We start from the raw sequence: 57,671 nt of genomic DNA on the forward strand, positions 1-57,671 counted from the left end.
TGTCGTTCGCAATGGTAAGGTCGTCGCATCTGCAGACTTGTATGCCTTTTTCAGAAGTGGAAAGCTTCCAGAGGTATCCTTTAAAGACGGCGACACTATTTTAGTGCACCCAATTGGCAACACTATTGTTGTTGAAACGGGAGCTCGCAATAGCTTTACCTTTGAATTTTTGAATGAAGAGCTAAACGGTGGCGTGGTTAATTACTTTGCGCGTCCCGGAGAGTTCGCTTCTCATGCGTCTGTATCAGGTGTTCGCAATAATAAACAGTTCGCACGCTACTTAGATTTAAAAGAGTTCGCTTCTTTAGAACTAAGTGCAGGCGACACGGTAGAATACATTGCGGACCATGAGCCGCAAATATATCGAATCAATGTTGCTGGCGCCTTCGCAGGCGCATCACAAATCATGGTTGACAAAGGTGCACGCTTACTTGACGTGTTAGACCATATCGAAGCTGATACCACGCTATCTGACACGCAAAATATCTACCTACTTAGAGAAAGTGTTGCCGTCAAGCAAAAGGAAATCATTGAAGAAGGTCTACAGCGTCTTGAGAGAAGCATGTATACCGCACCTATAAGCTCGACGGGTGAAGGTGCTATACGCGCTCAAGAAGCACAGCTTGTGGCAGACTTTATTGCTCGAGCAAGGCAAGTAGAGCCCCAAGGCCGTGTTGTTGTATCTGAAAACGGCGACATAGCAAATATTTTGCTTGAACCTAATGACACCATCGTCATTCCTGAAGTGACTGACTTGATACATGTAGGCGGTGAAGTACTACTACCGCAATCTGTAGTATTTAACCCAGATGCAACTACTGAAGATTACGTAGCTTGGGCTGGCGGCTTTACTGAACGCGCTGAAGACGAGCGTATACTTATTGTTCGCAAAAATGGGAACGTTACTTTTTCTAGCGTGAACGATTCATTCCTTTCAAGCGACGAAAGCAGGCTTGAGCCAGGGGATCAGATTATCGTTCTGCCTGCAATTGATACCAAAGTACTGCAAGCTGTTAAAGATATCACCCAAATCGTTTATCAAATTGCTATTGCAGCTAACGTTGCTACTAACTAAGCATGGTAACGTTTAAAGACCAGCTCTACGCATGGAGAGGCGTGATATTCGCGCTTTTCCTGCGTGAGCTTCAAAGTAAATTTAACGATAAATTTGGCTTAGGCTGGGCATTTTTAGAGCCCTTTGCGTTTATTTTCGCGCTGTCCGCAATGAGAGGAATTGTAAGTGGTAACGAGATTCACACCATACCACTGTTTATATTTATGATGATTGGTATGGTAGGTCTTCAATCGCTCACTACATGTCTACAATCTGTGTCAACATCTATAAAGCGGAACAAACCCTTATATGCTTTCCGTCAAGTCCAACCGATAACATCCGTATTGACCGCTGGTTTTCTTGAGTTTTCAATCAAGGTTGTTGTAGTTTTATTATTAACGCTGTCTCTATTCCTGATGGATCAGACTTTTGTTATCTACGACCCTTTACTTTTATTAACTTTATTTTTACTTCTCTGGGTATTTTCAATTTCAATTGGACTGATTTTCGCTATTGCCTCAGCTTTCATTCCCGAAGTTGATAAAATTAAGTCAATTGCAACACGCCCACTCATGTTTATTTCGTGTGTATTTTTTAGTTTGCAGGACATACCTGAAGAGATGTGGCCATTTTTAACATGGAATCCGTTAGTTCACTTTATCGAATTGGCACGCTACGCTTGCTTTGAATCTTACGGCACTAAAGGCGTGTCTTTCAGTTTTGTCGTTGAAGTGACAGTGGTATTTCTTTTTCTAAGCTTGTCTATGTATCACATTACGTGGAAGAAGGTATTGTCTCGATGATAAGGATTGAGAATTTAACTAAGAGCTATCCCAGTAAAATGGGCCCTCAATATATCTTCAAAAATTTGAATTTTGATTTTCCTACGGAAAATAATGTCGCGATCTTAGGTAAAAATGGGGCGGGTAAGTCCACACTATTTCGGATGCTAGCCAAAAGCGAATATCCTGACAGAGGTCGTGTTTTAACCAACAAATCTATGTCCTGGCCAGTTGCGCTACAAACCGGCGTTCATGCTCAAATGACGGGGCGTGAGAATACGCGCTTCGTGGGGAGAATTAATAACGTCAAGTCGCTCGCAGAATACGAAGAAAAAGTGCAAGAATTTGCCGAACTCGGCGCACGTTTCGACCTCCCTGTAAAAAATTACTCTTCAGGCATGCGGGCCAAACTCGTATTTGCGTGCTGCATGAATATTAATTTCGATATTTACCTTATCGATGAAGCGACATCAGTAGGCGATCCGCTTTTCAGAAAAAAAGCGCGTTTATCGCTTAAGGAAAAAAGCGAGCAAGCCGGCGTTATTATGGTAAGCCATGAACTTGACCAAATCCGCGAATTCTGTACTTCTGCCGTCATCATTGACGATGGAAAACTCACTTATTATCACGATCTCGAAGAAGGCATCGACGTTTATACGCAGGATGCAGACAATAAGAAATCACTTAAATAGGTTCAAATCACAGTGGAAAAATCTCTTACACAGCTCAATGCCCTTCTAAGTAAACACAAAATGCTGTTGCTTGTACTTCCATGGGTACTGTATGCCGCATACCTTGTTCTATGGGCGGCACCACAATACGAAAGTAAAAGCCAACTTATCGTTAAATCAAGCGATGGCGGCAGCAGCTTTGACCCATCTTCCCTATTGATGGCTGCTGGTGTTTCTGGTGCATCAGGCGGCACAGAAAGTCAGCTTGTAGAAGCTTATATTCAATCTGCCGATATGATTAAGTATCTAGATGAGACTATTGGCCTTCGAGAGCATTACATGTCAGACAAAGCTGATATGTTTAGCGGCCTGTCGTCTTCTCATAAGCAAGAAGACTTTTACCAGTTTTACTTAAATCATATTGAAGTAAGCGTCGATTCAGCGTCTTCTGTAATCAGCCTGCGTACCCGTGCCTTTGATGCGGAATATGCGCAAATAATCAACCAGGCTATTGTTGATAAGGCAGAAGAGTTTATCAACAACATCAATAACAACTTGGCGAAATCAAAACTCACTTTTGCTAAAGGTGAACATGAAATCGTTGAACAAAAGCTTCAGCAAGCAAAGACTGAAATTTTAGGTTTTCAATCTAAATACAACGTGCTTGACCCTACTGCTGAAGGCGCAGCGTTTCAGCAAATTGCTTTTTCATTAGAGGCAACCCTTGCCCAGAAAAAAGCTGAGCTAAGTACCATGTCGACCATGATGTCTAATGTCGCACCTGAAGTGATTAACATTAAGCGTGAAATAGCTGCACTTCAAAAAGAAGTAGAAAAGCAGAAAGAGCGAATCAGTACTGCTGAAGGTGAAAGCGAGGCACTGTCAGTGAGTGAGCTTATGGCACAATACAGTAACCTGCAGGTTCAGCTTCAGCTTTCTATTCAAGCGTATTCTTCATCGCTTATCACCCTTGAGAATGCGCGCGTAGAGGCATATCAAAAACTGCAACACTTGGTCACGGTAGAATCGCCTACCCTTCCAGACGATAATGCTTACCCAACGGTTATCTATAACCTGGTTCTTTTCGGTGTGTCATTGCTGCTTATTTACGGAATTGTAAGAATTGTAGTGGCGACCATCCGCGAACTTTAGGGACTCCCTTTCAGCAAACCCTTTTGTCAATTGGCTAAGTCGATTAAGACTTGGTCAATTGACACCGCTTTAATGTAGTTTGTCGCCCAAATCTTGTGTCTTTAAGCAAGCTCTAGTATAAGAAGCTATCCGCCTTACGGACTACTATCAAAGAGCCTATCCTATAAGTGCTCTACAATAACAACCATAAGCAATATGGAATTAAAATATAATTATGAAACCATCTAACGATACTAGCTTTTTCGGCCATCCAGGGGGCCTAAGAACGCTATTCTTTACAGAAATGTGGGAGCGCATGAGTTATTACGGAATGCGCGCGCTACTTGTTCTTTTCATGACAGCAAGCTTACAAACCCAAGGGTTAGGTTTTACCGTTGCAACGGCTGGCGCTATCTACGGCCTATACACTGGCGCGGTATACTTTTTAGGGTTGCCAGGTGGTTGGCTAGCTGACCGCTTGATCGGTGGTAAAAGCGCTGTATGGTACGGCGGCATTATCATTTTCGCCGGTCACGTAGTGCTTGCGATAGACTTACAAAATTTATTCTTTGTCGGCCTAATTCTTGTCGCTTCAGGCACAGGCTTACTTAAACCCAATATTTCAGCCATGGTTGGTCAGCAATATGGTGAGGATGATGGCCGTCGTGACAGCGGCTATGCGCTGTATTACATGGGTATTAACATTGGCTCTCTTATCGCCTACCTAGTGACTGGTTATTTACAGGAAAATTGGGGCTGGCACTATGCATTCGGTGCAGCTGCTATTGGTATGGCTATTGGCCTAATTCAATATTACTTCAGTAACCGTTCGTTATCGGCTGACTCTGTTGCGCCTGCCAACCCATATCAAGGTGCCGCTAAACAGCGTGCATGGATGAGCGTATGGGCAGTAGTTGCACTCGCAGTTGTTGTCATTGTACTTGCGCACATGGGTACCATCGTTATTGAGCCTGTTGCCCTTGCTCAACAGGTTGCCGTTGCCTTTACGGTCATCTTCTTCCTTTATTTCGGCTTTATTTATTTTAAAGGCCAACTAAGCGACAACGAGAAGAAGCGCATGTGGGCGCTGTTTTTAGTGTGTGTAGCGTCTGCGTGCTTCTGGTCTGGTTTTGAGCAAGCAGGCTCTTCGTTAAACCTATTCGCTCAGAACTATACCGACCGTGTACTTGAAAGCGGTTCGCTTATTACGTCCCTATTCGGAATGGATGCAATTCCAACCGTATGGTTCCAGCTTTCAAACTCGCTATTCATCATCATTTTGTCGCCTTTCTTCGCCGCCCTCTGGATTAACCTTGCGAAGCGAATGATAGACCCGTCGTACACTATTAAGTGTGCTATCGGTATCGTTATTATGGCATCGGGCTTCTTGGTAATGTTTATGGCGTCACAATACGCAGCACAAGGCCTTAAAGTTGCGCCTATGTGGCTGGTTACTACTTACTTCTTGCACACGGTTGGTGAGCTTTGCCTAAGCCCAGTTGCACTAAGCGCCGTAAGTAAACTATCGCCTAAACGTTTTGCAGGGCAAATGATGGGGGTGTTTGTACTAACCTACTCTATCGGTAACATTATTGCTGGCCTGCTTTCTGGTAACTTTGATCCAGAGAAGGTTGAGCAGATGCCAGACCTGTATCTTCAAATTGCCCTATTTAGTATTGCCATTGCTATTGTGATTGGCTTAATGAGCTTTAAGTCTCGTTTCTGGGAAAAAGCAGGTATTGAAGAAAAAGCGTAATTTGTTGTTAGCATGTTTTAAGTGCTGACCAATTACCCTACAATAACCGCCGCAACGTAACGTTCCGGCGGTTTTTTATTTAAGGTTTCGAAATAAAGGCTTAGAGCAAACCTATGAAGTTTTATTTTTCTACGAGAGACATTCCTGCCTTACAAGGTCTTCCTTTAACAGAGCGCGTTAAGTTGCTCGACAAGGCAGCTAAACGGCTTACGGTTCCAGAAAAGACCTTACTGAATGTTCTAAAGCTACTTGTTATCGTGCCTGTGTTTGCTCTTATTCTTCAAACCGCATCAAATTGGACCTCGTTACTCTGGGCTTTTGTGGTATTTTTAGTTTATCCATTGGTTATAAAACCTATTCAATATTCCATATGCGCTAAATACATTGCGCAACCGTCTAGCAAGGAGAATGCATGAAGACCATCCTAGTCACTGGTGGTGCCGGCTATATAGGTAGCCACACAGTTCTACAGTTACTTGAACAAAACTACGGCGTTGTCGTACTGGACAACCTAGCCAATTCAAGTGCTGAGTCGTTGCGTCGCGTAGAAACACTGACAGGCAAGTCAGTGACATTTGTTCAAGGCGATATTCGCGACACTGCAGTCTTAGATGACATCTTCAGCGAGCATAATATTTTTGCCGTCATTCATTTTGCAGGGTTAAAAGCCGTAGGCGAATCTGTGCAAAAGCCCCTTTCGTATTACGAAAACAACGTGTACGGCACGTTGACGCTATGTAAAGCCATGCAGAAGCACAATGTAAAGAATATTGTATTTAGCTCCTCTGCTACGGTTTACGGCGACCCAGCATCGCTACCGCTACGCGAAGACATGGCTACAGGCCAACCGACAAACCCTTACGGTATGTCTAAGCTAATGGTTGAACATATGCTTAGCGATCTTTACGTATCGGACAACGAATGGAACATAGTATTACTTCGCTACTTTAACCCAGTTGGCGCGCATGAGTCTGGCCAAATTGGTGAAGACCCTAATGGCATTCCAAACAACTTAATGCCTTATATCTCTCAGGTAGCCACCGGTAAGCTAGAGCAGCTAAGCGTATTTGGTGATGATTACGATACTGTTGATGGCACTGGCGTTCGCGACTACATCCATGTTGTAGATCTTGCAAACGGTCACTTAAAAGCGCTCGATCGACTTAACCTAAATATGGGGCTAGATAAATACAATCTAGGTACGGGTCAAGGCTATTCAGTCATCGAAATGATTAAAGCTTTCGAAAAAGGTTCGGGTAAAACTGTATCTTATAAGATTGCCCCGCGTAGAAGCGGCGATGTGGCAGCCTGTTATGCCGACCCAACGAAAGCGGCCACAGAACTTAACTGGCATGCTGAAAAAGGCTTAGAAGACATGTGCGCAGACACATGGAACTGGCAGTCGCAAAACCCTATGGGCTATCCAAAGGACTAGTTTGTCGTTTGAACGCTGCTAATAAGCTTGTTCACATACCAATAATAACAAAGCCATGCTGTTGAGCATGGCTTTTTTGTTTGAGCATTATAGCTAGGATGACGTTGAAGTTGAGGTTGAGATTAGATAATACTAAATAACCCCTTCCCCCGAATTTTACCCGAATTCGTCCTATTTATTACTCTACTCTCTAATTGCCGTCTTTCGACTTCGAGTCTTTTTCTTTTAGCTTAGCTTTTTCACTGTCATCAGCTGACGCATCTTCTGAATCTGTAGGCTCGTCGACAGCTTCCTCTGACGCTTCTTCATAGCTATCAAAGTCATTGCCTTCCAGCATTGCTTCAAAATCAGCAAAGTCGTCTAGCTGCTCATCATCAATAGCTTTATCGCCGCTTTTTCCGTCGGTAACGCGAAACTCCAAGTTTTCAAAGTAAGCATTTTTCACAAAAGCATAGTCATCAACTGACTGCTCTAGCTGCGCCTCTTGATCAAGTAATTGCGCTCTTGTTTCCAGTACCGAAATACCAATGCGCGCTAAGTTTACGGAACCTTCGAGTAACGACATTGGAAACGCAAAACCGTCAACATAATCACCGGTAAAGCTTCGCGGATCGCTTGGGCCTAAAAAGGGCAGCATTAAGAAAGGCCCTGTATCAACACCCCACACAGCCAGAGTTTCACCAAACTGCTCGCGTTTACGCTCAATGCCAATTTTTGACGCGACATCAAAGGTGCCAACTAACCCTACTGTGGTGTTAATTAAAAAGCGAGCCAAGCTATCTAAGCCATCATCAACCTTGCCTTGAAACATATTATTCAAAAAGTTTGCAGGCTCTTGTAGGTTATCCGTGATGTTCACCAAACCAGTTCGTGCAGGCTGAGGCATCACGGTAACGTAGGTAACTGTGATAGGGCGTAAAATATAGGCATCCAATACATCCCAGTTGAAGTCCCAAATCTCTCGGTTAACCGGTTCAAGCGGATCTCGTGGGTCTGATGTATCTACTACAGCAGTATTTGACTTAGCCTCCTGCGATTGAGACTGCGCATCATTGGTCGCACAGCCTCCTAGAAAACCTGCGGCAATAATCAACCCGGTCGCGAGTGATTTAGACAAGTCCATACTTATAATTCCTTATCAATAATAATGCTTAGTGAAGATAGCTGATTGGCAGTAACGCTTGCGTTTACACTTCCCTGCCACTCTCCCTCAGCTACCGCAACATTGCCATCTTCCGATAGCCTTGCGGTAACCACTACATCAGAAAGCGCAGCAAGTGTAAATTGTGGCATCATAGCGTTTTCGGTAGATAATGTTACAGAAACCGGAAAGTCATCTATTGGCAACTTAACCACTGCAGCAGGCATTCTATTATCTGAGTTGGCATCTTGAGCAAACACAATTAAAAAGCCTTCTTTAGGCGCGCTTGCTTCAGCGTTATCGGACAAATTAACGGTGATGGCAAAACCTGTAAGGGCTTGCTCGTTATCGCCTTGTATATCCGTCTCATCCGTAGGTTCTGCATCCGAGCGTTGTAACGCTACCATTTCGGTGGTATTTCCCTCAAGCTCTCTTATACGCGCAACTAAACGCTGGGCCATATCGCTATCTGCTGGCAGTTTACCTTCAACTTGCTGATAAAAACGGCGAGTATTATTAAGATCACCAAGTTGAGCCGACACCACTGCCATCATAAGCGCGAGATTATCATTCTCAGGGTTATCATTAAGCAAGCCTAATAAGATAGATTGCGCACGTTCCAAGTTATTTACATCACCCGTGGTCATTAAAGCCTGAGCAAGTGTAATACGGTTAGCTGAATTAGAAGGTGCCAAGCTCACAGCTTTATCAATAGCCTCAATAGCCTGCACTTCTTGCCCAACACTCAGCATCAATCTGCCAAAATACATCCAGCCTGTATCGTCTTCGGGCTCTTCTCGCAAACGCTGGCGTATAGCTAAGGCAAGGCTTGCGATATCTTGCTGAGTCAAATTGTTCGCGTTACCGCTGGCAAGTTGCTGACTCAGCTCGGGTAGCGCTTCAATAGACTGCTGGGCTTTCGCAACACGTTCCATCTGGTTAACTTGCGAATACACAATTGCTCCACATAACACAGCAAGTAGACCACCTATTGCCAGTGGCAATTTAGCGTTACCGGTTTTGTTTTGGTGAAATGCACTTTCATCCACTAGCGCCAGTTTAAGTTCATCAACCGCCTGACGCTTGTCGTGCTCACTAATAAGCCCTTCTTGCACCTCGCGGTCAAGTTCAGCAAGGCGCTGCTTAACAATTTGCGTATTGCTTAAACTGTCTTGTTTTGCGTGATTTTTATTGCGAAGCCATGGAAAAGCAACAATTAAAAGAACAAGCGTGATTAAGCCTGAAACAATAATATAAAACTCAGACCAACTCATTCTTTCTCTTGCTCCAACATTTTGTCTGCTTTGGCTAACTTAGCGGCCATATCTTCAGGTGGCGTTACCGATTTCCGGCGAATTACAACCAACAAGGCAATGAATATAAACAATACGGGGCCAGCCCAAAGCCACAGTGTCGCAGCCGTAACAGGCGGTTGGTAATGGACAAAGTCGCCATAGCGCGACTTCATAAATTCAATGACTTCCTGCTCTGTTTTGCCCTGTTTGAGTAAGGTGTATACTTTTCGGCGCATGTCGTGGGCAATCATGGCGTCGCTATCGGCAATATTCTGGTTTTGACACATAGGACAACGCAGTTCAGCGGTAAGTTTTAAAAAGCTCTCACGTTGTGCTGAAGTGTCAAAGGTAAATTTATCTTCAGCGGCGTGTACCGAGAAAGCGCCAACTATCAGCAAAAGGGCAAAAAACCTAGTCACTAGCGTTTTAAAAACGGAAAAGTTGATAGTTATATTGTGAGCAACATGCACATCTTTACCAACCTTATAGGCTTCACAAGGTATATGGGTAGCATTTCTAGCTAACATCCTCACTCACCTCCTTGAACACGTTGGCCATCACTCATCACAGCATCAACGTCCACTTTCCTATCTTCACTTACTTTGCCAGACGCTTCGGCAACTAGCTTATTGTAAAGCGGACCAATTTTTGAATTCCACACGCGCTCATTAATATCGCCTATGTGATGCATACGTATAATGCCTTCAGCATCAATCACAAAGTGCTCTGGTGCACCAGTAACGCCAAGATCAAGGGAAGTATCGCGATAAACATCAAAGATATTGTATGCGTAAGGGTTGCCATAGCGGCTGAGCATGTCGGTGACTTCTTGCTGAACGCGACTAAGTGTTTTTGTGCCAAAATCCGGGTCTAAATCCTGGTCGAAATACAACCCCACAATGTGAACATTTTGCTCATTCTTAAGCTGGGTAAGATACGGCATTTCGACAGCGCAAGTCACACACCATACACCCCATACATTCAAGATAGTCACCTTCCCTTTTAAATCTTCTGGGGTATAGGTTACATCTGGCTGCATAAGATCTGGCAGTGAGAAAGCAGGTAATGTTTTATCTTGAACTTGAGAGTCTAGCTCTCTAGGGTCAGAAAAAAGCCCTTTGAATAAGAAAACAACCAGCAAAGAAAACAACACTAATGGAATGGCAACAAGTGGAGCTTTTTTCATTACGCGTCTCCTTTCACTGAAGTATTTGAAACAACGGATGCTTGCTCATTGCCTGTCGATGAGTTCACGTCATTATTGCCACCAAATACTCGCTTTATCTTTTTCACCTTAGCCATACGGTAACGCTTGTCGCTAATGGAGAAAATGCCGCCTATCGCCATTACTACCGCACCCGCCCATAGCCAGATAACAAACGGTTTAATGTAAATACGAATAGCCCAAGCACCGTTATCTAACGGTTCACCCATAGCAATAAATAAGTCTCGTGCTAGGTTTGAATGGATAGCCGCTTCTGTCATTGGCATGCGCTGAACAATATACAAACGTTTCTCAGGCTCTAAATGCGCGATTAATTCGCCGTTTTTATAAACGTCGAATACGCCCTTGTCCGCTTCAAAGTTCGGGCCCTGTACTTTACGTACGTCTTTAAAGTTAAAATCATAACCACCTAGAGAAACGGTATCGCCAATGTCCATGCGAACATCCCGCTCCATTTCGTAGTTTGAAACAAGGGTAATACCGATAATGCAGATAGCAAAGCCAACGTGGCCCAACACCATGCCCCAGTGGCTTGGTGTAAGTTTGCGAAGTTTAGATAGTACCGATGCATTATCAGAGCTATTTGAAGGCATAGCTGATAAACGCTGCATGACTTCTTGCACTGTGGTGACGAGGATCCAAAACACTAAGACCATGCCCAACACGCCCATGTAAGTTGGCTCGTCGTAGGCAAAGTTCACTAGTACACCTGCGCTTAGCGCAATTCCACCTGCAACTAACAGTTGTTTTTGCAGTTCACTGGCTTTTTGCTGCTTCCAACGCGTTAGCGGACCAAGCCCTAGCATCAAGACAAAGGGCACAATCAACAAGGTGAACATTTGGTTAAAGAACGGCGCGCCTACAGAAATACTGCCTAAGCCTAATTCTTTGTGAACAAGAGGCAGTAGCGTACCGAGAAGAACAACTAATGTTGCTGCACATAAAAAGACATTGTTGCCCATTAACAGCACTTCTCGAGAAAAGGCTTGGTAGCGTCCAGGGCTTTTAAGCGAAGCCGCACGCATGGCATAAAGCAGCAATCCAAAACCGCTAAGTACAATCAATATGCCTAAGATGAACAAGCCTCGAGTAGGATCGCTTGCAAAAGAGTGCACCGAAACGATGACCCCAGAACGTACTAAGAAGGTACCTAATAAACTTAAACTAAATGCGGCAATTGCAAGTAGCACTGTCCATGATTTAAACGCCTTTCGCTTTTCGGTCACGGCTAGCGAGTGCATCAGGGCCGTACCTACCAACCAAGGCATAAACGAGGCATTTTCTACTGGGTCCCAGAACCACCAGCCGCCCCAGCCAAGTTCGTAATACGCCCACCAGCTACCTAGTGCAATGCCTACAGTCAGAAACGCCCAGGCAGAGATAACCCAAGGCCTTGACCAACGCGCCCAGGTTGAATCTAACTGACCCGAGATAAGCGCCGAGATAGCAAACGCGAAAGCGACAGAAAAGCCTACATAGCCCATATAAAGCATAGGCGGGTGAATGATCATACCAAAATCTTGCAGCAGCGGATTCAGATCTCGTCCGTCAACTGGGAAAAACGGCAGCATGCTGTTAAAAGGGTTTGAGGTAAGCAGCATAAATAAGTAAAAACCAATGCCTACCATGCCTAATACCGACAGTACTCTAGCGACCATAGCAAGAGGTATTCCCTTGCTGAATATCGCAACAGCCACTGTCCAGATTGAAAGCATCAATACCCACAGTAGGAAAGAGCCCTCATGACCGCCCCATACAGCGGTAATCTTATAATAAATAGGAAGCCGGCTATTTGAATGCTGCGCAACGTAAGCCACACTGAAATCATCGGTTACGAACGCATAGGTCAAGCACACATAGGCAATAAGCGTAAACGTAAACAAGCCAATGGCTAACGGTTTGGCGGTAGCCATTAACGTTTCATGCTGACGATGCGCCCCCCATAGAGGATAAACGGCTAATAAAATAGACAATACCAATGCTAACGTTAGCGCTATATTTCCAATCTCAGGCACCATAAATTATTTGCCTCCAGTGCCGTTAGACGACTCGTATGAAGGCATGTTTTCAGGTTTAACGTGCTTAATGCCTTTCATTTTTTCTGCGAGTTCAGGCGGCATGTATTCTTCATCGTGCTTCGCCAGCACTTCCTGCGCTTTAATGTTGCTCGCGCCAGTGAGTACACCCGTTGCTACAATGCCCTGACCTTCGCGGAACAAATCAGGAAGGATACCGGTATAAGTCACGGTAACCGTTGGGCCCGTATCGATAAGATCAAAGCTCACAGCTAAGCTTTCTTGATCCCTTTTCACACTACCAGGTACCACCATACCGCCTATACGAAGACGCTGGCCAACCTGCGGTTTCTGGCCGTTTTTACCTTCAATGATTTCGCTGGGCGTATAAAAAAGGTCAATACTGTCGTTTAGAGCGTAAAGCATCAATCCAATTGCACTTACTATTAAAAAACCGATAATTCCTACTACGGTCAATCGCTGCTTTCGTCTCGGGTTCATGCAACTCTCACTTCGAAAAAACTAATAAACGATAAAAACGCAAACAAATGCCAAGTCAACTTTAACGTTAAACTAGGCGCTGTCTTGCTGTTGCTGTCGCGCTTTTTTAATGCGCGCTTTGCGTTCTTTTTCCACCACTACCTGCTTTAAAAGGTCGCGATGTTTAATAAAACTTTGTACGGCGATTATGGCCATTGCCACAAAAGTAACGCCAAACGACAGCCATACGTAAAACGCATAGCCACCCATAGCTAAAAAATCGGCAAAGGACTCAAACTGCATCTTAATTGCCCTCTTTCTCAAATGTACTTGCCGTATCGCTTTGATGCTTTGACATTGCTTTCATTGCCAACGCTTGTACCCAAGGCCTGTGCATTTCTCGTAATACAATCTCGTTGCGTAGACGCACTGTGGTTACAGCACCAATAAAGAAAGCAAACCCCAGTAAGTTAATTAAGAGCGGCCACAACATTTCAGGCGCAATCGAAGGGTTGTCAAATTTACTGATTGTTGCGCCTTGATGTAACGTGTTCCACCACTCTACTGAGTAATGAATAATGGGGATATTTACAACACCAACAAGAGCCATTACGCCTGCGGCTTTACCCGCCTGCTGTTTGTCTTCAAATGCACCGTAAAGGGCTATAACCCCCATATACAAGAAAAGCAGAATAAGCTCTGACGTCAGTCGCGCATCCCACACCCACCAAGCGCCCCACATAGGTTTACCCCAAGCGGCGCCAGTGAAAAGAGCGATAAAGGTCATTACTGCGCCGATAGGCGCCATGGCAATCATGCTCATATAAGCAGTACGCCACTGCCAAACCATACCCACTAGGGCTGCAATTGCCATAGCAACATAAGTTCCCATAGACAAAATGGCGCTAGGCACGTGAATGTAAATAATACGAAACGAATCACCTTGCTGATAATCTTGGGGTGCAAAGGCAAGCCCCCATACAGTGCCTATACTCAAACACACTAAAGCACCAACCCAAAACCAAGGCTGTAAAGTTAAACAAAGCTGGTACGCACGCTCTGTTTTTGCGTAGGGGTGTAACCACTTCCACATTAGTTTTGACTCACTTTTAAAGAATACGCGATGGCAAACGGTGCCAATGCCGCAGCCAATAAAAGCATGGCGGCAATAATAGCAAGTTGCGCATGATAAGGTAATTGCAGTGCGGCAGAATCCACAGCCGACGTGGCAAATATCAGTAAAGGAATAAAGACAGGGATAAGTAACAGTGCTAAAAGTACCCCGCCTTTTTGCAATCCAACGGTAAGTCCTACCGCAATGGCACCAATTAGAGAAAGTAGCGGCGTACCCAGCAGCAAAGTTAAAACAAGCGCAATATACATATCGACTGTTAAATTCAAAAACATCGCTAATAACGGGGAAAGCAAAAATAAGGGCACGAAACTAACCAGCCAATGTACGGTCACTTTCACCGCGCTTACCGCTGGCAACGCCATGCCAGAAAGCATGTACTGCTCTAACGAACCGTCTTGAAAGTCATCGCGAAACAGCCTTTCCATCGCCATGAGCGAAGATAAAATTGCCGCAATCCAAATTACCCCTGGCCCAATGCGCTGCAGGGTATCGGGAGACGGACTAACGCCTAACGGAAACAAAGTCACTACCATGGTTAAAAACATCAGTGGTTGCACCAATTCCGCTTTTTGCTTGAACGCAATCTGCATGTCGCGCTTAAAAATACCTTGATAAAGTGACATTAGAAGCGGTACTCCAAGTCGAATACACGGTGTTCCCCAGCGGTTTCTGAAAGGGGTTGATGCGAAGTAGTAATGATGAGACCGCCGCGACCTACGTGCTCTTTCATGCTAGTTTCAAGCATGTGCACTCCTTTTACATCAAGTGCTGTAAAGGGTTCATCTAATATCCACACCTTTGCTGGCTTAAGCCATATTCTTGATAGCGCTACACGACGTTGCTGACCTGCCGACAAATACCTAACAGGCACGTCTTCAAGACCAACTAACCCAACTTTTTCTAATACGTCATATATTGTGTTAACTGGCACCGACACCTTGTGCTGAGCTAACCAGAACGACAGGTTATCTAATGCCGAAAGGCTTCCATTAGTGCCGCTTTTGTGACCTAGATAAAGGAGCTCATGGTAATAGCCTGACTTCTCCTTAGATACGTCTGTTCCTTGATAAAAAACGGTACCTAAGTCAGGTGAGCTCAGCCCTGTGAGAATGCGTAGCAAGCTGGTCTTCCCTGCGCCATTAGGTCCACGCAAATACAGCAATTCACCAGCACTAACGGCAAGTGAAAGACCTTCAAAAAGGGTCCTGTCTCGTTTGCTGCATGTTAACCCGCGCGCCTCTAACACTGCCTAGCTACTCCAACGTTCAGAAGAGGTTATAAAAAATGGCGCTAGTCTACCACACGAACGCTTTTTCGCAGTCGTGAATTCCAATTAAATATGATTTACTTCAACGACAAAGGCATTTTCATTTAAGTTCTCTTGCCTTTAATGGGAAGCTTTTCTCTTTTCTATTGGTGGCCATGCGTAAACTGGAAACAGCCCTTAATAGCTTTGCTATACTTTAATTAGTAAGGAAAAGCGCCACCGTGCCGATATTACAATCATGACAACACCATTATCATCACTATTGGCAGCCGCTTCGAATCCATCTTCTGGCTCGGCTTCAGCATCCTTATCACAAGCAGGAAGTGTAAACGCTGCGGCTCAAGGGCAAAAAGGAAGTATGTCTCCCGCTATTACTAATGCCACACTGTCTCAGGCTGCCGCGTTAGATAATGCGGCAAAAGTAATAGTTGAACGCTTGCCCGAACGGGTATTAGCGATAAGCGCCCCGGTAAATAATATTCCATCAAGTAGTGCTGTTTCAGCTTCACAGACACTAAATATTGTTTTACCCGCCGAGACAGATGCAAAACTGCCAAAACAAGTAATTAACAATGCTCAGCTTGCACTTTTGCCTCAAAGTACTCTACCTGACCAATCTGGTGCTCAGCGTGCGGTACTGCTTTTTACAACTTCCTCGCAACAGAACGCCGTATTAACGCCCCCTGATAAAGCAGATTTGTTTAAAGCAGTGGCAAAAACGCTTGCTGCAAATAATGCTGCCGTAACCCTAAAAGGTGAACTCGCTATTTCAACAAAAAGCGAGAGCTTCGGCCAGCTCCAAATTAACACCTCCAAAAGCGATGTCCTGCCGCTTAAGGACATAAGTACTGCAAAGCTTGATAGTGCCGCTAAAACAGCACTTCAAAAGCTGCTTGGACAGCAAGTTGTCTTAAGGCTAAGTAGAGAAAGTAATGGCCATATCACACTTCAGATTTCTCAGGGAATTTCTAAAGCAGGCAATGACCCAAGAGTTAACGCCGGTAATCTCGCCACCATTACACACAAAAATATAAATGCTAATTTACAACAGCAGGTTATCGCAAGTTCGATTAGGCAAGGTGGCGTTGCCATTGAGCACAATTCCAATAACCCTCCAAGTCTTAATGCTGTTATAAAAAGTTCAAGCATCAACCCCGGCGCATTGAAAGCTGTATCTGCGCTAACCTTGATTGATAGCAAACTTTCCATACGTACAGTGCAACAAAGTCCGTTATTACAAATAAGCTTGCCTCAGAGTAGCTCATCTTCCTTAGCCATTCCCTCTTTAAACGCAGAGCAGGTAAACAAACTCGATCTGTCACAACTTCCCAAAGTAAACGCAAAAGGGGTCGAGACTGTCTCAGATAGAGGTGCTGGAAGTATCACATCTAGTGTCGCACACATTGATAAAGAAGCCCCCACATCACTTAAAGGCTCGGATGTGCACAGGGCGATCACCGCCCTTTCTCGAGTCTTACTAAGCCAGACGGGCAATACAAACCAAGCGTTAAGCCAACTCGTCACTATTGTTGAAAATGGAAAGTTATCGCAAGATGGCGGTGCGACCAAAGTACCTGAAGTACAGCATATTGATAAAATATTGCAGCAGCTAAAAGGCCTTGATGCCCTTAACGCCAAACCTTCGCAAGCCAGAGCTATTAATGGTGACTTTATCGGGCCTCCTAAGCCTACTATTGAGCAATTGATGGCGGCGGCAAATGCGTTAAAGCAGTCGAAGACCAATGGGTCTGAAGAAACGGTGGGAATCCAAGTAAAGGATAGTGGAAGTAAATCGCCCTCTGTATCACAGGTTTCACTTGCCTCCCTAGCTCAGTCCCTAAGCACACAAGCAAAAGGATTATCGAATAGTTTACTGAGTAGTATTGCTCAACAATTGACTGCTATACAAAGTAAGGGCGCAGAAGTCCCTCCTATTATTTCTGATACCGATAAGCCTCTTGCTGGAGTTAAAGCAAGCGAAAGCTTCATGGGAGAGAGCGTAAATACTACCAGTGACGTTAATGGCGGACCTAAAAAACTCGCACTAGACATGAACGACCAAGGTTTATCCCAACGCTTGCAGCAGCTTATCTCAACACAAGCATTGGTGACGACTCCAATTAATTTAACATCGCCTGTAAGTTCATCAAGTTTCGTACAAGGCATGGTTGCGTTAGTTCAGCTAGCGCTAGCAGGCCGTGCCATGCAAAGACAGCCTAGCTTAAAAACCCAAATAGATGCACCCGACTCTATCGTTTCTAAGACGCTATCGAATATGGGAGTGACCACCCAACCAAGTCGTGTTAGCCAAGACATGAACCAGTTAGACGGGCGACAGCAGTTGCTTTCTCAACTTAAAACCTTACTAAGCAGTCATCAGCAAAGTAAAGTTGCGAGTGTCGATTCCCGTATTCAAGGACAAGATAGTTTCTATTATGTGTTACCGTCGCTTTCACAACATCACAGTCCGCCTGAGCTCTTGATAAAGCGTGACCAAAGTGGGCAGAGACATAAACACGCACAAACAGGCCAGCGCTCGCTTTGGAATATCACGATGAAGCTAGACATTGGCGATAGCGGTCAAGTATTGGCGAAGTCAAAGATTGATAAAGACACGATTAACTTAGACTTATATGCATCGAATGATGAAGTGCTCAAGCGTATTGGTGATACGCTACCCTACCTGCATAAACGCCTTTCCTCTCTCGGACTTGTGGTTGAAAACACAAGTTACCAGCGAGGCCATATTCCTGAAACGTTAAACACACGTCCTCATCAAATATTTGAAACTAGGGTATAGGTAGAAGGAGTATGACTGATTCTCAAAAGACAAAACGCGCTATTGGCCTAAAATACGACGGCGGCGACAAGAAAAATGCGCCGAAGGTAGTTTCTAAGGGGTATGGAGACTTAGCTGAGGCAATAATCGCTATGGCTGAAGAAACTGGAATTCTTATTCATGAAGACCCGTATCTAAGTGAAGTTCTCACCACATTAGATGTAGGGCAAGACATACCCGAGTCACTTTATTACGTCATAGCGGAACTTCTTGCTTACTCGTATGTTTTACAGGGGAAAATTCCTCCTGGGTGGGAAGGTATTATCAAACGGGTGGATTTTGAAGTGTGAAGGTAAAAAAGAGCCCGCTTTAAGCGAGCTCTTTTGCTATTCACTCAATACTTTTCAGACTATCTAAACAGTACTTTTTCTTTGTTGAACCAATGGATACAAAAGAAAATAAGACCTGCCGCGATGACTGCCGTAGACGTAAATATGCCAAATAGCGCGAAATAGTCCATGGTACCTTTAAACAGTTCTTTCATAGCAAGGGCAACGTTCGTCAGCGGTACCCAAACCCAGCCACCTTTAAGCTCTACCCCCGGCATCATCGCAATGATTACGGGGAAGATAACCACCATAATTAGTGACCCCATATAGCTTTGCGCTTCTTTAAAAGAGCGGGCATAAATAGAAAGCGATAACAATACCGCCGCAAATACCGCGACCACTGGCACTAACATCAAGAAAATCAGTAAGAAGTCTACAAGACCTATCATTGACATGATCTCTACCACAAATTCAACGGCCATGCCTTGGGATAGCACTAGCCCCCATATGGCCATGGAAGACACCGTTATTAGCGCAGTAACAATGCCTGCGGTGGCTACCGTAAAGAACTTGCCCAATACCAACTTGTGACGGTCCATTGGCGATATAAGCAAGGTTTCTAAGGTACCACGTTCTTTTTCACCTGCGCCCAAATCTGAAGCTGGCGCCATTGCACCTTGTAGGCACAAGATGAATATAAAGTAAGGCAGCATACCGCCTAAACGTTCCCCCCACACTTCGCGATCATCCGCCACATTTTGCTTTTCTATTTTGATTGGTTTTAGTAAAGCCTCTTGCTGAGTTTCGTCAAGGTTTAGCTGTGCAAACGCGCTTTGTTGAAACGCGTCTGTATATTCATCAATAATATCGGAAACACGCCCCATAACTTTGTTAAGGCCTGCATCGTTTAAATAAAGCTGAATCTTATGTTGCCCTGAACTTAATACGTCACTATCGAAACTCTCTGGTATAACCAACACAAAGTCTAACGTTTCGTTTTTAATGAGTTTGGCGTAGTCAGTCTCATCACCAATCGCAACCGATTCGAATTTATCTGATGCATCGTCAAAAGACTGTACAATTGCTGGCGCATACGCTTCACCAACTATCGCGTATTTCAGTACTTTATTTTCAGCTTTGTCCGCCGCTGAACTCATGAAAAAGAACGCGACACCGAAAATAGCTGGGAATAATAAAAGCGGTAAACCAATCATAAATATGATGGTCTTTTTATCCCTTAATAGCTCTTTGAACTCCTTTTTAAAGATTAACCACATTACCCATCTCCTCAGAATCCATTGAAAGTGTTTTTAGGAAGCTCTTATGCATTTGTCCAGCCTCTGCACCATTACCAGAAAGTGCACTAAAGGCGGCAAGCGAATCGTTAAATACTGTTTCTCCTTGATTAATGACTGTTACTTTGTCACAAAGAGTTTGTACTTCGTCGAGGTGGTGGGTAGAGAAGATTACCGGTGTACCTTTATCCTTAAGACGTTGAATGAATTCCATTACCGTACTGGTTGCCATAATATCAAGGCCAGTTGTAGGCTCATCGAGAACCACCAACTCTGGTTCATGAATAACCGCACGGGCAATCGACACTTTTTGTTTCATGCCTGATGAAAAATTCTCCGCTCGTCTATCAAGGAAGGTTTGCATGTCGAGCAAATCAGCTAACTCTTCAATACGTGCATTAATTACATTTTTTGAAATGCCGTGTAGCTCACCGAAGTAGCTAATATTTTCACGCCCACTTAAACGGCCGTATAGACCTGTTGAACTGGAAAGAAAACCAATTTTCTTTCGCGCAATGTTGGGGTTAGAAAGTACGTCCTCACCACCAATGAGCACTTTACCGCTGTCGGGTTTAAGCGCCGTTGAAAGCATACGCAAAGTAGTGGTTTTACCTGCGCCGTTAGGCCCTAGCAGTCCCAGAACCTGACCTTTTTCGCAAGTAAAAGACACATCCCTTACTGACTGAAAATAACGCCCTTTTAAACGCGGGTCCTTCTTCTCTTGTTCGCTAAGCTTTTTCGGGTTCTCCACCGTAAAGCGTTTAGCGAGACCTGATATTTCAATCATTCCCTTTTCCCTCTTGATGTAAGCTATTCTCAATATTAATTGTTGTTTAAGGCATTGTTTGCTGTAGCCGCAAATTTTCCTTATTTATATTCTGAAACGTTGAACCTTGGAAATACACCAAAAGCCAACCTTTTCTTTGTAGTCTTCGCTTATCGTACTTTATTACAGCATTCCCTGTTTTTATTTTTTGTACAAGTTTCAACCGGATATTAAGTGTTAGTAAATATTTCTTAATATACCCTGCGTAGCAAAGGCATAAAAAAACCCACCTTTCGGTGGGTTTTTAAGGTACTTGTAAAACCTATCTTATTCAGGAAGTACGTCGTCTTCGCCCTGCGGCAATGCTTCTTCTGCCTGCATGGTTTTAGAGAGCAATAGCTCTTGACGTATCTTGGTTTCGATCTCATTAGCCGTTTCAGGGTGTTCCTTAAGGTACTTCATTACGTTCGCTTTACCTTGACCAATGCGATCGCCCTTGTAGCTGTACCAAGCGCCGGCCTTATCAACAAGCTTCTGCTTAACACCAAGGTCGATAAGCTCAGCTTCTTTACTAATACCTTCACCGTAGCGGATCATAAACTCGGCTTGCTTAAACGGAGGCGCTACTTTGTTCTTCACTACTTTCACGCGGGTTTCGTTACCTACTACCTCGTCGCCTTCTTTAACTGCACCGATACGGCGGATGTCTAAACGAACAGAAGAGTAGAACTTAAGCGCGTTACCACCAGTAGTGGTTTCTGGGTTACCGAACATTACACCAATCTTCATACGAATTTGGTTAATGAAGATACACAGCGTATTAGAGCGTTTAATGTTCGCCGTAAGCTTACGCAACGCTTGTGACATTAGACGGGCCTGAAGGCCAACGTGAGAATCACCCATGTCACCTTCAATTTCCGCTTTAGGTGTAAGCGCTGCTACCGAGTCAACAATAACAACATCTACCGCACCTGAACGTACTAGCATGTCGCAAATTTCTAGCGCTTGCTCACCAGTATCAGGCTGAGATACTAATAATTCGTCGATGTTTACGCCAAGCTTTTCAGCGTAAACTGGGTCTAGGGCGTGCTCAGCATCGACGAACGCACAGGTTTTACCTTTCTTCTGCGCTTCAGCAATAACCTGAAGTGTTAGCGTGGTTTTACCTGATGATTCTGGCCCGTAGATTTCAACAACACGTCCACATGGCAAACCGCCTATACCTAGAGCGATATCAATGGTAAGTGAGCCAGTAGAAATCGCTTCAATGTCCATGGCTTGGTTATCGCCTAAGCGCATGATAGCGCCTTTACCAAATTGCTTTTCAATTTGGCCAACTGCGGCGGTTAAAGCTTTTGATTTGTTATCGTCCACGTATATATCCTCTAGGATTTGCGGTTAAATTCTGTTTTGGTACTTTCCATATTTTGTATGAAGTTACCAAATAATGATCACATTCTATACTGTACAAGCATACAGTTTCAACCAGTGTTTTTAATTTTCACTCAACATTTTAATTAACTGAGTAATAGCAAAGCTAATAGCGTGTTGACGAACTTCGTCGCGATTGCCGCTGAAAACCTGTTTGATTTGCGCTTCTTGCTCTCCACACAAAAAACCAAACCACACAGTGCCCACCGGTTTTGCTTCGCTGCCACCGCCAGGCCCGGCGATGCCACTTACGGTCACAACTAGCTGAGCACCACTATTGCGTCGCACGCCTTCTGCCATTTCTTTTACCGTTTGCTTTGACACTGCACCATGTTCTTTAAGCGTCTGCTCGGTAACGCCTAATATGCCTTGCTTCGCATCATTCGAGTAGGTCACCCAAGATTGATTAAACCAGTCAGAGCTTCCCGAAACACTGGTGAAAGCAAAAGCAATCCCCCCACCTGTACAGGATTCTGCACTAGATACACTCCAACCTTTTGCTCTAAGTGCATCTCCTAGTGCCTGAACTTGCGCAGATAATGCGCTATCAAGCTTTAAAGGGCTGGCGTTTACCGTCGAATCAGTTGAAAATGTTGTGCTCATTTGGATATACCTAGTTACACCTGTTGTGCTTTATCAGATCTTCGCTTGATCTTAGTGGGCGTGAGTTTATCATTTATTCCCCTTAACAGGCATTAAACCCAGCAACAAATTCATAGAGGCATTTTTTTGGAATCACATACTCCTATGATGCGCCAGTACCTGACTATTAAGGCGCAGCATCCGAATATTCTACTATTTTATCGCATGGGCGACTTTTATGAGTTGTTTTACGACGATGCCAAAAAAGCTGCGGAATTACTGGATATATCGCTAACAGCAAGAGGGAAATCTGGCGGCGAGCCTATCCCAATGGCGGGTGTGCCCTATCATGCAGTGGAGAGCTACCTCTCACGCTTAGTCAAGATGGGCGAGTCGATTGCCATTTGTGAACAGGTTGGCGATCCGGCCACCAGTAAAGGCCCTGTTGAACGTGCAGTACAACGTATTGTTACGCCTGGAACAGTGACCGATGAAGCGCTACTAGAAGAACGTCGCGACAATATCCTAGCCGCTGTTTGCGGTCATAGTATGCATTATGGTCTGGCAACCCTAGATGTCACTAGCGGTCGTTTTGTTGTATTTGAATGCGACAGCGATGAAAGCTTACTTGCTGAAATTCAGCGCATTAACCCAGCAGAACTTCTTTATCCTGAAGGGTTTGAAAGTTTACCTCTTGTTGAAAACCGCAAAGGGCTTAGACGCCGTCCTGAATGGGAATTTGACATAGACACTGCCACAGAGCAATTAAACGCCCAGTTTGAAACCAAAACATTAGAAGGCTTTGGAATAAAAGGCGTCACTAAAGGCTTAGGCGCAGCGGGCTGTGTTTTACAATATGTAAAGGATACCCAGCGCACTGCTCTGCCCCACATTCGTCGCATTCAAACCGAACAGCAAGACAGCCGTGTGCAGCTTGATGCCGCCACCCGCAGGAACCTAGAACTTACCCATAATTTGTCCGGTGGGCAGGAAAATACGCTGTTTAGCGTGATGGATACCACCACCACGGCCATGGGTAGTCGTATGCTACAGCGCGTTATTCATTCGCCTTTAACAGACCAGCATGAACTTCACAGCCGCCTTGATGCTGTTGAAACTTTCATTAACGACGACCCTGAAGATATTCGACTAGCGCTAAAACACATTGGTGATATAGAACGTATTATGGCTCGTTTAGCTCTTCGCTCTGCGCGCCCTCGTGACTTTGCTCGCCTAAAAAATGCGTTTAATGCACTGCCTGATTTACAAGATGCCTTAGCTAGGTTCGATACAGGGCAAGTCAGAAGTATCAGCGAAACCATTGGCACTTACCCAGAGCTACAAGCCTTATTGAACGATGCCATTATTGATAACCCACCAGTGGTAATACGGGATGGCGGCGTGATTGCCGAGGGCTACAACGCCGAACTTGATGAATTGCGCAAGCTATCACAAGGTGCTACCGACTACTTAGACGCTATGGAACAGCGTGAGCGCGAGCGCACCGGCATTTCCACGTTGAAAGTGGGCTATAACAAGGTCCACGGATTCTTTATTGAGATTAGCCGTGCAAACAGTGCATTGGCGCCTGCAGAATATATTCGCAGACAAACCCTTAAGAATACTGAGCGCTACATAACGCCAGAACTTAAAGAGCACGAAGATAAAGTGTTAAGTAGCCAAGGCGCTGCCCTTGCTCTTGAAAAGCAGCTTTATGAAGCCTTGTTCGACAACTTTGCGCCACACTTAAATAACTTAATTGAGACCGCCTCAGCGCTTGCCAAGCTCGACGTGCTGTGCTGTTTTGCTGAACGTGCCGTATCACTTGATTGGTATCGCCCAAACCTAAGCCAAGAATGCGCACTTACCTATGACGCTGGTCGCCACCCTGTGGTTGAAAACGTAATGAAAGACCCTTTCATTGCCAACCCGCTTAAGCTAGACACCGAGCGACGCATGCTGATTATTACCGGTCCGAACATGGGCGGTAAATCAACCTATATGCGCCAAACCGCGCTCATTGCCCTGTTAGCCTGTATTGGCAGTTTTGTACCTGCAGAAAACGCCCACATAGGCAAGCTTGACCGCATCTTTACCCGTATTGGCGCATCGGATGATTTAGCCTCTGGTCGCTCAACCTTTATGGTTGAGATGACAGAAACGGCGAACATTCTCAACAATGCTACAGAAAACTCGTTGGTATTAATGGATGAAATAGGACGCGGTACCAGTACCTATGATGGTTTATCACTGGCTTGGGCCTGTGCAAGTTACTTAGCAAAGCAGCTTAATGCTTATACCCTTTTTGCTACCCATTATTTCGAACTTACTGAACTACCTGAAACACAAAGTGGCGTGGTAAACGTGCACTTAGACGCGATGGAGTTTGAAGATACCATACGCTTCATGCACACCGTATCAGAAGGCGCGGCGAGCAAAAGCTTTGGTTTACAAGTTGCGCAACTTGCAGGCGTACCGAAGGCGGTAATAAAAGCGGCACAACAGAAGCTTGCGGTGTTGGAATCATCACATCTTATGACCAGCACGGAAGACGGAACAGAGAACGCCAACGATGAGTCTTTTGGAGCGAAGAGCTCTGTAAAAGGCGGAAATAAAACAAGCGCATCAGGTAAAGCCACATCAAATACCAAAGGCCAAGCTGAAATGCTATTCCCTGATAAGCCACATCCGGTTGTAGAAGCCCTTGAAAACTTATCGCCCGATGAGCTATCACCGCGCCAAGCGCTAGACCTTATCTACACACTAAAGCGTCTAAGCCAGTCTTAAACCAAGCTTAAGCGCGTATAAATTGCGCATCATGTGGGCAAATTGATTGTCTGCCCACATGATTTTGCGTATACTATCGCCCCGTCCAAAGTGTAGCTGGTTTTGTTCTAAACTCAGCCTATATTTACCATACAACCCAAACGTTCTAGGTTTCGCATGACAAATTATATTTTCGTCACAGGTGGTGTAGTTTCATCGCTAGGTAAAGGTATTGCTGCAGCATCGCTGGCCGCAATTCTGGAAGCTCGCGGTCTCACCGTAACCATGTTAAAACTCGACCCTTACATCAATGTCGACCCGGGCACTATGAGCCCTATCCAGCATGGTGAAGTATTTGTTACTGATGACGGCGCTGAGACCGACCTCGATCTTGGTCACTACGAGCGTTTTATTCGCACCCGAATGACAAAGCGCAACAACTTTACTACCGGTCGCGTGTATGAAGAAGTACTTAAGCGCGAACGTCGCGGTGATTACTTAGGTGCAACTATTCAGGTGATCCCGCACATCACAAACGAGATTAAGCGCCGCGTGATTGAAGGTGCTGAAGGTCACGATGTGGCTATTGTTGAAGTGGGCGGAACCGTAGGTGACATCGAGTCACAACCTTTCTTAGAGGCAATTCGCCAGCTTGGTACAGAAGTGGGCCGTGAGCGCGCTATGTTCATGCACTTAACGCTAGTACCTTATATGCCAGCGTCAGGCGAAGTAAAAACTAAGCCTACACAGCACTCGGTAAAAGAACTGCGCTCTATTGGTATTCAGCCAGACATTCTTGTGTGCCGTTCAGTGGGTGCATTACCAGCCAGCGAACGTTCTAAAATCGCGCTGTTCACCAACGTTGCTGATAAAGCGGTTATTTCACTTAAAGACGTAGACAGCATTTACCGTATTCCTGCTGCACTTAAAGCGCAAGGTATGGACCAACTGGTTGTAGACCGCTTTGGTTTAGAGTGCAACGAAGCAGATCTATCTGAGTGGGAACAAGTACTTTACGCTGAGTCTAACCCGACGGCTGAAGTAAACATCGGTATGATCGGCAAGTACGTTGAATTGCCTGATGCCTATAAGTCAGTTAATGAAGCGCTTAAGCATGCCGGCCTTAAAAACCGCCTGACCGTAAATATTCATCACATCGACTCACAAGATGTGGAAAGCAAAGGCACACAAATTCTAGAGCAGTTAGACGCTATCCTAGTACCTGGCGGCTTTGGTGAACGCGGTATTGAAGGTAAAATCGCAGCAGCCCGTTATGCTCGAGAGAACAAGGTGCCTTACCTAGGCATTTGTTTAGGTATGCAAGTCGCGCTTATCGAATATGCACGTAATGTGGCAGGTATGGAAAACGCGAACAGTACTGAATTTAATCCAGACACGCCTTATCCTGTTGTGGGTCTTATTACCGAATGGTTAGACGCTGCGGGTACTACTGAAGTACGTACCGAAACGTCTGATTTGGGCGGCACAATGCGCTTAGGTAGCCAGCTTTGCCACCTTATTGAAGGTACAAAAGTTCACGAGATGTATGGCGATGCTGAGATTTACGAGCGTCACCGTCACCGTTACGAAGTAAATAACAACTTGCGCGATCAAATAGAAGCAGCGGGATTAAAGGTAAGTGGTTTGTCCACTGACAAGCGACTTGTAGAAGTGGTGGAAATCCCTGATCATCCATGGTTCATTGCGGGCCAATTCCACCCTGAGTTCACATCAACTCCTCGGGATGGACACCCACTATTTACTGGTTTCGTTGCTGCGGCAGGAAAATACCAGAAAGAAAATCACTAATTTCTAATAAAAGGGGTGCTCTCTCCCGTTGCACCCCATTCAATTGTTGAGGAAAAAACATGGCGAAAATTAGTCGCATTATCGGACGCGAAATCTTAGATTCACGCGGAAACCCTACCGTAGAAGCAGACGTATATTTAGAATCGGGCGTAATGGGCCGAGCTGCAGCACCATCTGGTGCCTCTACTGGTAGCCGCGAAGCACTAGAACTACGCGACGGCGACAAGTCTCGTTACCTAGGTAAAGGTGTAACAAAGGCAGTTGCAGCAGTTAACGATACCATCGCGCCAGCACTTATCGGCAAAGATGCACTAGCACAAGCTGATATCGACGGCATCATGATTGACCTTGATGGCACAGAAAACAAAGAGACCCTTGGCGCAAACGCGATCCTTGCTGTTTCTCTTGCTGTTGCTAAAGCGGCAGCGGCTGAAAAAGGCGTAGCGCTTTACGAGCACATTGCAGACCTTAACGGTACATCTGGTCAATACTCAATGCCTGTACCTATGATGAACATCATCAACGGTGGTGAGCACGCTGACAACAACGTAGACATCCAAGAGTTCATGGTACAGCCAGTTGGCGCGAAGAGCTTCAAAGAAGCACTACGCATGGGTGCTGAAATCTTCCACGCACTTAAGAAAGTACTTTCTGCTAAAGGCCTTAACACAGCAGTTGGCGACGAAGGTGGTTTTGCACCTAACCTTAGCTCAAACGCTGAAGCACTAGCAGTTATCGTTGAAGCCGTTGAAAATGCTGGCTACAAAATGAATGAAGACATCACGCTAGCACTAGACTGCGCGGCGTCTGAATTCTACAAAGAAGGTAAATACGTACTTTCTGGCGAAGACAAGAGCTTCGATTCAGAAGCGTTTGGCGACTACCTTGCAGACCTTTCTGCACAATACCCAATTGTATCAATTGAAGACGGCCTAGACGAAAGCGACTGGGACGGCTGGGCAAGCCTAACTAAGAAGATTGGTGACAAAGTACAGCTAGTTGGTGACGACTTGTTTGTTACTAACACTAAAATTCTTAAGCGTGGTATTGATAACGGTATTGGTAACTCAATCCTTATCAAGTTCAACCAAATCGGTTCACTAACTGAAACCCTTAACGCTATTAAAATGGCGAAAGACGCAGGCTTTACAGCGGTTATCTCTCACCGTTCTGGCGAAACTGAAGATGCGACTATTGCTGACCTAGCAGTAGGTACAGCGGCGGGCCAAATTAAGACTGGTTCTCTATGTCGTTCTGACCGTGTTGCTAAGTACAACCAACTTCTTCGCATTGAAGAAGCACTAGGTGACGCAGCTACTTACAAAGGCCGTAGCGAAATCAAAGGTCAATAAGCTTAAGCCAAATATGGTTTAACTAGCTTTGTTGAAAGGCACCAGCGTAATTCGCGGTGCCTTTTTTGTTTGCCCACCGAAGCTGGCAAACAAAAAAAAGCCCTAACTGGCGTTAGGGCTAATGCACACATCACAACCACACTTTGTGATCCAGGGTGTATATACTGCCGCGTGCCACGGCAGTTGTTTTACAAATTAAAAACGATAGTTTGCACCTACAGTAATTCTTCGGTCAGTAAGACCTTGGAAGCACAGAAGTGAGCCTTCGTTAACACAGTACTGCTCTACTTCAGACTCAGTAATGTTTACTGCCTCAACACCAATATTAAGGTTTTCGTTAACATCGTAAGTCACACTTGCATTTAACTGACCACGATCAGCTTGTACCGCTGGGAAGCCCCACGGGAAGCTAGACGTACTACCGAAGTCATCGGTACGGTAAGCTTCACGCCATGTGTAGCGCATACGAGCAGATAAACCAAACTTCTCGTAGTAAAGCGTAATGTTGTAGGCGTTCTCTGAAAGGTTTAATAAGCCTTGAACTCTAGTAACTTCTTCGTCACTTCCTGTGGTTGCAGCGAATACTTGACCAGCTCTATTAGTGGCAGTGTTTTCCAGCTCTCCACCAGAAAACTCTTGTATTGTATAGTTAGCAAGAACACCAAAACCTGAAGCCCACCCTAACTCGCTTTCAAAGCCAGATAAATCATATTGAACCGCAAACTCGATACCTTTCTGGGTAGTTTCGGCAGTGTCATTTACTTTAGTTTCTGTACCTACACAAACACCTGTACCTAGATCGGGACCGAATACATTAATATCAGCAATTGGATTGAAAATACCGCCACCCTCACAAGGGTCAGTTAGGTCGCGGTAACCTGTTATAGGATCTTCAACAGGAGTCTCAATCTGATCTACGAACAGATCTTTTCGGGTTTTATGAAAGATGCCCACGCTAAAAACACTGGCTTCTGCGAAATACCATTCAGCAGCTAAGTCATAAGAAATTACTTCTTCAGGCGATAGATTTGGGTTACCAATTGCAACGAATGGATTAGGACTGGTGCTGTAAGTTACCGAGGTTGATAAATCATTATAGTCAGGACGACGAATATCTTTACCGGCACCAAATCTTAATACTACGTCATCAGTAACATCTGCCACCAAGTTGAAGCGAGGAAGAATGAAGTCGTAATCACCAGTATTAGTTACACGAGAAACTAACTCGTTTCCTGCATCGTCTTCGGTTATTGAATTACCCACAGATGTCACATCTGTTTGTAAATAACGTACGCCGAAATTACCGCGAAACATTTCGTATTCGAAGTTAGCCTGTGCATAAAGTGCATGGGTTTCTTCTTCGATGTCAAAGAAGCCTGAAGAGCTGGCCGTGGGCGCACTTAAGGAACGCGTAGAGCCATGTGCTTCCATTGCCGCTTGTAGTGTAGCTAATACTGCATCAGGGTCGGACGCTACTTGCTCTGGGTCTATCAGCAAAAAGTCGCTAACATAAAGCTCACGTCCGTCTGCATCGTTGAAGTTGTCAGGCCCAGCAACCAGTAAGTCGCTAAACAAGCTGCCTCGAGGACTGTCTTCCATTGTACGCAAGCCAACGCTGGTACCGATATCTTCACGCTTGCTGCCTGATTTGTTGTAGCGGTAACCAAAATCCACTGATGTTATCATGGTGTCTACAAAATAAGTGAAATCTACGCGAAATGCATCTTCAAAGTTTTCGGTAGTGTCACGACCAATATTTACATCGCGAAGCACTACATTGTTTGGATCAAGTAATTGTTCAACAGTCGGAGCGTACTCTGCCCCCTCAGCAATACCAAAGGTCAATGCACCACCGGTAAGATCATAAGCAAAAGGAACGGAGTTATCGTTACCGCCACCGGCATCCAACGGTGCATTCGGGTTAATAAAGTTAAGGGTTGTATTAAAGCTTGGTGTGGTGGTATCTGATGATGTTGATGCCACTTCCGCAAATACACTCCACTTTTCGCCTTGCCATTCACCACCTAAGCGAAAAATTTCGCTTTTTGTTACACGTGAATTAGTATCACTTGAAAAGCGTAAATTTGGATCGTCGTCGTCATGGTCTAAGTTGACCGGTATGACACCACGTAGCGCTGCTTCTATTGACCCCAGATCGGTGCCACCTAAAGAGCCAAAATCAATCGTTTCAAATTCATCTGGAACCGAAATTTGACGTAGATTACTTACACCAGAAGCTTGAACACGAGAACTTTCTTGCAGACGTTCTTGATCATTAATAATCGCGTCAAAGAAAAACTTAGTGTTGTCGTTCGGCGCCCATTCAATAGTACCCACTAGGTTTTTAGTTTCGTATTCAAAGTTATCGTAGTCTTGAACAAAGAATTGGATAGGCAAAAAGTCGAAAGACTGCGCACTTGGAAAATCGCTGTCAGAGCGCACTATATTATCTCTATCTGCGCGAGGACGAAATGCCGTTACGTCTTGCTGAGCATAACTACCACTAATTACCACACCAATGGTACCGTGGTCGGTATCCCAATTATCGCCAAATGTTCCTGAAATACGAGGTTGGAAGTTGCTATCAGTGGTTAAGCTGCTGTTCTCACCTTGTACACGAAACGCTGCAAGCTGTTCATTAAGCTGTAAGGGGCGGATTGTTTTTAGGTTAATTGTACCACCTACTGAACCTTCAATGGTTTTTGCATCAGGTGATTTGGTAACCTCTAGGCCTGCTATAATCGCTGCTGAAACGTCTTCAAAGTCAATACCGCTTCGACCTGCACCTGAGCCAACAGTTGAAACACCGTTGATTTCAGTACGGTTGGCATCGGTACCACGAATTTGAACGCCCGTACCAACACCCGCTTCACGCGTAATCTGAATACCTGTGATGTTTTCAAGAACTTCCGCTAGGTTTTGGTCTGGTAGCTTACCAATATCTTCCGCTTCAATAACCTCTACAAGATTATTTTTGAAGCGCTTTTCATTCATTGCGCTAGCCAGTGAAGCACGGATACCCGATACCTCTATTACCTCTACATCTTCGTTCTGTTCTTGCTGTGTTTCTTGTGCGTTTACTGATGCGGTTAGGCTTAGTGTCGTAGCCGAAAGTACCGCAAGTGTAATCTTTGATAATTTGTGTGCCATGTGTGTTTTCCTCTTAAGGATTGAGGAATGTCTAATCACTCATTCCTTACCACTTAATTGATTTGCAACTTACCCGCCCTGCAAACTTGTCTTACACCTACTTTACAAGACAGTTACAAAAGTAAGACGAGTTTTTACATTGGTCAATACAAAATGTTAAAAAATGGTCAATTTTTTTATATTTTTGGCATTACCAATATTTATAAGGGATGGTCAAATAAGGTTTAACATCATGAAAAATACCAAACAATCAATACAATACAATAACTTATAAATTTTAAATGTATTTTTCGTTGTTTTTAACATTACTTACACAAGCGGTAAGCTTTGCAACAAAATTGGTCATACAGGTTAGTTATTAATAAGTAGTATGCCAATCCATTGTTTAAAAAAAGGATGAAACTTAAATTTGGCGTTCGCTCAGCTCATTGGAGACAATACCTATTGAAATCGCTATGTGGCGCTTATTGCCGTTTCTTGATACGGTTAAACAATAATCAAACACATGTGCAGATAAGTAATGACATCAGAGAAACCTTCTTCTCGATCCCAAACAGGCTTTTTCAGTGAATCGGGTGAATTAGGGGGAAGCCATGCGCAGTTCACCGAAATTTGTACTGCGCTCTATGAGAGAGAATTATTGACACTTGCTCATTTGAACACAAACAATGCATCGATGATAAAACGTCGAATGGGTGGCCTGCCCTATCATATTCGAAGCGTTGCTCGCTTTATGGTTACACAACTTCAATTATCCCCTCCGCTGAAAGTCGATACGCACAATGGAAGTTGGTTTGCTAAGCAACCGGTTAAGTGTCCTGGTTTAACGCAAGATAATGAAAAATGCGTGCAATGGTTCAAGAAGAATACGGATTACGGTTTAGTTGTTCCTGTGCTTGTTCAAAGCATCGAAGGGCTTACGATTGAACTTGACTCTATTGATATGTTTCGCGAGTCCAGGGATAAGATTCATTTAAATAAGCATGGTTGGTTCGATATAGGCGAAGGCCAATTAACTAAAAAATGTTCGACACTAGATACTATTAACACTCAACCTACTGATGAACTATCAAAAAGCGTATTCTCTTCGTCCCAACTATCAAGCACAACACTTACGTTGCTAAAACCTACTAAAGCTATAATGAGTAGTGCTTGCTGCGGTCATATGTGGAACTATAAATCAAAATCTAGCCCGCGTTCTCTTTCGTTACGAGAGATGCGCTTATCCACTCGGCTCAATTGGAAAAATTTCACTTCAACACGCAGCAAGCAATAATTATTCACTTTTACTGCATGGTATTTCATTAATCAGAAAACCATCTTTTAAAGTTTTTTAGTATATACATCCTAACAACCTACTTAAGCGATATTAAGATTTACTCAATATGACGTAAAGTGTGAGGCACCTTAAGACTAAAGAGCGAATATTAGGATAACCATCCTAAATAATTAAAAGATAGCTTTTATATACGAAAAATATACTCATTATCGTAAACAATGGTTGACCTCTACCCGTCACATGGGTACATTGTCGCTATCAACTTGGTCAGCAAAGAAACAACAGCAAATGCGTATTCGTTTTCTTCTTCTATCTCTACTCCTTATGGCAGCCAGACTGCACGGGTAGATTGCGACCAGCGATTTAAATTCACAAAAACCCGTGCCAAGCACGGGTTTTTTTTTAACTATTCAACTGAGAGAGCGTCATGACAAATCAAGTGAAGATCTTTGATACCACATTGCGAGACGGTGAGCAGGCCTTACCTGCAAGCCTAAGTGCCAAAGAGAAATTACAGATCGCGCTGGCGCTCGAACGCTTAGGCGTAGATATTATTGAAGCGGGTTTTCCCGTGTCTTCTCCGGGTGACTTCCGCTCTGTACAAATGATTGCCAAAGAAGTTAAAAACTCGATTGTTTGCGGCCTATCTCGTGCTTTGCCAGGCGATATTGATGCCTGTGGTCAAGCGCTAAGCGTTGCCGAACAATTCCGTATTCATACCTTTATTGCTACCTCCGAAATTCACGTTGGCGCTAAGCTTCGCAAATCACAAGATGAAATTGTTGAAATGGCGGTGAAGGCGGTTAAGCATGCACGTCAGTACACAGATGACGTAGAGTTTTCGTGTGAAGACGCTGGTCGTACTCACATCGACTATCTATGCCGCATGGTAGAAGCTGCGATTAATGCCGGTGCAACTACCGTGAATATCCCAGATACAGTGGGCTACACCACACCTACAGAGTTCGGCGGCATTATCCAGCAATTGTTTAATCGAGTGCCCAACATTGACAAAGCTACAATCTCCGTTCACTGTCACAACGACTTGGGCTTAGCGGTAGCAAATTCATTAGCTGCTGTTGAGCAAGGTGCAAGACAGGTCGAATGTACTATAAACGGAATTGGTGAGCGTGCTGGTAACGCATCGCTTGAAGAAATCGCGATGATCTTGCAAACACGTAAGAGCATGTTGGGCATTGATACCAATATCAACTCAACCGAAATTTCTCGCACCTCTAAATTAGTGAGCCAGCTTTGTAATATGCCGGTTCAGGCCAACAAAGCTATTGTAGGTGCCAATGCGTTTAGTCACTCATCAGGTATTCACCAAGATGGTGTCTTAAAAGCGCAAAATACCTATGAAATTATGACGCCGGAAAGTGTGGGCATTAATAAGAATAATCTAAACCTAACGTCTCGCTCTGGCCGCCACGTAATTAAGCACCGCTTAACAGAGTTGGGTTACAAAGCAGAAGACTACGATTTAGAAGCCGTGTATGACGCATTCTTAAAGCTAGCGGACAAGAAAGGTCAAGTATACGACTACGACCTTGAAGCATTATTGTTCTTCGATAAGCAAAAGCACGACCAAGCGCACTTCCAGTTGCTTTACCTTCAAGCAAACTCAGGCCGTGAAATAATCCCAAGCGCTACTGTCAAGATGAAAGTGGGCGATGAAGAAATTACCCAATCTAGTATTGGAAATGGACCTGTAGATGCGGCGTACAAAGCTATCATGTCTATACTGGGTCACGAAGATTTAGAAGTGGTGGACTTTAAACTAGATTCAAAAGGTGAAGGTGCCGATGCCTTGGCACAAGTGAGCGTTATCGCCACATATAAAGGTCGCCGTTTCCATGGAATCGGCTTGGCTACAGACATTGTAGAAGCCGGCGTTAAAGCACTTATCTTTGTATTAAACAACACATATTTGGCCGATCAAATTGATCAGCAGAAAAATCAACAAGAACGCGTTGCAGGAGTATAAATGAGCCAGTATTCAATTGCCGTATTAGCCGGAGACGGTATCGGCCCAGAAGTTATGCAGGAAGCCAATAAGGTTTTAGATGCTGTTGAAAAGCAGTTTAACGTTAGCTTAAACCGTACTGCATACCCTGTAGGTGGCTACGCCATTGATACTGAAGGTGAAGCTCTGCCCTCTAAAACCTTGCTGGGCTGCGAACAAGCCGATGCAATTTTGTTTGGCAGTATCGGCGGCCCTAAATGGGACACATTACCGCTAGAGCAGCGCCCAGAGCGTGCCGCATTGCTTACCCTTCGCAGCCATTTTGATCTGTTCAGTAACTTACGTCCAGCCCGCATTTATCCGGGCCTTGAAAGCTTGTCTCCTCTTAGAGAAGACATTGCTAAATCAGGTGTAGACGTTTTAGTTGTGCGTGAGCTAACCAGCGGTATTTACTTTGGTCAACCGAAGGGCCGAGAAGGTGAAGGCGAAGAAGAATTCGCTTACGACACCATGCGCTATAGCAAACGTGAAATTCGCCGTATTGCTATAGCGGCATTTGAAGCTGCACAAAAGCGACGCGGTAAAGTTACCTCAGTAGATAAAGCTAATGTATTGGTTACTAGCCGCCTATGGCGTGAAATTGCTGAAGAAGTAGCAAAAGACTACCCAGATGTAGAACTTGATCATATCTATATCGACAACGCTACTATGCAAATCATGAAAAACCCAGCACAGTTCGATGTAATGCTGTGTTCAAACCTATTTGGCGATATCGTTTCTGATGAATGTGCCATGATGACAGGCTCTATGGGTTTGCTGCCATCGGCAAGTATGAATGAAGAAGGCTTCGGCCTTTATGAGCCAGCCGGCGGCTCAGCGCCTGATATTGCAGGTCAAGGCATTGCTAACCCTATCGCACAAATTTTATCAGCCGCTATGATGCTGCGTTTTAGCATGAACTTAGGCGATGCTGCAGACGCTATTGAAAAAGCAGTGGTAGCCACACTAGAAGCAGGTGTACTTACAGGCGAGTTACTTCCTTCTGACAAACGAAGCCAAGCGGCAAGCACGTCGCAAGTAGGCGATGAAATCGTTAAACAATTAATGGCGCAGGAGTAACAACATCTCATGGCCAAGACCTTATATGACAAAGTGTGGCAAGCCCACATCATCGACCAAATCGGTGAAGACAGTTTAATTTATATCGACCGCCACTTAATTCATGAAGTGACGTCTCCTCAGGCATTTGCTGGTCTTAATGAAAAAGGCCGCAAAGTACGACGCCCTGACCGCACGGTTGGCACCATGGACCACAGTATTTCGACTCGTTCATTAGCAATCGATGCCTGTGGACCAGCCAATGCACTTCAGCTACAAACCTTGGCAAAAAACTGTGAAGATCACGGCATTCAGCTATTTCCAGTGGGTCACCAAAAGCAAGGTATTGTGCACGTTATGGGGCCTGAACTAGGGCTAATTCAGCCGGGTATGACGGTTGTATGTGGTGATTCACATACGGCTACCCATGGCGCATTCGGTGCACTGGCGTTTGGTATTGGTACCTCTCAGGTAGAGCACGTTCTAGCTACGCAAACGCTAAAGCAAAGCCGTGCTAAAAGCATGCTTATCAACGTAAATGGTAAGCTTCCTGTAGGTATTACCGCAAAAGATATCATTCTAGCCATCATTGGAAAAATTGGCCACGCTGGGGCTACTGGCCATGTTATTGAATACGCAGGTGAAGCTATCCGCGGTTTGAGCATGGAAGAGCGCATGACGGTGTGCAACATGAGTATTGAAGCTGGCGCGAAAGCTGGCCTTGTTGCACCAGACGAAACAACATTCGCCTACCTTGAAGGTCGTGAATACGCACCGAAAGGCCAAGACTGGGAAGACGCTGTCGCTTATTGGAAGACCCTTTATACCGAAGAAGGGGCTACCTTTGACACTGTTGTTGAGCTTGAAGCAGCAGATATTGCTCCTCAGGTTACTTGGGGTACCAACCCAGGCCAGGTCATTGGCGTAAACACTCCGGTACCAGCCCCTGAAGATTTCAACGACCCGATTGAAAAAGAAAGCGCAGTAAAAGCGCTTGAGTATATGGGATTAAAACCCGGTGAAAAGCTAGCTGATATTCCGGTAAATCACGTATTTATTGGCTCATGTACTAATGGGCGTATTGAAGATATGCGTGCAGCGGCACAAATTGCCAAGCGCGGTAAAGTCGCCGATTCAGTAACAGCTATTGTTGTTCCGGGGTCTGGTAATGTTAAGCGCCAGGCAGAAGCTGAAGGCTTAGATAAAGTCTTTATCGATGCTGGCTTTGAATGGCGTTTGCCAGGCTGCTCTATGTGCCTTGGTATGAATGACGACAAGCTAGTAGCAGGCGATAGATGTGCCTCTACCAGTAACCGTAACTTTGAAGGCCGACAAGGCCGTGGTGCGCGTACTCATTTAGTAAGCCCTGCAATGGCTGCTGCTGCGGCAATTACCGGTCGCTTTGCTGACGTTAGAGATTATCAGGAGTAATTTATGTCTGAACAAGGTTTTACACAACACACAGGCATTGCTGCGCCGCTTGATCAGGCGAATGTCGATACCGACCAAATTATTCCAAAGCAGTTTCTAACCGGCGTAACGCGTGCTGGCTACGGCAAGCACTTGTTTCACGACTGGCGTTATTTGGATTTAGAAGAGAAAGAGCCAAACCCAGCGTTCGCGCTGAATAAGCCTGAGCACAAAGGCGCAAGTCTATTACTAGCTCGCGAAAACTTTGGTTGTGGTTCAAGCCGTGAGCACGCGCCGTGGGCACTTGCCGACTTCGGTTTTAAAACGGTTATAGCCACCAGCTTTGCTGATATTTTTTACGGCAACTGCATTAATAATCAGCTAGTGCCAGTGGCATTATCAAGCGAACAAATGGACGCATTATTTGCAGCTGTTAAAGCAAATCCAGCAACCCAAATTACTGTTGACCTTCCCGCGCAAACCGTAAGTTTTAACGACACTAGCTTCAGTTTCGACATTGCAGAGCATCACAAGAACAACCTGATTAAGGGTTTAGATGCCATCGGTCAAACATTGGAGCTTGCGAGTACAATTGAAGCTTTTGAAGGCAAGCAGCCAGCTTGGTTGTAACCGCTAAATAACGTGTGACGTAAAACGTCTCGAGCTTGAAAAAGAGCGCTACCGCAGAGTAGCGCTTTTTTATTATTTCCTTCCAAGCATTTATCTAAACTTCTCGCTGCTTCAAGGTGCGTCACGACTAAATGCTAAATGTCGCTGCCTAATAAGAAGCAACGTTTCTTACTTTTGTGTGCCTTAATAAAAGCATATGCATAGTAACAGCAAGACTTAACTATACTAAAGGTTAATAAACCCCTCACTTTTTCCACTGGAATATCGTATTATTTGTCTCTAATGTAGTAAAAGGCTATGACAACACTGTGCCGTACAGGAGAGATAATGTTAGAACAGGTACCCATTGATGATTTGCAGCCTGGGATGTACGTCAATCAAGTACTTGAACAAACGGGTTCACTTAAAATGCGCTCTAAGGGCATTGTAAAAACTCAAGCCATCATTGATAGTCTTAGAGCTAAGGGAATTCTTACAGTAGAAGTAGACCTAGCCAAGTCAAAACTTCCTAAAACTCCAGAAGCGCCAGAGCCATCAAAAGAAGAAACACCACAACCTATAAAAGCACCGGTTAAGTCATTAGGCCGCGACTCAATTAATGAGGCGAGTGAACTTTACAATAGTGCGCTTACCATACAGAGCAGCTTTTTAAAATCACTTCAAAAAGGTGCAGTTACCGATCTTTCTCCCATGGAGTCGCTATCCCACAGCCTCATAGAAAGTGTGTTTGACAATAAGGACGCGCTCAGCTGCCTTACCATGATCAAAGATACAGACCAATACCTCTTAGAGCACAGCATCAATTGCAGTGTACTTAGCGGTATTTTCTGTGAGTTTCTAGGCTTTGACAGAGACACTACTGAGCAGGTGAGTTTAGGTGCTCTTTTAATGGATATCGGCATGTCTTCGCTACCTGATGAAATTCGCAACAACACAGGTGAACTTTCTAGCGATGATTGGGAAGTGATGAAAAACCACGTTGAAATTGGTGCGGACCTAGTTGAACAATTTGGCGATATATCTGACTTATCCCTTTGCATTATTAAACAACATCACGAGCGCGTGGATGGTAGCGGCTACCCTAATGGACTGGTCGGTGACGAGATTTCAGAGTTCGCCCGTATTGCCGCTATCGTAGATGCGTACGATGCCATGACATCTAACCGCACTCATAAAAACAGTATTACCCCAACACAAGCACTTAAACGCCTTACGGCGACGGAAAACTTAGATCAAGAGTTGGTAAAGCAATTTATACAATGTATTGGTGTGCACCCTATAGGTTCATTGGTTCGCCTTAAGAGCGGAAAGTTAGGGATCGTAAGTAAAATTAACCCTAAAGATCCAGTAAGCCCTCACGTAATGACTTTCTACAGCGTTACCTCACAACATTTTAATGAAGTGAAGCGAATTGACTTAAGCCAATATGATGATGAGATTGTATCGGGGGTTCGCCCAGAAGAGTTTAGCTTGAACCTGCCTAAATTCTTTAAAGACGTTTTTGTGAATCAAATGCCACTGTAAACCCATTTTAGCCGTATTGCTGGCAAAGCTAAAAGGTGCTTAAAGGCCCTGAATTCAGGGCCTTTTTTACATAGTAAGCACTGTACTTCTGATGGGTATTTCTGCTCTAATCGATGAAACGACTACCAGTCAGTTAATGCCGCCATGGTAAAGATTTCGTCTTCAAAAGAAAGCACCACGCGCTGCGCTTCAATATTCACAATTTGCACTCTATCGGCAATCCAGTCGCCCTCGCCTATCTGACGCCCATTGACTCTGACCCACCTATCGGATGGTCGAGAAGCGTACATGTGAGCACTAAAATTCATCGTAGGAAGGCGCGTTAACAAGCGAACGGGTAATTGATCAACACGAGGCAGGTCGTCTTTAACTGTGATTTTTGTTTCTTCTTCGGTGGGTTTATCGTCTTGCGCTTTCGAGTCTAATGCCGCCACAGCAGCGTTAAAGCGCGCCATAAGCTCCGGCGACACCGATACGTCAGATTGAGGTGCGGTTTCGTTTAACACTGTACCTTCGTAATCTTGTGAAGACTGAGTTTCGCTTGAATTACTACCCTGTGTAGCCGCTACACTGTCATCTGCTTTGTTGCTTCGCGTAATGTCGGGCTGCGTGTTTGGCTCAATGGCTGCTTCGCTAGAAGAGGGCGTGTTGGCAACTATATCGCTAGCTTCGTCTTTAGCAATACTCGAACTGCCACTTTGTATATCTGTCTGGTCTGTGGGTTGTATTTGTTCACTTTGATTTTCCGAGGTAGCGGGTATTTCGCTACCATTTTGCGTAGCGACAAGCTCCGAAGCGTCATCGCTTTTGTCTTTCTTTGCTGCGCTGGCTTCGGACGCTGTCGTAGGTGCCGCCGCGGGCGCCGTTAACATCGGCCACCAGCGCTTGGCTGTAGCGGCGGAAAAGCCAATGCATAAACCGCCAAGAATAACGACGGCAAATAGCGCAACTTGCTTGGTGTAAAGCTTCCATGCTGACGGAAGCCCTTCTACTGTTGGCAAAAACAAACTGCGATTAAACTGCTCGTTAAGGGATTTATCAAATTTGGCGGTAGTATCGTGCTCGCCCCGCAGCAAAGCTTGGGTTTGCGTTCTGTGGTGCGTTGTTGCAGGTGCTATTTCCACGGTTTGCTCCGGGTCTATTTCAACCTCTTGCACACCCATTTCAGCCAAGCCCTGCACCATAGCATCGCTTGTCACTAAACCTGACTTTCTAATTTTAACTGGCCCATTTTGCTTGGTAATTTGAACAATCACCATACCGGGCATTAAATTTTCAATGGCAACGATATTAGACATACAAACTCCCTAACCCGTAGCCGAATATGATGGCCAAAACAAACGCCGATGCGAGATACCATTTACGCTGGCTTTGCACGCGCTGACTAACAACATCTTCACCTAGAATTTGCTCTGCCGCGGCCAAGAATATAGGCTTTTGCACAACCGCATGCTGCTTAGTAAAAGATAAGGTTAACGCTCGGTCGCACAGCAAATTAATTACCCTTGGAATCCCACCAGTAATTTGATGCACCGCACGCAATGTAGACTTACTGAAAATACTGATATCACCTTCAGCCACGCTTAAGCGGTGTGCTATGTAAGCACTAACTTCAGGCGCAGTTAAGGGCAGCAGATGATAACGAGCGGTAATGCGTTGAGCCAGCTGACGTAATTCGTTACGCTTTAACAACTGCTGTAATTCAGGCTGTCCAATCAGAACGACCTTTAACAGCTTTTCACGGTTTGTTTCAAGGTTGGTCAATAAACGAAGTTGTTCTAATACTTCAGGCAGTAGATGCTGCGCTTCATCTACCATAAGCACCGTGTTAATGCCTGATTGGTGATTTTCGGCCAGCTTAGACAAAATTAAATCAGTAAAATACTTAAGGCTGGCTTTCTCTGGTGTATAGGGTAAGCCTAGTTCATCACACACCGTCGCTAATAGCTCAAGAGCAGATAAGGTAGGGTTTAATATCATAGCTACTTGGGTATTGTCCGGTAGCTGCTGCAACAATTTTCTTGAAACTGTGGTTTTCCCAGTCCCCACTTCTCCGGTGAGCATCACAAAGCCACCGCTTTCCCTAAGGCCGAAGGTCAAATGGGCTAATGCCTCTTTGTGTCTTGGGCTCATATACAAATAATCGGGGTTAGGCGCAATCGAAAAAGGATTGTCATTTAACCCGAAGTAGTTCAAATACATGGTTGCTGAAGCGCCTATCTGTTTTAATTTTTAACGACGATTAAACTACCAGACGCAACCTTGAAGTGAAAGCGCATAACGATGTGGCGACGAATTTTATTTGTAACATTGCTATACTGCGCCTCAGTTACCTTGGGAAGGTTGATTTTCATTACACGTCAAAAGTCGATGCATTCCCAATCTAAAAAGTATTACTAACTAAAAAATCGTTGGAAGAGCATGCAAGTATATCTCGTTGGTGGCGCAGTACGTGACGCACTGTTGAACAGAAAAGTTGTAGAACGTGACTATGTAGTGGTGGGCGCCACACCGCAAGAAATGCTTAGCCAGGGTTATACTCAAGTAGGCAAAGACTTCCCTGTTTTCTTACATCCAAAAACACAGGAAGAATACGCACTTGCACGCACAGAACGTAAGTCAGGAAAAGGTTACACCGGTTTTGTTTGCGATGCGTCAAGCTCGGTGACGTTAGAAGAAGATTTGTTACGCCGGGACCTTACCGTTAACGCGATAGCGCAAGACAACTATGGAAAACTTATCGACCCCTATGGTGGTAAAAAAGATTTAGAAAACCGCCTACTTCGCCACGTATCTGAAGCCTTTAGTGAAGACCCTTTACGCGTATTTCGCGTTGCTCGGTTTGCCACCCGCTATGCTTATTTGGGGTTTACTATCGCCACTGAAACCATGGCTCTTATGCAGTCTATGGCCCAAAGCGGCGAGCTAAGCACGCTAAGTGCAGAGCGGGTATGGCAAGAAACAAAGCGCAGTCTTTTAGAGAAAACACCGCATGTTTTTTTCACTGTATTATACCAAGCCCATGGCCTCAATGACTGGTTTACTGAGCTTGAAAGAAACGTAGATACTGCTCTGGAAACGTTAAAAACGGCGGTAGCACTAGAAAAGGCTGAAAACGAAAGCGTTGTTAAATACACGGGTTCAGAAACCCCATTACCTGAAAGTAGCGATTCAGAAACCGCTAGGCTGATAACAAGGTTTACTGCCCTGCTCACTCACCTTAATGAGGAAGAAGCGAAACAGTTATGCAGTCGGCTCAAAGTGCAAAACCAAGTTAGTGAAATCGTCAGCCTTGCCTGCAAATTCAAAGGCTTTCTTTTGAACGCGCAGAACTCGCCCGCCGATTTACTTGCCCTGTTCAATGGCTGTGATGCGTGGCGAAGAGAGGAACGTTTCACATTATTACTTAGCGCTTTTGCGCCTTATGCTCATAACAACGGCGTAGATTGGCAACATCAACAGAAGCACATTAAAAATGCGTTGGCAGCCGCCAACCAAGTAAATGTGCAAGACATCATTGCCACCGGCGTTAAAGGCCCTGAAATCAAAGAAGCACTGAGTAAAGCCAAATTAAGCGCCATTGCATCAATAGCGGAGTAATATAAATATCGCGATTCATCCGCCGTAAATTTCACTGATGAAGTTTCCTCAGATAGGTTTTACGGCTTCTCTTTTAAATCGTTAATCAAAATTTAGTTTAAGCTTTGAATCTTGATACCAACTTCTTATTTTCTTCGGCAATCGCAGAAAGGTCCTGAGCTGAACGAGTAGCTACTGCCACGCCGCGCGACATTTCTTCTGATTGTGCAGCGATACTATTTACACTCTCGCTAACACTTTCAGACGTAACATTTTGCTCTTCCGTTGCGGTCGCTACACTGTCAGCCATGGCTTTCACTTTTATAATTATCTTTGACAACTCATTCATGGCTGTAGTAACAAGATCAACCAAATGAATGCCGCCATCTGCAGCGGTTGTAGCCTTATCCATTTCCTTGACAGATAAACTTGAAGCGTGATTCATTCTGTCTACAATCTGCGATATTTCAACGGTACTGCTTTGTGAACGATTCGCTAAAGCCCTTACCTCATCAGCAACAACAGAAAATCCTCGCCCTGCTTCACCTGCTCTAGCAGCTTCTATTGCAGCGTTAAGCGCCAAAAGATTCGTTTGATCGGCAATAGACGTAATATCGCTAAGTAAACTATTTATGTGTGAAACTTCTCTTTGCAAAGAAGATATTACCTCCCTTGAGTCACCTAGAAGCCTTACTAATAGCTTTATATTATCAGCCGCTAAGTCCGCTCGTTGCATATTCTCATTTAAGCTTAGGGTTGCGTTTTCAGTAGCGTCTTTTGTATCAACAGTATTTCTGGCAACATCAGCAATTGACATCGATAGCTCTTCTACCGAGGTAGCGACCATTTGTGTCTCTTGCAGCTGTTGGTCAACACTATTACTACTCTGTTCCATAGTAGCGCTAAGCCCTTGCGCTGATGAAAATACGCTTTCACTGTTTTCTTTTATTTTGAGAACGATATTTTGTATCTGCTCAATAAAACTGTTGAACGGAAGGATGACATTGTTTATTTCAGAAATAGAAGAGGGTTCTAATCTTATCGTGAGATCTCCATTTCCATTTGAAAGCTCATTGCAGGCTTGGCCTACTCGCAAAAGTGGCTGAACTAAAACTTTCGCTAACCATAGTGCAATTATAATCGCGACACCCAAAATGATTATCGCTTCAATTACTGTTGAAATTGTTAATTTGGAGCGTAACGCATAAGCGGGCGACAGAGCCTCTTCCACATCTATTTCAGCTAAAAGCCCATAATTATACTCACCAATTTTTAAGGGAACATAAGAGGAGAAAACATCTACGCCACGATAATCTTTTATTTTTCGAAAGCCCTCCTCTGCGTTTAACGAATTTCTAACCGATTCGGTATCAACCGGCTGTATTCCAACAGAAGTATCAGCATCTCTTGCCTGAGCAGCTACTTTTGGAGAATTCTTTTCAATGGCTTTTAGATAAGCTTGTTTATCTTCCAAAAAGAATCGGCTTTCAGTGACTAGCAGCTTGTCAGGTGAGACAAGGTAAGTTTCTCCAGATTCACCAAACCCGTTCTGCTTCCATTTAGATTGATGAGTTAGAATAGAACTGATTTTGTCTATCGGAATTTGAAATATCAGAATGCCAACCGTTAACCCATCGGCATCAGTTATTGGTTTCGACAGGAAACCCGCCATTGCGTCATAAGAAGGTAGATATTTTTCAAGTTTACTAACCGATACGCTGTCTTTATTAGCAACTTGTTTTGCTAAGGAAAATGCTTCTCCTATCCCTGTGTTTGCATAGGGGCCGTTTATCAAACTTGTTGCGTAATCGAGTTCTTTATATACGCTATAAACAACGTTCCCTGTAGTGGGGTCAGCGATAAAAATATCGTAGTAACCAAATTCATTTAGAAACCGTCTTATTTCCTCATGATAGCGAGCATGTACTTTTGAATATGTTGTTGAATTGGACAAATCAGTAAGACCGTCCTTCTGTCCTATGGGTAACGTAGAATTTGCAATGAAGTCATATTGCAACGTTTTGGCAACCAGAGGTAATGGGTCAATGAGAGAATCTACTTGCTGAAGCTCTTGAGCATTTCGCTCTTCATAACGTACTGCAAATTCTTGCACGTAATAACCAGACAGAACATCGTTTTGAGAGTCAGTCAAAGCAGAGCGCTCTTTCATATAGCTTTTGTAAGCTGGAACGAAAGCCTTAGTAGCTTCTAATACTAGAGAAGATTCAGAAAAGTTGCGTATCTGCTTCTCATTAAAAGCCATGTAATCTTGAATAGCAGATTTAGTTTGAATTGCCTGCTGGCGTAACTTGTCTTTTGCTGACGCTTGAAGTGCACTTTCAGCACTTGTCACTGATACGTATAGTGATAGACCGGACAACAGCAAGACTGCCATCGTTACCAAAGAAACAATAGCAATAATTAAACGTTTTTTTAAAGTCACTGAGCTTCCCTTCACGCACAAGTAAGAACTGAGAATAAGACATAGGTGTAGCGATTATTAACAGGTATAGTTTAGAAAATTTAACAGAGCCATTTTTTTATTGAGATCTCTACCAAAGTATTATGAAAGCAATAAATCAACTTCTTAGAAAAGAATGACTTGTTGAAGTCGGTTGAGATTTACTGCTTAAAATGGCGTATCAATGCTACAATACGCCCCATTCATTTAGAGCGTTTTTTATACTATGACTTTCGAAGAACTCGAATTAGACGAAGCACTGTGTCACGCAGCTGCCGATATGGGGTTTGAAACTCCAACTAGCATTCAAGAACTGGTTATCCCGCATGCATTAGATGGACGAGATATCTTGGCGTCTGCTCCTACAGGTACCGGTAAAACAGCCGCATTCTTATTGCCTGCGTGCCAATTTTTACTTGATTACCCGCGCAGACAGCCTGGTGCTACACGCATTTTGATCCTAACACCTACCCGCGAGTTAGCGTTACAGGTTTACGAACAAGCCCTAGCCATAACAAAGCACACACAAATTGTGTGCGGCGTAATAACCGGCGGTATTAACTACGGTACCGATAAAGAAACCTTAAGCAAGAATCTTGATATTCTTGTGGCTACACCAGGTCGCTTGCTTGAGCATATCGAAAAAGAAGCCGCAGATTGCCGTGATATCGAGTGTTTGATCCTTGATGAAGCTGACCGCATGTTGGATATGGGTTTCTCAACGGTAGTTAACCAAATTGCTGCCGAAGCGCGCTGGCGCAAGCAAAACCTACTGTTCTCAGCCACGTTAGAAGGTAAAGGGGTTAAAACCTTCGCCCACGACATTCTTAACAACCCTGAAGTTGTGGAAGCGAACCCGTCACGCAAAGAGAAGAACAAAATTCATCAGTGGTATCACCTTGCTGATGACATGAATCACAAGCAAGCCCTGCTGGTAAATATCTTAAAGCAAGAGACGACTACATCTGCTGTTGTTTTTGTAAAAACTCGCGACCGCTTACAGATGCTAAAAGATTTCTTAGCGTCTAAAGACATTCCAGTGTGTTGGCTACAGGGCGAAATGCCACAAGACAAGCGTAATGCAGCCATGGCTCGCTTTAAAAGTGGTGAGGTACCAATCTTATTGGCAACTGACGTTGCAGCTCGTGGTATCGACGTACCTAATGTAAGCCACGTTATTAACTTCGACATGCCGCGCAAGGCCGACGTTTACGTTCACCGTATAGGCAGAACAGGTCGTGCCGGCGCAAAAGGTACGGCTATATCTTTGGTTGAGGCCCACGATTTTGACATGGTAGCCAAAACCGCACGTTACATGGGCGAACCACTTAAAGCTCGCGTTATTGAGGAGCTACGCCCTAAAAACAAAACGCCTAAGATTGGCCCGAAAAAGAAAAAAGTAAAGGCCAAAGACAAAGCCAAGGCAAAAGCTAAGCCTAAAAAGAAAAAGTAAAACGTGCGAAAATAGCCAACAAGTAGCATTCAGGTGAGTTAATGCGGTGGGTCAGGACGTAGGTGGAACATTGCCGACACAAACCCTCTGCCGCAGGGATGCGGCAGCGGAGCGCACATGGATGTGTTTACCGCGTGTTTGTGGAGGCAATGTTTCGCCCGCAGCCGCTGCCCACCGCCTTAACTCACCGTTAGTTCAAAAGAGTACACAATGAAATTCCCAGAAAAAATTGTTTTAGCCACAGGTAATCAAGGCAAGGTGCGTGAGTTCGCTTCCTTGTTTGCCGATTACGGTGTAGACGTTGTGGCGCAAAAAGAATTAGGTGTATCTGATGTGCCTGAAACCGGTACAACATTCGTTGAAAATGCCATTATTAAAGCGCGTCATGCGGCGCAAGTAACAGGCTTGCCAGCTATTGCCGACGACTCAGGTTTAGTCGTCGACGCCCTTGGCGGTGCACCTGGTATTTATTCAGCCCGCTATGCTGGCGCTGATGCAACTGATGATACCAATATCGACAAGCTATTAGCTGCCCTTGATGGTGAGAGCCAGCGTAAAGCGCACTTCTTCTGTACCTTGGTGTTTATGCGCCATGCAGATGACCCAGTACCCTTGGTTAGCCAAGGCAAATGGCAAGGTGAAATTTTAAATGCTCGCTCTGGTAACGACGGTTTTGGTTACGACCCTGTTTTTCACGTGCCAACTCATGGATGCACTGCGGCAGAACTAGAAAAAGCCGAAAAGAACCGCATTAGCCATCGCGGCAACGCCCTAGCGATTTTGCTTGATAGTATGAGAGCGACTTTTGCGTAATCCTCCGCTTAGCCTTTATATCCACATCCCTTGGTGTGTTCAAAAGTGTCCGTACTGTGATTTTAATTCTCACGGGCTTAAGTCTGACTTGCCCGAAAAAGAATATGTGGCGCATCTGCTGGACGATTTAGCCATTGATGCCAGACGCATTGGCGATCGCCCTGTTGAGACAATCTTTATAGGCGGTGGCACGCCCAGTTTGTTTTCAAGCGAGGCCATGGCTGACATTTTAAACGGCGTTAAACAGCGGGTTAATTTGAGTGACACCGCTGAAATAACCATGGAAGCCAACCCAGGTACCGTTGAAGCGGGTAAGTTCGCTGGCTTTTATCAGGCAGGCGTAAACCGTATTTCGGTGGGTATTCAGAGTTTCCAGCCTAAGCATTTAAAAGTGCTAGGCCGTATCCACAATGAAAGCCAAGCTGGAAATGCGGTAAAACAAGCACACAGCGCGGGGCTACCTACGTTTAATTTAGATCTTATGCATGGATTGCCGGAACAAAGCGTGGACAATGCCATGGCAGATCTAAAGCAAGGTATTGAGTTAAATCCCTATCACCTGTCGTGGTATCAGCTAACTATCGAGCCAAACACGCCTTTTTATTCAAAGCCACCAGAACTGCCAGACGACGACATTCTGTGGGAGATACAGGAAAAAGGCCACAGCCTCTTAGAGCAAGCAGGCTATCACCAGTACGAAATTTCAGGCTACGCCAAAGCGGGGCACCAATGCCGCCATAACCTTAATTACTGGCGCTTTGGCGATTACTTAGGTATTGGATGCGGTGCACACGGAAAGATTACTGATGCCGCTAACGGCACAATTCATCGTACAGTTAAAGTGAAGCATCCCAGAGGCTACATGGAAATGAGCCGCCCGTATTTAGATACGCAAACGCTGGTTAGTGCAGACGATCTGCCGTTTGAATTCTTTATGAACAGGTTTCGCTTAGTTGAGCCTTGCCCGATGAGTGACTTTAGTGACTTTACAGGTACTGAGTTAACGGATGACGTTAAGCGCGCATTGTCTGATGCTCATCACCAAGGGCTACTTTCTATTTCAGATAGTCACTGGCAGGTAACTGCTAAAGGACGAAGATACCTTAACTCCCTACTGTCGTGCTTCGTTTAAACCCGCTCTTTTAAGCTCTTTGCTTTCCTGGTTTCTATGAGGACTTAGAACGAAAAAGCCTGCTCGCGCAGGCTTTATTATTTTAATGATCTTTTAATAGATAGTATTACTCTTCTAACTGCGTCTAGTTTTCGCTTTCGTCGTGACGAGTAATGATATTGTAAGGTTTAAAGGCAGGTACGCTAGCGCGAAGGTTTTCTTCTGCAACGTCTAAGCGTTTGAGCTTTTCACAAAACCACTCTGCTTTTTTACGCAAGGTGGTGGCTTTGTCGCCTACATCCAGGTGCTCGCCCACGTTATTTAGCTGACGAGTAATTTCCGCTACTTTCTCTTGGTTAACCTCGCCGCTTCCCGTATTAATGCCGCTAATTGCCGATAATATACCGCCTACTGAGGTAGAAATTGCTTCCTCAAGCTGTGCTTCTATTTCACTATCAACAAATTCGTCAACGCTTTCCAGTGACCCGGGGCCGATAAAATAATGATTACTGGCGTGCCTGAATTTATCTTTCACGCGATTTTGCACGCGCTTCATAGCAGCGTTTAATCGTTCATAGCTATCGTGATCGCTACCAACTAAACCTAAATACACGTGTTCAATGGTGTCAATCGCCAAGTCCACACCTTCGGTAGCCAAAATAATCATTTTGGGAACCACATAGTGCAAACCTGAAGAATACTCGTTAAGCCACTGCTTTTCTTGTTCGCTTAAGGTTTGCCAACGCCCGCCTATGAACAGTTGGTTTTGGTCATTAATCTGAACTACGGTGCGGGTTTTATCCATTACACGAAGCTGCGCATTGTTTACGGCAATACCGTAGGCAAAATCGATGTTGCACGTATATTCAGCTTGCGCCGATGTACTGAGTCCAGCGAATAAACAAATTGTGAAGAGAAAAGCCTTAAGGCGCGATATCATTTTCATACCATCATTGTGGCTAGCTTACTAAGAAATAAAAAGCCATCATGAGTCTAACGTGCTAAAAATCAGGTTGAACATGTCGAGATGATCATTTTACGCAACTCGTAAATGGGTCATTAATGAGAACGATAAACATCTGTATCTTTAACGTTCAGACCTAAAACAACAAAGCACGCATTATAGAGCGTGCTTTGTTGATAAAAAGTCTCAGTATCAGATACTAGACGAAAGACTAATAAGAAAGGATGTAGATCTTTACCTACACCTATTCGTCGGTGTAGGTGCGTACCAAACGTACATATATGAATCGGTCTTTTTCTTTTATGGAATGACTAGCGTTAAAGAACGCAACAACCCATGCTCGGTCTGGATCGTCCGCTGAAGGGGTAGAAGTCCAAAAGTCATCTGGCGGCGTTGCCGGAAAAAGTGAACTATTAATGGCAGGTCGCACGCAGTCTCGTTCTGTTAGCGTTGCCAACTCTTTAACGTTAGGCAAGCGCCACCCCAATAAATCATCGTTGCTCGCCTGCTGCGCAAGCTGTAAGGCCTGCTGCCACGTATATTTTACCGCTTCACCACTACACGTAGAGCCATCCCACGTTTGCCCTTCCGAACAACGCATCCACACCAAATCTGTTGTGGTGTCTAGCAAGGTACTAGTGGTAACCGCTTCAAAATTATCATTTGGCGTGGTTTCAAGCCCATCTGATAGACATTCTTGGGCATGAACTGAGGCCGAACCAACCATAAGCAATGCTGATGCAGCGAACAGATTAATTGAAGTAATCATTGTTTTTTTCATCACTTTTTTGGCGATCGTATTAACTAGCTTACTCATGACTATCTCCCCGCTCTTACTAAACGAACACGCGCTGATGATGACTTGTTTAGAAAGTTATCTACGCCCGAGTCAAAATCTAAAGCCCATGCATTTTGCGCGTCGTCGCTATTTACCCCGTCTGCACTAGGCACGGATGTCCAATACCAAAGCGGTTCGGTAGAGACTGCGCCTGTATTAGGGAAATAATCTTCATCAATAGCAACATCGTCGGCAATGCCTAAGTGCATTAAAGAAAATAGTTCATGATGAGTAGGTAAACGCCAGTCGTAAAAACCACACAAGCCTTGCGCATTTACAGCTTCAACATACGCAGATGTATTGCAGTTAGTTAATAAGCACGTAGCATTCGAACCTGTTTCATCACCTTCAAATCCACCATTTACCTCGTCGCTATACCAAGAGTATGTATAGTCTTTGTCTTGAAATGCACCGTCGTCGGTTTTCACTTCCCATACTAGCCCGGTTACATTATCTCGAACGCACGACCATGTATCAGCACTGGCATCCTGCTCATCACCGTTAGCGTTTAAGCGCGTGAAGTCAAACCCAGCTTTACCACGCCCTGCTTTTTCTATTAAGCCGTTTTGCTCAATAATATCAGCGCCTCGTTGCCCGTCCTGCCCAGGAAAGTCGTTTTGCTGCGCTTCGGTTAATGCATTATTGGTCGCTTGCTGCAAAAAGCCTGTATCGTTCAAAAGCGGCGTTGGCATTGGGCGTATATTTACGTTAATCGTGTCTTCAACGCTATTGCCGTTGGCGTCGGTGACAGTAAGGGTATAGGCCACAACAGTAGAGGACGATACAGAAGGTGCTATAGCAAATGTGGATAGTGCATCATTGTCATCTACTGCGCTAATTTCAGCATTTGAAGCTAGCGTAGTGCTTGAGGAAACGTTATTACTGCGCTCCCATGAATAAGTAAGCGGCAAAGCACTAGGAATACTAGTGCTGGCCTCGCCATCTAAAATAACCACTTCTCCACTAAATACGCCTTGAGAATAACCCGCATCAACAACTGGTAAGGTTTCAGTTTCAGATTGAACAGAAATGGTGACGGTATCGGTATCAGTAGCCCCTTCACTATCGGTCACTTCTAGCTGAAAGGTAAGCTGCTGTGCATCGTTGGCGATGGGCGTTACGATAGTCAACGTAGAAAGGTTAGTTTCTACACCGGTTATCACATTGGTCCCGCTGGTTTGAGTCCACGTGTAATCGGCTATTTCGCCCTCTGTGGCAGTCGAATCTGAGTCACTACTACCAGTACCGTCAAAGACAATTTCTACCCCTCCAGGGAATGTATTAGCCGGCAAATCGTCCCATTCGGGCACTTCTATACTGGCTTCAGGGGCAATATTTACAGGCGCAACCGTAATTACTGTAAAGTCACTGGCCGTATTACCGCTCTGATCATTAACCGACACGGTCAGCGTATATTCAGTGGCACTATCCACCAGCGGCGCTTCGAAGCTAGCGGCAGAAGAACTCGTGTCTTCATGGGTGATGGTTAGTGACGGAGATGCGCTCCAATTATACGTGTAAGTGCCATCACCTCCGCTCACCTCTGCGCTAAGCGAGTAAGTTACGCCTTCTGTTACTGTTGCATCAGGGCCAGCATTTATCACTAAATTACCGTTACCCGATCCGTCATCGCTCGAGTCACCATCGCCGCCTCCGCCACCACCGCAGGCAGCTAAAATAAATGCGCCGCCCAAAATGGCTAGTCCACGCGCCACAGTACGTGGTAAATAGCCTGAAAATGAAGACTTAATTAATTGCATACATACTCCCATCGCACTTAGTGCTGAAAAGCCCAGACGCAGCGCGTGAAAAAACTCGATATAGATGGAATCGCAAAGCGGCTTATGGCCTCTGTTGCGTTACAAATAGCGGTTAAGGTAAGGTGTGTTTCAATTTATTCGCGACTAATCTCGCTTCTTGCTCTTCGGACATCGTAACTTGCAGAGCCTCGAGCTGCTTTTTACCTACCGCCACATCAGTCATGTCGTAAATCATCATGCTAATAAAATCCACCTTCCCAGTTGCGGAAGTAAGTGGAGATAGCGTAATGTTTTGATACATAAATGACTCACTACCTGTAATCGGCCGATAGTTAGGAAACTTGAACAAATACGGGCGCTGCTCCCAGGTCATGAAAGCGCGAGTTTTTAAGTCGAAGACAGGCTTAGCTTTTTTCATAAACCAGTCTTGCTTAATTGATGGAAAAAGCGAGAATAACGTTTTGTCTCTTACCTCGCTCGGCAAAAGTCCACTGTGACTCTCCATAAAGCCATTCCATACCTGTACGGTAAAATTACGATCAAGTACAACGATCCCCACATCTACCGTTTGTAGCATGTCCATCATCCAATGGAATTCTTGTAACTCATCTAAATGCTGGCTCATCAGAAGTCCTCCAACAAGTGGGCAAGCTTTGAATTCATCATTTTCATGGATTCTTCAGTGAACAACAAAATCAAATCGCATTGAACATTGTAGCCTTCAAGCCCATAGCTAAGCTCTATCGCCAATGTTCGCTTCCACTTAATTTGATTCATACCAATAATTTCAGTGATGGCACGGTGCTGACCAAGCACAATAGGGTGGCCTTGGCTGAAGTTAATATCCATTTGGTTTGCTAACCCCGTCAGGCAGGTTCCAATAAGAATACTCGCCGCATCCATAAGCAGCTCTAATTGAAGTTGGTCGTCTACTTCACCTTCAACGTTTAAAATCTTAGCAACATCATCAAAACTTGAATCACTTAAAATACACAGTGCTTCACCACTTACTCCGGGCCCCAAAAATCCTTGGCAAACAGCGGTAACCTGCTCGTGGCTTTCAATATCAGAAAGCATCATGTGAAGCTCTGAAACTTCAATGAGATTAACGTTAGGTATGGGAAGTTCTACGAACACATTCATGGTGCGCGCGAGGTGGTCGCCTGCTTGGCCCATTGCGATATTCGTTATCTCTTGGTAACAATCGCGAATATCAGGGTCAAGCGGCGTAATTTCTTCTCGCTCTTCTTCCTCGGCGTGAAGAATATTATATTTATCAAGAACCTCAGTAAGCTTCTTGGGGTCGACAGGCTTGCGGATAAAGTCTAACGCCCCCAATGATGTCACTCTTTCGTGCGCTTCCGGCTGAATATCGCCAGATACCACAATAACTTTGGTTTTAAGACCACGCTGTTTAATTGCCTCTAACGTACCGTATCCATCAAGAACAGGCATGTTCAAATCTAAGAGTAAAAGATCGCCTTTACCATCGGCGAGCGCAGTCAAAGCATCTTGGCCATTTTTTGCAAAGTGCACGGCTACGTCCCAATCTTGGGGGAGGCACTTAGCCACTTGCTTGCGCGCAACTAACGAGTCGTCACATACGAGTACTGAAAACATTAAGTTCTTTTACCACCTAGCTTTTACAACCAGCTGCCGCTGATATTTTCTAGTAATTTCAACTGTATCGGCACAACTACTGTGAACTGAAGTAATGATTTCTGCTTCAGGTACAGTAAGCGGTAGTGCCCTATCGGCGTTATAAACAGATAACCTGCATATGGTGATACGAAACACCTCACTAAGAAATAGCACTTTTGGGGAATATTGCCAGCGTGTTTTACATTTAACTATAAGCTTACAACATAGCTATAGGTTTGAAGTCTCGGACTGAAAGTTTAAACAAAAACGCCAAAGATTAGGGGGAGTATCAAAGCCGTAAATATTCCATTTACACAAAGCCCAAGGGTAGCCATAGCGGCGACGTCCTCACCCATTTGTATTGATTTGGCGGTTCCAATAGCATGTGCAACAGTACCTAAAGCAATGCCCTGCGCCTGTCGGTCACGTACGTCAAATACAGAGAACACGGCGGTCGCAACAATAGCGCCCACAATACCTGTAGTGATAACAAAAACGGCTGCTAACGCGGGAATTCCGCCGATGTGAGCACTGGCTTCCATCGCAAGAGGTGTGGTGATTGATTTAGCTAACATAGTCATTTTTAGCGCGGATGGTGCATCTAACGCAAAAAGCGTGAGCCATGCGGTAACAGGCGCAATTATTCCACCAAAGCCAATACTGACTATTAACCTCCATCCGTAGTGCTTTAAATACTGCCATTGCCGATAAATTGGTAATGCAAGCGCTACAGTGACAGGCCCTAAAAGCCAGTGAATTAATAAAGCTGAATGCTGATACTTCACCACTTCAGTATCGGTCAAATAGAGGAATACAGAAACAAAGACAGCCGTAAAAATAATGGGGTGCGCGATTGGGTGACCGTTACACTTTTTATTAACCCAAAGCGCAATAAGGTAACCGATAACAGTGATACATAGCCATAACAGCCCATTTAAGCTAATTACCTGATTCAAAGCATCAATCATTCAAGCTCCCCTTCCGTTTGTGAAGTGCTAGAAGGTTTATTCAATTTGCTACAAAATAGCTTCTGTGCGAACCAAGCTGTGACGCCTAAGCTTAATGAAGTAGTAAGGAGAATGGCAATGGCGATTGCTGGCGCATTGGCTTCAATATCATCCCAATAGATAGACACACCTAGTACTGCTGGGACGAAAAACAATGACATATGCTTTAAGGGAAAGGTAACAAACCTAGCTGTAGCAACTTCCAGTTTTGGAAAAGTGAAGAGCACACCAAGTAGCAGACAAAGCCCAACCAATGGGCCTGGAATAGGTAACGCCAACATGGTAACGGCGAAAAGCCCAGCATAATACGCAGCGAAAACCACTATGGCCCCCACTACTGCGTTACTTACATTTCGCACTTTCTGTCCTTGCTTTCAAGTATAAAGTACTAAGTGTAACGATTAGCGAGTTCCACCACCAGCGGGACTATGGTCTTATGGGCCTTATGTTCTTTCTTGATTTTCTTGGCCCTCGACATGCCAAAACTGATAGTAGTACTTGTGGGTTATTTTAAAGATCTCGCCACTTTTCATAACCACTCTTTGCTGATTTAGCCTTTGATCTAGATGCGCGACGTATTTAGCATTTACTGCTACTGAACGATTACAGCGCTTAAAGTACTGCTCGCCAAGACGCTTAAGTAATTCACACAAAGTTGTGCGAACTACATAACATTCAGACAGTGTTTGTACACACATGTAGTCCCCTGCCGCTTCTATCCATTTAATATCAGCGGGATTTAAGCAACACCACCCATTCTCAGTTCTAATACCGACCACATTAGGTTTGATACTCTTGCTTAACTGTTGGCGTAATGTCGCTAACAACGCGGGCTTAGATACCCCGTACTGTTTGCACAGCCCTTTTACCATTGTGTTAAATTGAAAATCACGTTCGAAACAGTCAAATTTGCTTTTAACGTATCCGATAGCACGTATTAGCTGGTCCTCTTCAAAAGGCGCTGTAATAAAACCAGATGCGTTGTACGAGAACGCCAGAAGTGCCTCTTCATCCTTGTCGCCCACCGCCAACCAATACTTTGAAGCAAGATTACGGCATGACTTTGAAACCGAATAGAAACCGATTGATTGAGGGTACTTTTCAGCCAAAGCTAAACAGTGACCCACCGACTCAGCTCCAAAAACATGGCTAAACAGATTTAGTTGCTTCAAGATTTTGCAAAGAGCGGCTTGCTTAGATGCAGATTGTAAGAATACTAATGAGATCATCTGCGCTCCCTTGCAATTTAATTGATGCTATGACTTTTTAGGCTTTATACCGCAGCTTTTTAAAGAACTAGCTGAAGAAAGATGGAAAAAAGGGGCTATGCATCACATAGCCCTAAGTCCAGGGCAAAAAACTCAAATTAGCGTTTAGCGGTCAATACGCTTGGGCTTGCATTTACTCGGCGCGCGATATGCTGAGCATTCTTAGAAGCGTTATGAGTAGCCGCAAAGGTCAACATATCTTGGCCATTACAAACTAAACCTTCGTGCAGGTCTCTCATACTTAAGCCTGTTGCTTTTACCGCGCGATGTAGTTTAAAGCGGCTATCGCTCTTTACGGCTTCACATACAGCAATTAGCTTATCTTCTATCTCAGCTGGGTAAGAGCCAGCATTAGCAGCAGTAGCAGTTAAAGAAAGTGTGGTTCCTAGTAAAGCGATTTGGGTAACACGGCGTAACGTAAACATAACAATTTCCTCTGATAGTATTAGGCAACGCGGTGACGACCTCTACTTGTCGCCGCACCCATAACCTAGTTAAGTTTTATGATGTTTACGCTACAGAAGCGTTAAAATACGGTTACCTGAGTTGTAGCGATAAGCGCACAAAAGATAAGGTTTAACTATCTGCCTAAACTGTTATTAGTCGTGCTTAAAACATATTTTGAAACAACCTAAAAATTTTAAAATTGCTAGCTATAGTTAAGAAGCGCTAAGATATTATAAAAATAGAATTTAAAGTAGGCATGTCGTAAGCCAATAGCATTAATTCAAGGAAGAGAAATGTTAGAGCAGCAACACTATCACCATATAAGAGAGCATATGCAGCCAGGCGACATCATTGCGTTTGGCGGAAACAGCTTGTTTTCCCGATGGACAAAACTTACTACGCGCTCAGCCGTTACCCATGTTGCCATAGTTACACAAACCAAAATTACACACACGAAAGCTACGCATACCAAAGCTACACATACTATGCCGCACGACCAGGAAAGAAGCCGATATTACAATCACGTCATGGAAGCTACGTCGTTCAAGGGCAAGCGGGGCGTTATGACAAACCGGCTAAGCGAGCGTGTTGCATCGTACGACGGCGATATTTGGTGGCTGCCCTTATCAAACGCATCGCGCAGTATTTTCGAACAAAACAAACGCAAATTCTTTGACTTTATGTGCGAGCAAGAAGGAAAACCCTACGACATACTTCAGCTATTCGGTTCGGCTGTAGACGCACTCGACGAGCACCCTCTATTTAGTAGTATTAGC

General features: G+C 44.6%; 50 protein-coding genes (2 of these 50 cut by a window edge). 23 read left to right on the top strand and 27 right to left on the bottom strand.

Annotation, left to right across the window (positions count from 1 at the left end):
- The 7 genes from ACYX4N_RS16790 to galE form a co-directional block, all read left to right on the top strand.
- Positions 1-1,075: the 3' portion of a polysaccharide biosynthesis/export family protein gene (locus tag ACYX4N_RS16790; RefSeq protein WP_476054826.1), read on the top strand. 755 nt of this gene lie to the left of the window's left edge; 1,075 of the gene's 1,830 nt are visible here — the last part of the coding sequence; its start codon lies off the left edge, out of view; it ends in the stop codon at positions 1,073-1,075.
- A gap of 2 nt (positions 1,076-1,077) precedes the next feature.
- Positions 1,078-1,857, top strand: coding sequence for an ABC transporter permease (locus tag ACYX4N_RS16795; RefSeq protein ID WP_476054827.1), 780 nt, complete (start codon positions 1,078-1,080; stop codon positions 1,855-1,857).
- Complete coding sequence (locus tag ACYX4N_RS16800) at positions 1,854-2,528, top strand: ABC transporter ATP-binding protein (protein ID WP_476054829.1); 675 nt, start codon at positions 1,854-1,856, stop codon at positions 2,526-2,528. Before ACYX4N_RS16795 ends, ACYX4N_RS16800 begins: the two co-directional genes overlap by 4 nt.
- Before the next feature lie 12 nt (positions 2,529-2,540).
- A complete protein-coding gene (locus ACYX4N_RS16805; RefSeq protein WP_476054830.1) occupies positions 2,541-3,659 on the top strand; it encodes a KpsE/RkpR family capsule polysaccharide export protein in 1,119 nt (372 codons plus the stop codon).
- Positions 3,660-3,873: 214 nt separating this feature from the next.
- Entirely contained in the window at positions 3,874-5,394 is a 1,521-nt protein-coding gene (locus ACYX4N_RS16810) for a peptide MFS transporter (protein WP_474808382.1), read from the top strand.
- Between the two features lie 113 nt (positions 5,395-5,507).
- Positions 5,508-5,810, top strand: a complete 303-nt coding sequence (locus ACYX4N_RS16815) for a DUF6170 family protein (protein ID WP_474808384.1) — start codon at positions 5,508-5,510, stop codon at positions 5,808-5,810.
- Positions 5,807-6,829 carry a UDP-glucose 4-epimerase GalE gene (gene galE, locus ACYX4N_RS16820; RefSeq protein ID WP_334057312.1) on the top strand — a complete coding sequence of 341 codons (1,023 nt, stop codon included), beginning with the start codon at positions 5,807-5,809 and terminating at the stop codon, positions 6,827-6,829. Before ACYX4N_RS16815 ends, galE begins: the two co-directional genes overlap by 4 nt.
- A 190-nt stretch (positions 6,830-7,019) precedes the next feature.
- On the opposite strand, the gene ACYX4N_RS16825 is transcribed toward galE, so the two are convergent.
- The 10 genes from ACYX4N_RS16825 to ccmA form a co-directional block, all read right to left on the bottom strand.
- Complete coding sequence (locus ACYX4N_RS16825) at positions 7,020-7,952, bottom strand: MlaA family lipoprotein (protein ID WP_476054832.1); 933 nt, start codon at positions 7,950-7,952, stop codon at positions 7,020-7,022.
- Positions 7,953-7,954: 2 nt separating this feature from the next.
- Complete coding sequence (gene ccmI / locus ACYX4N_RS16830) at positions 7,955-9,244, bottom strand: c-type cytochrome biogenesis protein CcmI (protein WP_474808388.1); 1,290 nt, start codon at positions 9,242-9,244, stop codon at positions 7,955-7,957.
- The gene (locus ACYX4N_RS16835) at positions 9,241-9,684 is read right to left on the bottom strand and encodes a cytochrome c-type biogenesis protein (RefSeq protein WP_232091276.1); all 444 of its coding nucleotides are present in this window, start codon (positions 9,682-9,684) and stop codon (positions 9,241-9,243) included. The genes ccmI and ACYX4N_RS16835 overlap by 4 nt, the downstream gene beginning before the upstream one ends.
- A gap of 110 nt (positions 9,685-9,794) precedes the next feature.
- A complete protein-coding gene (locus tag ACYX4N_RS16840; RefSeq protein ID WP_474808392.1) occupies positions 9,795-10,451 on the bottom strand; it encodes a redoxin family protein in 657 nt (218 codons plus the stop codon).
- Entirely contained in the window at positions 10,451-12,508 is a 2,058-nt protein-coding gene (locus ACYX4N_RS16845; protein ID WP_474808394.1) for a heme lyase CcmF/NrfE family subunit, read from the bottom strand. Before ACYX4N_RS16845 ends, ACYX4N_RS16840 begins: the two co-directional genes overlap by 1 nt.
- 3 nt (positions 12,509-12,511) lie before the next feature.
- A complete protein-coding gene (gene ccmE, locus ACYX4N_RS16850) occupies positions 12,512-13,006 on the bottom strand; it encodes a cytochrome c maturation protein CcmE (protein ID WP_476054833.1) in 495 nt (164 codons plus the stop codon).
- 72 nt (positions 13,007-13,078) lie between these two features.
- Positions 13,079-13,288, bottom strand: coding sequence for a heme exporter protein CcmD (ccmD, locus tag ACYX4N_RS16855; RefSeq protein ID WP_476054835.1), 210 nt, complete (start codon positions 13,286-13,288; stop codon positions 13,079-13,081).
- A 1-nt stretch (position 13,289) separates the two neighbouring features.
- Positions 13,290-14,078: a heme ABC transporter permease gene (locus tag ACYX4N_RS16860; RefSeq protein WP_334048302.1), complete on the bottom strand. Its 789-nt coding sequence runs from the start codon at positions 14,076-14,078 to the stop codon at positions 13,290-13,292.
- Positions 14,078-14,743, bottom strand: a complete 666-nt coding sequence (ccmB, locus tag ACYX4N_RS16865) for a heme exporter protein CcmB (protein WP_474853910.1) — start codon at positions 14,741-14,743, stop codon at positions 14,078-14,080. Before ccmB ends, ACYX4N_RS16860 begins: the two co-directional genes overlap by 1 nt.
- Positions 14,743-15,366 (bottom strand): cytochrome c biogenesis heme-transporting ATPase CcmA, encoded by a 624-nt coding sequence (gene ccmA, locus ACYX4N_RS16870; RefSeq protein ID WP_476054837.1) that lies wholly within the window; start codon positions 15,364-15,366, stop codon positions 14,743-14,745. The genes ccmB and ccmA overlap by 1 nt, the downstream gene beginning before the upstream one ends.
- Positions 15,367-15,625: 259 nt before the next feature.
- Here ccmA and ACYX4N_RS16875 point away from each other — a divergent pair, with 259 nt between their 5' ends.
- Positions 15,626-18,187 (top strand): flagellar hook-length control protein FliK, encoded by a 2,562-nt coding sequence (locus ACYX4N_RS16875; RefSeq protein WP_476054838.1) that lies wholly within the window; start codon positions 15,626-15,628, stop codon positions 18,185-18,187.
- A gap of 11 nt (positions 18,188-18,198) precedes the next feature.
- Positions 18,199-18,516 (top strand): EscU/YscU/HrcU family type III secretion system export apparatus switch protein, encoded by a 318-nt coding sequence (locus tag ACYX4N_RS16880; RefSeq protein ID WP_025254245.1) that lies wholly within the window; start codon positions 18,199-18,201, stop codon positions 18,514-18,516.
- Positions 18,517-18,575: 59 nt separating this feature from the next.
- Here ACYX4N_RS16880 and ACYX4N_RS16885 read toward each other — a convergent pair whose 3' ends face one another.
- The 4 genes from ACYX4N_RS16885 to ACYX4N_RS16900 all read right to left on the bottom strand — a co-directional run bounded on the left by ACYX4N_RS16885 (position 18,576) and on the right by ACYX4N_RS16900 (position 22,590).
- The gene (locus ACYX4N_RS16885; protein WP_476054841.1) at positions 18,576-19,772 is read right to left on the bottom strand and encodes an ABC transporter permease; all 1,197 of its coding nucleotides are present in this window, start codon (positions 19,770-19,772) and stop codon (positions 18,576-18,578) included.
- Complete coding sequence (locus ACYX4N_RS16890; protein WP_474808407.1) at positions 19,756-20,577, bottom strand: ATP-binding cassette domain-containing protein; 822 nt, start codon at positions 20,575-20,577, stop codon at positions 19,756-19,758. Before ACYX4N_RS16890 ends, ACYX4N_RS16885 begins: the two co-directional genes overlap by 17 nt.
- 306 nt (positions 20,578-20,883) lie before the next feature.
- Positions 20,884-21,930 (bottom strand): recombinase RecA, encoded by a 1,047-nt coding sequence (recA, locus tag ACYX4N_RS16895; RefSeq protein WP_179982559.1) that lies wholly within the window; start codon positions 21,928-21,930, stop codon positions 20,884-20,886.
- A 120-nt stretch (positions 21,931-22,050) separates the two neighbouring features.
- The gene (locus ACYX4N_RS16900; RefSeq protein ID WP_476054842.1) at positions 22,051-22,590 is read right to left on the bottom strand and encodes a CinA family protein; all 540 of its coding nucleotides are present in this window, start codon (positions 22,588-22,590) and stop codon (positions 22,051-22,053) included.
- 144 nt (positions 22,591-22,734) lie between these two features.
- Here ACYX4N_RS16900 and mutS point away from each other — a divergent pair, with 144 nt between their 5' ends.
- The 3 genes from mutS to eno all read left to right on the top strand — a co-directional run bounded on the left by mutS (position 22,735) and on the right by eno (position 28,496).
- Positions 22,735-25,356, top strand: a complete 2,622-nt coding sequence (mutS, locus tag ACYX4N_RS16905) for a DNA mismatch repair protein MutS (protein ID WP_476056466.1) — start codon at positions 22,735-22,737, stop codon at positions 25,354-25,356.
- A 156-nt stretch (positions 25,357-25,512) separates the two neighbouring features.
- Positions 25,513-27,144 carry a CTP synthase gene (locus ACYX4N_RS16910; protein ID WP_461851445.1) on the top strand — a complete coding sequence of 544 codons (1,632 nt, stop codon included), beginning with the start codon at positions 25,513-25,515 and terminating at the stop codon, positions 27,142-27,144.
- Between the two features lie 59 nt (positions 27,145-27,203).
- On the top strand, positions 27,204-28,496 hold the full coding sequence (gene eno / locus ACYX4N_RS16915) for a phosphopyruvate hydratase (RefSeq protein WP_120960584.1): 1,293 nt from the start codon (positions 27,204-27,206) through the stop codon (positions 28,494-28,496).
- 195 nt (positions 28,497-28,691) lie between these two features.
- On the opposite strand, the gene ACYX4N_RS16920 is transcribed toward eno, so the two are convergent.
- On the bottom strand, positions 28,692-31,646 hold the full coding sequence (locus ACYX4N_RS16920; protein WP_476054843.1) for a TonB-dependent receptor: 2,955 nt from the start codon (positions 31,644-31,646) through the stop codon (positions 28,692-28,694).
- 520 nt (positions 31,647-32,166) lie between these two features.
- On the opposite strand from ACYX4N_RS16920, the gene ACYX4N_RS16925 reads away from it, so the two are divergent.
- From ACYX4N_RS16925 to ACYX4N_RS16950, 6 genes are all read left to right on the top strand, one after another.
- Positions 32,167-32,922, top strand: coding sequence for a hypothetical protein (locus tag ACYX4N_RS16925; RefSeq protein ID WP_476054844.1), 756 nt, complete (start codon positions 32,167-32,169; stop codon positions 32,920-32,922).
- A gap of 430 nt (positions 32,923-33,352) precedes the next feature.
- Positions 33,353-34,912 (top strand): 2-isopropylmalate synthase, encoded by a 1,560-nt coding sequence (gene leuA, locus ACYX4N_RS16930; protein ID WP_476054846.1) that lies wholly within the window; start codon positions 33,353-33,355, stop codon positions 34,910-34,912.
- The gene (gene leuB / locus ACYX4N_RS16935; protein WP_476054847.1) at positions 34,913-36,010 is read left to right on the top strand and encodes a 3-isopropylmalate dehydrogenase; all 1,098 of its coding nucleotides are present in this window, start codon (positions 34,913-34,915) and stop codon (positions 36,008-36,010) included.
- A gap of 9 nt (positions 36,011-36,019) precedes the next feature.
- Entirely contained in the window at positions 36,020-37,420 is a 1,401-nt protein-coding gene (leuC, locus tag ACYX4N_RS16940) for a 3-isopropylmalate dehydratase large subunit (RefSeq protein ID WP_476054848.1), read from the top strand.
- A gap of 3 nt (positions 37,421-37,423) precedes the next feature.
- Positions 37,424-38,029, top strand: coding sequence for a 3-isopropylmalate dehydratase small subunit (gene leuD, locus ACYX4N_RS16945; RefSeq protein WP_476054850.1), 606 nt, complete (start codon positions 37,424-37,426; stop codon positions 38,027-38,029).
- A 327-nt stretch (positions 38,030-38,356) separates the two neighbouring features.
- Positions 38,357-39,553 carry an HD-GYP domain-containing protein gene (locus ACYX4N_RS16950; protein ID WP_476054852.1) on the top strand — a complete coding sequence of 399 codons (1,197 nt, stop codon included), beginning with the start codon at positions 38,357-38,359 and terminating at the stop codon, positions 39,551-39,553.
- 122 nt (positions 39,554-39,675) lie between these two features.
- Here the strand turns inward: ACYX4N_RS16950 and ACYX4N_RS16955 are convergent, their stop codons facing one another.
- On the bottom strand, positions 39,676-40,851 hold the full coding sequence (locus tag ACYX4N_RS16955) for a general secretion pathway protein GspB (RefSeq protein WP_476054853.1): 1,176 nt from the start codon (positions 40,849-40,851) through the stop codon (positions 39,676-39,678).
- Positions 40,844-41,755 (bottom strand): ExeA family protein, encoded by a 912-nt coding sequence (locus ACYX4N_RS16960; RefSeq protein WP_476054854.1) that lies wholly within the window; start codon positions 41,753-41,755, stop codon positions 40,844-40,846. The genes ACYX4N_RS16955 and ACYX4N_RS16960 overlap by 8 nt, the downstream gene beginning before the upstream one ends.
- Before the next feature lie 219 nt (positions 41,756-41,974).
- Between ACYX4N_RS16960 and ACYX4N_RS16965 the strand changes: the two genes are divergently transcribed.
- Positions 41,975-43,153 (top strand): tRNA nucleotidyltransferase/poly(A) polymerase-related protein, encoded by a 1,179-nt coding sequence (locus tag ACYX4N_RS16965; RefSeq protein WP_476054856.1) that lies wholly within the window; start codon positions 41,975-41,977, stop codon positions 43,151-43,153.
- Positions 43,154-43,250: 97 nt separating this feature from the next.
- On the opposite strand, the gene ACYX4N_RS16970 is transcribed toward ACYX4N_RS16965, so the two are convergent.
- Positions 43,251-45,575: a methyl-accepting chemotaxis protein gene (locus tag ACYX4N_RS16970; RefSeq protein ID WP_476054858.1), complete on the bottom strand. Its 2,325-nt coding sequence runs from the start codon at positions 45,573-45,575 to the stop codon at positions 43,251-43,253.
- Between the two features lie 244 nt (positions 45,576-45,819).
- Here ACYX4N_RS16970 and srmB point away from each other — a divergent pair, with 244 nt between their 5' ends.
- From srmB to hemW, 3 genes are all read left to right on the top strand, one after another.
- The gene (gene srmB, locus ACYX4N_RS16975) at positions 45,820-47,046 is read left to right on the top strand and encodes an ATP-dependent RNA helicase SrmB (protein WP_476054860.1); all 1,227 of its coding nucleotides are present in this window, start codon (positions 45,820-45,822) and stop codon (positions 47,044-47,046) included.
- A 210-nt stretch (positions 47,047-47,256) separates the two neighbouring features.
- Entirely contained in the window at positions 47,257-47,859 is a 603-nt protein-coding gene (locus ACYX4N_RS16980; protein WP_476054861.1) for an XTP/dITP diphosphatase, read from the top strand.
- Positions 47,852-48,991: a radical SAM family heme chaperone HemW gene (hemW, locus tag ACYX4N_RS16985; RefSeq protein WP_476054863.1), complete on the top strand. Its 1,140-nt coding sequence runs from the start codon at positions 47,852-47,854 to the stop codon at positions 48,989-48,991. Before ACYX4N_RS16980 ends, hemW begins: the two co-directional genes overlap by 8 nt.
- A 124-nt stretch (positions 48,992-49,115) precedes the next feature.
- On the opposite strand, the gene ACYX4N_RS16990 is transcribed toward hemW, so the two are convergent.
- The 9 genes from ACYX4N_RS16990 to ACYX4N_RS17030 form a co-directional block, all read right to left on the bottom strand.
- Positions 49,116-49,910 carry a YggN family protein gene (locus tag ACYX4N_RS16990; RefSeq protein WP_474808437.1) on the bottom strand — a complete coding sequence of 265 codons (795 nt, stop codon included), beginning with the start codon at positions 49,908-49,910 and terminating at the stop codon, positions 49,116-49,118.
- 268 nt (positions 49,911-50,178) lie between these two features.
- Positions 50,179-50,751, bottom strand: coding sequence for an Lcl C-terminal domain-containing protein (locus tag ACYX4N_RS16995; RefSeq protein ID WP_476054864.1), 573 nt, complete (start codon positions 50,749-50,751; stop codon positions 50,179-50,181).
- A 2-nt stretch (positions 50,752-50,753) separates the two neighbouring features.
- A complete protein-coding gene (locus ACYX4N_RS17000) occupies positions 50,754-52,532 on the bottom strand; it encodes an Lcl C-terminal domain-containing protein (protein WP_476054865.1) in 1,779 nt (592 codons plus the stop codon).
- Between the two features lie 112 nt (positions 52,533-52,644).
- Complete coding sequence (locus ACYX4N_RS17005) at positions 52,645-53,157, bottom strand: PAS domain-containing protein (RefSeq protein ID WP_476054867.1); 513 nt, start codon at positions 53,155-53,157, stop codon at positions 52,645-52,647.
- Positions 53,157-54,152, bottom strand: coding sequence for a response regulator (locus ACYX4N_RS17010; protein ID WP_474808441.1), 996 nt, complete (start codon positions 54,150-54,152; stop codon positions 53,157-53,159). The genes ACYX4N_RS17005 and ACYX4N_RS17010 overlap by 1 nt, the downstream gene beginning before the upstream one ends.
- 278 nt (positions 54,153-54,430) lie before the next feature.
- On the bottom strand, positions 54,431-55,141 hold the full coding sequence (locus ACYX4N_RS17015; RefSeq protein WP_476054868.1) for an LrgB family protein: 711 nt from the start codon (positions 55,139-55,141) through the stop codon (positions 54,431-54,433).
- A complete protein-coding gene (locus ACYX4N_RS17020) occupies positions 55,138-55,539 on the bottom strand; it encodes a CidA/LrgA family protein (protein ID WP_476054869.1) in 402 nt (133 codons plus the stop codon). The genes ACYX4N_RS17015 and ACYX4N_RS17020 overlap by 4 nt, the downstream gene beginning before the upstream one ends.
- Positions 55,540-55,623: 84 nt before the next feature.
- Complete coding sequence (locus ACYX4N_RS17025) at positions 55,624-56,409, bottom strand: LytR/AlgR family response regulator transcription factor (protein ID WP_476054870.1); 786 nt, start codon at positions 56,407-56,409, stop codon at positions 55,624-55,626.
- 137 nt (positions 56,410-56,546) lie between these two features.
- On the bottom strand, positions 56,547-56,873 hold the full coding sequence (locus ACYX4N_RS17030; RefSeq protein ID WP_476054871.1) for a DUF3718 domain-containing protein: 327 nt from the start codon (positions 56,871-56,873) through the stop codon (positions 56,547-56,549).
- A gap of 315 nt (positions 56,874-57,188) precedes the next feature.
- On the opposite strand from ACYX4N_RS17030, the gene ACYX4N_RS17035 reads away from it, so the two are divergent.
- Positions 57,189-57,671 carry the 5' portion of a hypothetical protein gene (locus tag ACYX4N_RS17035; RefSeq protein WP_476054873.1) on the top strand. It continues 222 nt past the right edge of the window, so the window shows 483 of its 705 coding nt (coding positions 1-483); the start codon lies at positions 57,189-57,191; the stop codon falls past the right edge of the window.

This window comes from Alteromonas sp. ABH4_452 (genome assembly GCF_056311825.1).

Coding starts and splice junctions, on each gene's coding strand:
- srmB (WP_476054860.1), top strand. CDS start 45,820: ATGACTTTCGAAGAACTCGAATTAGACGAAGCACTGTGTCACGCAGCT.
- ACYX4N_RS16980 (WP_476054861.1), top strand. CDS start 47,257: ATGAAATTCCCAGAAAAAATTGTTTTAGCCACAGGTAATCAAGGCAAG.
- ACYX4N_RS17005 (WP_476054867.1), bottom strand. CDS start 53,157: ATGAGCCAGCATTTAGATGAGTTACAAGAATTCCATTGGATGATGGAC.
- ACYX4N_RS16900 (WP_476054842.1), bottom strand. CDS start 22,590: ATGAGCACAACATTTTCAACTGATTCGACGGTAAACGCCAGCCCTTTA.
- ccmE (WP_476054833.1), bottom strand. CDS start 13,006: ATGAACCCGAGACGAAAGCAGCGATTGACCGTAGTAGGAATTATCGGT.
- ACYX4N_RS16885 (WP_476054841.1), bottom strand. CDS start 19,772: ATGTGGTTAATCTTTAAAAAGGAGTTCAAAGAGCTATTAAGGGATAAA.
- ccmD (WP_476054835.1), bottom strand. CDS start 13,288: ATGCAGTTTGAGTCCTTTGCCGATTTTTTAGCTATGGGTGGCTATGCG.
- ACYX4N_RS16795 (WP_476054827.1), top strand. CDS start 1,078: ATGGTAACGTTTAAAGACCAGCTCTACGCATGGAGAGGCGTGATATTC.
- ACYX4N_RS16960 (WP_476054854.1), bottom strand. CDS start 41,755: ATGTATTTGAACTACTTCGGGTTAAATGACAATCCTTTTTCGATTGCG.
- ACYX4N_RS17030 (WP_476054871.1), bottom strand. CDS start 56,873: ATGTTTACGTTACGCCGTGTTACCCAAATCGCTTTACTAGGAACCACA.
- leuB (WP_476054847.1), top strand. CDS start 34,913: ATGAGCCAGTATTCAATTGCCGTATTAGCCGGAGACGGTATCGGCCCA.
- ACYX4N_RS17000 (WP_476054865.1), bottom strand. CDS start 52,532: ATGCAATTAATTAAGTCTTCATTTTCAGGCTATTTACCACGTACTGTG.
- ACYX4N_RS16990 (WP_474808437.1), bottom strand. CDS start 49,910: ATGATATCGCGCCTTAAGGCTTTTCTCTTCACAATTTGTTTATTCGCT.
- ACYX4N_RS17015 (WP_476054868.1), bottom strand. CDS start 55,141: ATGATTGATGCTTTGAATCAGGTAATTAGCTTAAATGGGCTGTTATGG.
- ACYX4N_RS16890 (WP_474808407.1), bottom strand. CDS start 20,577: ATGATTGAAATATCAGGTCTCGCTAAACGCTTTACGGTGGAGAACCCG.
- ACYX4N_RS16860 (WP_334048302.1), bottom strand. CDS start 14,078: ATGTGGAAGTGGTTACACCCCTACGCAAAAACAGAGCGTGCGTACCAG.
- ACYX4N_RS16825 (WP_476054832.1), bottom strand. CDS start 7,952: ATGGACTTGTCTAAATCACTCGCGACCGGGTTGATTATTGCCGCAGGT.
- eno (WP_120960584.1), top strand. CDS start 27,204: ATGGCGAAAATTAGTCGCATTATCGGACGCGAAATCTTAGATTCACGC.
- ACYX4N_RS16815 (WP_474808384.1), top strand. CDS start 5,508: ATGAAGTTTTATTTTTCTACGAGAGACATTCCTGCCTTACAAGGTCTT.
- ACYX4N_RS16880 (WP_025254245.1), top strand. CDS start 18,199: ATGACTGATTCTCAAAAGACAAAACGCGCTATTGGCCTAAAATACGAC.
- ccmB (WP_474853910.1), bottom strand. CDS start 14,743: ATGTCACTTTATCAAGGTATTTTTAAGCGCGACATGCAGATTGCGTTC.
- ACYX4N_RS16995 (WP_476054864.1), bottom strand. CDS start 50,751: ATGAGTAAGCTAGTTAATACGATCGCCAAAAAAGTGATGAAAAAAACA.
- ACYX4N_RS17025 (WP_476054870.1), bottom strand. CDS start 56,409: ATGATCTCATTAGTATTCTTACAATCTGCATCTAAGCAAGCCGCTCTT.
- ACYX4N_RS17010 (WP_474808441.1), bottom strand. CDS start 54,152: ATGTTTTCAGTACTCGTATGTGACGACTCGTTAGTTGCGCGCAAGCAA.
- ACYX4N_RS16875 (WP_476054838.1), top strand. CDS start 15,626: ATGACAACACCATTATCATCACTATTGGCAGCCGCTTCGAATCCATCT.
- ACYX4N_RS16845 (WP_474808394.1), bottom strand. CDS start 12,508: ATGGTGCCTGAGATTGGAAATATAGCGCTAACGTTAGCATTGGTATTG.
- ACYX4N_RS16840 (WP_474808392.1), bottom strand. CDS start 10,451: ATGAAAAAAGCTCCACTTGTTGCCATTCCATTAGTGTTGTTTTCTTTG.
- ACYX4N_RS16955 (WP_476054853.1), bottom strand. CDS start 40,851: ATGTCTAATATCGTTGCCATTGAAAATTTAATGCCCGGTATGGTGATT.
- ACYX4N_RS16810 (WP_474808382.1), top strand. CDS start 3,874: ATGAAACCATCTAACGATACTAGCTTTTTCGGCCATCCAGGGGGCCTA.
- ACYX4N_RS16800 (WP_476054829.1), top strand. CDS start 1,854: ATGATAAGGATTGAGAATTTAACTAAGAGCTATCCCAGTAAAATGGGC.
- leuD (WP_476054850.1), top strand. CDS start 37,424: ATGTCTGAACAAGGTTTTACACAACACACAGGCATTGCTGCGCCGCTT.
- ACYX4N_RS16920 (WP_476054843.1), bottom strand. CDS start 31,646: ATGGCACACAAATTATCAAAGATTACACTTGCGGTACTTTCGGCTACG.
- ACYX4N_RS16950 (WP_476054852.1), top strand. CDS start 38,357: ATGTTAGAACAGGTACCCATTGATGATTTGCAGCCTGGGATGTACGTC.
- ACYX4N_RS16965 (WP_476054856.1), top strand. CDS start 41,975: ATGCAAGTATATCTCGTTGGTGGCGCAGTACGTGACGCACTGTTGAAC.
- leuA (WP_476054846.1), top strand. CDS start 33,353: ATGACAAATCAAGTGAAGATCTTTGATACCACATTGCGAGACGGTGAG.
- mutS (WP_476056466.1), top strand. CDS start 22,735: ATGATGCGCCAGTACCTGACTATTAAGGCGCAGCATCCGAATATTCTA.
- leuC (WP_476054848.1), top strand. CDS start 36,020: ATGGCCAAGACCTTATATGACAAAGTGTGGCAAGCCCACATCATCGAC.
- ACYX4N_RS16910 (WP_461851445.1), top strand. CDS start 25,513: ATGACAAATTATATTTTCGTCACAGGTGGTGTAGTTTCATCGCTAGGT.
- ACYX4N_RS16925 (WP_476054844.1), top strand. CDS start 32,167: ATGACATCAGAGAAACCTTCTTCTCGATCCCAAACAGGCTTTTTCAGT.
- ccmI (WP_474808388.1), bottom strand. CDS start 9,244: ATGAGTTGGTCTGAGTTTTATATTATTGTTTCAGGCTTAATCACGCTT.
- galE (WP_334057312.1), top strand. CDS start 5,807: ATGAAGACCATCCTAGTCACTGGTGGTGCCGGCTATATAGGTAGCCAC.